General features: G+C 60.4%; 53 protein-coding genes (2 of these 53 cut by a window edge). 30 read left to right on the top strand and 23 right to left on the bottom strand.

The window, feature by feature from the left end; translation table 11 throughout:
• Positions 1 to 208, top strand: partial view of an MFS transporter gene (locus tag ACZ3GY_RS09765; protein WP_465909852.1) — the end only. Its footprint begins 995 nt before the window's first position; only the last 208 of its 1,203 coding nucleotides appear in the window; the start codon falls outside the window, past its left edge; its stop codon occupies positions 206 to 208.
• Positions 209 to 241: 33 nt separating this feature from the next.
• Positions 242 to 955, top strand: a complete 714-nt coding sequence (gene bdcA / locus ACZ3GY_RS09770; protein WP_465909853.1) for an SDR family oxidoreductase — start codon at positions 242 to 244, stop codon at positions 953 to 955.
• Positions 956 to 998: 43 nt separating this feature from the next.
• Here the strand turns inward: bdcA and ACZ3GY_RS09775 are convergent, their stop codons facing one another.
• The 15 genes from ACZ3GY_RS09775 to ACZ3GY_RS09845 form a co-directional block, all read right to left on the bottom strand.
• Positions 999 to 1,430: a YkvA family protein gene (locus ACZ3GY_RS09775; RefSeq protein WP_179537733.1), complete on the bottom strand. Its 432-nt coding sequence runs from the start codon at positions 1,428 to 1,430 to the stop codon at positions 999 to 1,001.
• A gap of 344 nt (positions 1,431 to 1,774) precedes the next feature.
• The gene (gene bamJ, locus ACZ3GY_RS09780; RefSeq protein WP_225831404.1) at positions 1,775 to 2,512 is read right to left on the bottom strand and encodes a BamJ family beta-barrel-assembly machinery protein; all 738 of its coding nucleotides are present in this window, start codon (positions 2,510 to 2,512) and stop codon (positions 1,775 to 1,777) included.
• A 262-nt stretch (positions 2,513 to 2,774) separates the two neighbouring features.
• The gene (locus ACZ3GY_RS09785) at positions 2,775 to 3,677 is read right to left on the bottom strand and encodes a hydroxymethylglutaryl-CoA lyase (protein ID WP_465909855.1); all 903 of its coding nucleotides are present in this window, start codon (positions 3,675 to 3,677) and stop codon (positions 2,775 to 2,777) included.
• The gene (locus tag ACZ3GY_RS09790; RefSeq protein ID WP_465909856.1) at positions 3,674 to 5,581 is read right to left on the bottom strand and encodes an acetyl/propionyl/methylcrotonyl-CoA carboxylase subunit alpha; all 1,908 of its coding nucleotides are present in this window, start codon (positions 5,579 to 5,581) and stop codon (positions 3,674 to 3,676) included. Before ACZ3GY_RS09790 ends, ACZ3GY_RS09785 begins: the two co-directional genes overlap by 4 nt.
• The gene (locus tag ACZ3GY_RS09795) at positions 5,578 to 6,375 is read right to left on the bottom strand and encodes a gamma-carboxygeranoyl-CoA hydratase (RefSeq protein ID WP_465909857.1); all 798 of its coding nucleotides are present in this window, start codon (positions 6,373 to 6,375) and stop codon (positions 5,578 to 5,580) included. Before ACZ3GY_RS09795 ends, ACZ3GY_RS09790 begins: the two co-directional genes overlap by 4 nt.
• Positions 6,376 to 6,394: 19 nt before the next feature.
• Positions 6,395 to 8,002: a carboxyl transferase domain-containing protein gene (locus ACZ3GY_RS09800; protein WP_465909858.1), complete on the bottom strand. Its 1,608-nt coding sequence runs from the start codon at positions 8,000 to 8,002 to the stop codon at positions 6,395 to 6,397.
• A gap of 33 nt (positions 8,003 to 8,035) precedes the next feature.
• Positions 8,036 to 9,214: an isovaleryl-CoA dehydrogenase gene (locus tag ACZ3GY_RS09805; RefSeq protein ID WP_465910028.1), complete on the bottom strand. Its 1,179-nt coding sequence runs from the start codon at positions 9,212 to 9,214 to the stop codon at positions 8,036 to 8,038.
• A 206-nt stretch (positions 9,215 to 9,420) separates the two neighbouring features.
• Positions 9,421 to 9,807 (bottom strand): MerR family transcriptional regulator, encoded by a 387-nt coding sequence (locus ACZ3GY_RS09810; RefSeq protein ID WP_465909859.1) that lies wholly within the window; start codon positions 9,805 to 9,807, stop codon positions 9,421 to 9,423.
• A 139-nt stretch (positions 9,808 to 9,946) separates the two neighbouring features.
• Positions 9,947 to 10,384, bottom strand: a complete 438-nt coding sequence (locus ACZ3GY_RS09815; protein WP_465909860.1) for a phosphotransferase system, HPr-related protein — start codon at positions 10,382 to 10,384, stop codon at positions 9,947 to 9,949.
• 83 nt (positions 10,385 to 10,467) lie between these two features.
• Positions 10,468 to 10,794, bottom strand: a complete 327-nt coding sequence (locus tag ACZ3GY_RS09820) for a thioredoxin family protein (protein WP_465909861.1) — start codon at positions 10,792 to 10,794, stop codon at positions 10,468 to 10,470.
• Positions 10,795 to 10,865: 71 nt separating this feature from the next.
• Positions 10,866 to 11,177 carry a DUF2892 domain-containing protein gene (locus ACZ3GY_RS09825; RefSeq protein WP_465909862.1) on the bottom strand — a complete coding sequence of 104 codons (312 nt, stop codon included), beginning with the start codon at positions 11,175 to 11,177 and terminating at the stop codon, positions 10,866 to 10,868.
• A gap of 88 nt (positions 11,178 to 11,265) precedes the next feature.
• Positions 11,266 to 12,429, bottom strand: coding sequence for an acetyltransferase domain-containing protein (locus tag ACZ3GY_RS09830; RefSeq protein ID WP_465909863.1), 1,164 nt, complete (start codon positions 12,427 to 12,429; stop codon positions 11,266 to 11,268).
• A gap of 172 nt (positions 12,430 to 12,601) precedes the next feature.
• Positions 12,602 to 13,906 (bottom strand): CitMHS family transporter, encoded by a 1,305-nt coding sequence (locus ACZ3GY_RS09835; protein ID WP_225831386.1) that lies wholly within the window; start codon positions 13,904 to 13,906, stop codon positions 12,602 to 12,604.
• A gap of 150 nt (positions 13,907 to 14,056) precedes the next feature.
• Positions 14,057 to 15,142 carry a 4-oxalomesaconate tautomerase gene (locus tag ACZ3GY_RS09840; RefSeq protein ID WP_465909865.1) on the bottom strand — a complete coding sequence of 362 codons (1,086 nt, stop codon included), beginning with the start codon at positions 15,140 to 15,142 and terminating at the stop codon, positions 14,057 to 14,059.
• 167 nt (positions 15,143 to 15,309) lie between these two features.
• Positions 15,310 to 16,230, bottom strand: coding sequence for a LysR family transcriptional regulator (locus ACZ3GY_RS09845; RefSeq protein WP_225831381.1), 921 nt, complete (start codon positions 16,228 to 16,230; stop codon positions 15,310 to 15,312).
• A 222-nt stretch (positions 16,231 to 16,452) separates the two neighbouring features.
• On the opposite strand from ACZ3GY_RS09845, the gene ACZ3GY_RS09850 reads away from it, so the two are divergent.
• The 10 genes from ACZ3GY_RS09850 to rfbC all read left to right on the top strand — a co-directional run bounded on the left by ACZ3GY_RS09850 (position 16,453) and on the right by rfbC (position 27,005).
• Positions 16,453 to 17,535: a 4-oxalomesaconate tautomerase gene (locus tag ACZ3GY_RS09850; RefSeq protein ID WP_463564411.1), complete on the top strand. Its 1,083-nt coding sequence runs from the start codon at positions 16,453 to 16,455 to the stop codon at positions 17,533 to 17,535.
• Between the two features lie 32 nt (positions 17,536 to 17,567).
• Positions 17,568 to 18,827, top strand: a complete 1,260-nt coding sequence (locus ACZ3GY_RS09855; protein ID WP_465909866.1) for an OprD family porin — start codon at positions 17,568 to 17,570, stop codon at positions 18,825 to 18,827.
• A gap of 47 nt (positions 18,828 to 18,874) precedes the next feature.
• On the top strand, positions 18,875 to 19,852 hold the full coding sequence (locus ACZ3GY_RS09860; RefSeq protein WP_465909867.1) for a Bug family tripartite tricarboxylate transporter substrate binding protein: 978 nt from the start codon (positions 18,875 to 18,877) through the stop codon (positions 19,850 to 19,852).
• A gap of 43 nt (positions 19,853 to 19,895) precedes the next feature.
• Positions 19,896 to 20,351 (top strand): tripartite tricarboxylate transporter TctB family protein, encoded by a 456-nt coding sequence (locus tag ACZ3GY_RS09865; protein WP_465909868.1) that lies wholly within the window; start codon positions 19,896 to 19,898, stop codon positions 20,349 to 20,351.
• Positions 20,352 to 20,355: 4 nt separating this feature from the next.
• Complete coding sequence (locus tag ACZ3GY_RS09870) at positions 20,356 to 21,867, top strand: tripartite tricarboxylate transporter permease (RefSeq protein WP_463564407.1); 1,512 nt, start codon at positions 20,356 to 20,358, stop codon at positions 21,865 to 21,867.
• Positions 21,868 to 21,919: 52 nt separating this feature from the next.
• Entirely contained in the window at positions 21,920 to 22,894 is a 975-nt protein-coding gene (locus tag ACZ3GY_RS09875) for a D-2-hydroxyacid dehydrogenase family protein (RefSeq protein ID WP_465909869.1), read from the top strand.
• 298 nt (positions 22,895 to 23,192) lie between these two features.
• The gene (locus ACZ3GY_RS09880) at positions 23,193 to 24,239 is read left to right on the top strand and encodes an NAD-dependent epimerase/dehydratase family protein (protein WP_465909870.1); all 1,047 of its coding nucleotides are present in this window, start codon (positions 23,193 to 23,195) and stop codon (positions 24,237 to 24,239) included.
• 69 nt (positions 24,240 to 24,308) lie between these two features.
• A complete protein-coding gene (gene rfbF, locus ACZ3GY_RS09885) occupies positions 24,309 to 25,085 on the top strand; it encodes a glucose-1-phosphate cytidylyltransferase (RefSeq protein ID WP_463564404.1) in 777 nt (258 codons plus the stop codon).
• 13 nt (positions 25,086 to 25,098) lie between these two features.
• Positions 25,099 to 26,460: an NAD(P)H-dependent oxidoreductase gene (locus ACZ3GY_RS09890; RefSeq protein WP_465909871.1), complete on the top strand. Its 1,362-nt coding sequence runs from the start codon at positions 25,099 to 25,101 to the stop codon at positions 26,458 to 26,460.
• A complete protein-coding gene (gene rfbC / locus ACZ3GY_RS09895; RefSeq protein ID WP_465909872.1) occupies positions 26,457 to 27,005 on the top strand; it encodes a dTDP-4-dehydrorhamnose 3,5-epimerase in 549 nt (182 codons plus the stop codon). The genes ACZ3GY_RS09890 and rfbC overlap by 4 nt, the downstream gene beginning before the upstream one ends.
• Here rfbC and ACZ3GY_RS09900 read toward each other — a convergent pair.
• The gene (locus ACZ3GY_RS09900) at positions 26,999 to 28,039 is read right to left on the bottom strand and encodes a glycosyltransferase family 2 protein (RefSeq protein WP_463564401.1); all 1,041 of its coding nucleotides are present in this window, start codon (positions 28,037 to 28,039) and stop codon (positions 26,999 to 27,001) included. The genes rfbC and ACZ3GY_RS09900 overlap by 7 nt on opposite strands.
• Before the next feature lie 404 nt (positions 28,040 to 28,443).
• Between ACZ3GY_RS09900 and rfaH the strand changes: the two genes are divergently transcribed.
• The 17 genes from rfaH (at position 28,444) to ACZ3GY_RS09985 (ending at position 47,800) form a co-directional block, all read left to right on the top strand.
• Positions 28,444 to 28,956: a transcription/translation regulatory transformer protein RfaH gene (gene rfaH / locus ACZ3GY_RS09905; RefSeq protein WP_463564400.1), complete on the top strand. Its 513-nt coding sequence runs from the start codon at positions 28,444 to 28,446 to the stop codon at positions 28,954 to 28,956.
• A gap of 415 nt (positions 28,957 to 29,371) precedes the next feature.
• Entirely contained in the window at positions 29,372 to 30,532 is a 1,161-nt protein-coding gene (locus tag ACZ3GY_RS09910) for an outer membrane beta-barrel protein (RefSeq protein ID WP_463564399.1), read from the top strand.
• 130 nt (positions 30,533 to 30,662) lie between these two features.
• Positions 30,663 to 31,202, top strand: a complete 540-nt coding sequence (locus ACZ3GY_RS09915; protein ID WP_463564398.1) for a polysaccharide biosynthesis/export family protein — start codon at positions 30,663 to 30,665, stop codon at positions 31,200 to 31,202.
• Positions 31,203 to 31,204: 2 nt separating this feature from the next.
• The gene (locus tag ACZ3GY_RS09920) at positions 31,205 to 33,436 is read left to right on the top strand and encodes a GumC family protein (RefSeq protein WP_465909874.1); all 2,232 of its coding nucleotides are present in this window, start codon (positions 31,205 to 31,207) and stop codon (positions 33,434 to 33,436) included.
• Positions 33,437 to 33,478: 42 nt separating this feature from the next.
• Positions 33,479 to 34,204, top strand: coding sequence for a tyrosine-protein phosphatase (locus ACZ3GY_RS09925; protein WP_465909875.1), 726 nt, complete (start codon positions 33,479 to 33,481; stop codon positions 34,202 to 34,204).
• 247 nt (positions 34,205 to 34,451) lie between these two features.
• Positions 34,452 to 35,843 carry an undecaprenyl-phosphate glucose phosphotransferase gene (locus ACZ3GY_RS09930; protein ID WP_465909876.1) on the top strand — a complete coding sequence of 464 codons (1,392 nt, stop codon included), beginning with the start codon at positions 34,452 to 34,454 and terminating at the stop codon, positions 35,841 to 35,843.
• A gap of 56 nt (positions 35,844 to 35,899) precedes the next feature.
• Positions 35,900 to 37,246 carry a UDP-glucose dehydrogenase family protein gene (locus ACZ3GY_RS09935; protein ID WP_465909877.1) on the top strand — a complete coding sequence of 449 codons (1,347 nt, stop codon included), beginning with the start codon at positions 35,900 to 35,902 and terminating at the stop codon, positions 37,244 to 37,246.
• Between the two features lie 13 nt (positions 37,247 to 37,259).
• Positions 37,260 to 38,624, top strand: coding sequence for a lipopolysaccharide biosynthesis protein (locus ACZ3GY_RS09940; protein WP_465909878.1), 1,365 nt, complete (start codon positions 37,260 to 37,262; stop codon positions 38,622 to 38,624).
• A 40-nt stretch (positions 38,625 to 38,664) separates the two neighbouring features.
• Positions 38,665 to 39,819, top strand: a complete 1,155-nt coding sequence (locus ACZ3GY_RS09945; RefSeq protein WP_465909879.1) for a hypothetical protein — start codon at positions 38,665 to 38,667, stop codon at positions 39,817 to 39,819.
• A gap of 60 nt (positions 39,820 to 39,879) precedes the next feature.
• Positions 39,880 to 41,004 (top strand): GDP-mannose 4,6-dehydratase, encoded by a 1,125-nt coding sequence (gene gmd, locus ACZ3GY_RS09950; protein ID WP_463564391.1) that lies wholly within the window; start codon positions 39,880 to 39,882, stop codon positions 41,002 to 41,004.
• A 2-nt stretch (positions 41,005 to 41,006) separates the two neighbouring features.
• Positions 41,007 to 41,981, top strand: a complete 975-nt coding sequence (fcl, locus tag ACZ3GY_RS09955) for a GDP-L-fucose synthase (RefSeq protein ID WP_463564390.1) — start codon at positions 41,007 to 41,009, stop codon at positions 41,979 to 41,981.
• Positions 41,981 to 42,442, top strand: coding sequence for a GDP-mannose mannosyl hydrolase (locus ACZ3GY_RS09960; RefSeq protein WP_465909880.1), 462 nt, complete (start codon positions 41,981 to 41,983; stop codon positions 42,440 to 42,442). The genes fcl and ACZ3GY_RS09960 overlap by 1 nt, the downstream gene beginning before the upstream one ends.
• Before the next feature lie 69 nt (positions 42,443 to 42,511).
• Entirely contained in the window at positions 42,512 to 43,795 is a 1,284-nt protein-coding gene (locus tag ACZ3GY_RS09965) for a hypothetical protein (RefSeq protein WP_465909881.1), read from the top strand.
• A complete protein-coding gene (locus ACZ3GY_RS09970; RefSeq protein WP_465909882.1) occupies positions 43,758 to 44,522 on the top strand; it encodes a glycosyltransferase in 765 nt (254 codons plus the stop codon). The genes ACZ3GY_RS09965 and ACZ3GY_RS09970 overlap by 38 nt, the downstream gene beginning before the upstream one ends.
• Entirely contained in the window at positions 44,519 to 45,337 is an 819-nt protein-coding gene (locus ACZ3GY_RS09975; RefSeq protein ID WP_465909883.1) for a WecB/TagA/CpsF family glycosyltransferase, read from the top strand. Before ACZ3GY_RS09970 ends, ACZ3GY_RS09975 begins: the two co-directional genes overlap by 4 nt.
• Positions 45,334 to 46,764 (top strand): mannose-1-phosphate guanylyltransferase/mannose-6-phosphate isomerase, encoded by a 1,431-nt coding sequence (locus tag ACZ3GY_RS09980; protein WP_463564386.1) that lies wholly within the window; start codon positions 45,334 to 45,336, stop codon positions 46,762 to 46,764. The genes ACZ3GY_RS09975 and ACZ3GY_RS09980 overlap by 4 nt, the downstream gene beginning before the upstream one ends.
• Positions 46,765 to 47,002: 238 nt before the next feature.
• The gene (locus ACZ3GY_RS09985; protein WP_463564385.1) at positions 47,003 to 47,800 is read left to right on the top strand and encodes a WecB/TagA/CpsF family glycosyltransferase; all 798 of its coding nucleotides are present in this window, start codon (positions 47,003 to 47,005) and stop codon (positions 47,798 to 47,800) included.
• A gap of 188 nt (positions 47,801 to 47,988) precedes the next feature.
• On the opposite strand, the gene ACZ3GY_RS09990 is transcribed toward ACZ3GY_RS09985, so the two are convergent.
• From ACZ3GY_RS09990 to ACZ3GY_RS10020, 7 genes are all read right to left on the bottom strand, one after another.
• On the bottom strand, positions 47,989 to 49,182 hold the full coding sequence (locus ACZ3GY_RS09990; protein ID WP_463564384.1) for a polysaccharide pyruvyl transferase family protein: 1,194 nt from the start codon (positions 49,180 to 49,182) through the stop codon (positions 47,989 to 47,991).
• 1 nt (position 49,183) lies between these two features.
• Entirely contained in the window at positions 49,184 to 50,500 is a 1,317-nt protein-coding gene (locus tag ACZ3GY_RS09995; protein ID WP_463564383.1) for a flippase, read from the bottom strand.
• Positions 50,497 to 51,603 carry a nitroreductase family protein gene (locus ACZ3GY_RS10000; RefSeq protein WP_463564382.1) on the bottom strand — a complete coding sequence of 369 codons (1,107 nt, stop codon included), beginning with the start codon at positions 51,601 to 51,603 and terminating at the stop codon, positions 50,497 to 50,499. Before ACZ3GY_RS10000 ends, ACZ3GY_RS09995 begins: the two co-directional genes overlap by 4 nt.
• 439 nt (positions 51,604 to 52,042) lie before the next feature.
• A complete protein-coding gene (locus ACZ3GY_RS10005; RefSeq protein ID WP_465909884.1) occupies positions 52,043 to 53,551 on the bottom strand; it encodes an ATP-binding protein in 1,509 nt (502 codons plus the stop codon).
• Positions 53,552 to 53,901: 350 nt separating this feature from the next.
• On the bottom strand, positions 53,902 to 54,264 hold the full coding sequence (locus ACZ3GY_RS10010; protein ID WP_465909885.1) for a response regulator: 363 nt from the start codon (positions 54,262 to 54,264) through the stop codon (positions 53,902 to 53,904).
• 30 nt (positions 54,265 to 54,294) lie between these two features.
• Entirely contained in the window at positions 54,295 to 55,737 is a 1,443-nt protein-coding gene (locus ACZ3GY_RS10015; protein ID WP_463566038.1) for an ATPase domain-containing protein, read from the bottom strand.
• Positions 55,738 to 55,846: 109 nt separating this feature from the next.
• Positions 55,847 to 57,007 (bottom strand): two-component system sensor histidine kinase NtrB, encoded by a 1,161-nt coding sequence (locus tag ACZ3GY_RS10020; protein ID WP_465909886.1) that lies wholly within the window; start codon positions 57,005 to 57,007, stop codon positions 55,847 to 55,849.
• A gap of 153 nt (positions 57,008 to 57,160) precedes the next feature.
• Between ACZ3GY_RS10020 and ACZ3GY_RS10025 the strand changes: the two genes are divergently transcribed.
• Positions 57,161 to 57,671 carry the 5' portion of a VRR-NUC domain-containing protein gene (locus tag ACZ3GY_RS10025; RefSeq protein WP_465909887.1) on the top strand. 1,130 nt of this gene lie beyond the right edge of the window, so only the first 511 of its 1,641 coding nucleotides appear in the window; the start codon lies at positions 57,161 to 57,163; its stop codon lies beyond the right edge, outside the window.

Genomic DNA, 57,671 nt, shown 5'->3' on the forward strand with positions numbered 1-57,671 from the left:
GATGTCGATGAACGTGGTGATCTGGAACAGCGCCATCGCCGGTGCGGGGCTGACCGGCGGCGTACTGCTCGGCCAGTTCGGCGTCGGCTCCTTCCCGTGGGTGATGCTGGCCCTTCTGCTGATCGCTCTATGGATCGCCTCGGCGGCCAGCCGCCACGGTTTCCCGTCCGGGCAACGGCGTAGCGACGCGGTCGTCGCCGGACACTGATCATCCACCTTTGCCAATCAGGAGATAACCATCATGTCCCATTCAGATCGCAAATCCGTTCTGGTCCTCGGCGGCAGCCGCGGTATCGGTGCCGCCATCGTGCGCCGCTTCGCCAGCGATGGCGCGCAGGTAACCTTCACTTACGCCAACTCGGCGGCACCGGCACAGCAGCTGGCAGAAGAAACGAGTAGCCGCGCCGTGCAAGTGGACAGCGCTAATCGTGCCACCCTGACTACTCTGATCGACAGCCTCGGCGCCATCGACGTGCTGGTGGTCAACGCCGGCGTGTTCGTCGCGGGCGACCCGCTGGAGCTGGATGCCGATACCATCGACCAGCTCTTCACCATCAATATCAACGCGCCCTACCATGCAGCGGTCAGTGCGGCGCGGCAGATGCCATCCGGCGGCCGGATCATCTTGATCGGCTCGAACATCGCCTACCGCGCAGCGATGCCGGGCATGGCCGCCTATGGCGCCAGCAAGGCCGCATTGAGTGGCATGGTCAAGGGACTGGCAAGGGATTTCGGCGCGCGTGACATCACCGTCAACGTCGTGCAGCCAGGCCCGACCGATACCGAGATGAACCCGGCCGACGGCCCGCTGAACGAACTGATGCACAGCTTCATGGCGATCAAGCGACACGCCCGTAGCGATGAGATCGCCAGCATGGTGGCCTGGCTGGCGGGAGCCGAAGCCGGGCTAGTGACGGGAACGGCGCTGACCATCGACGGTGGTTTCGCGGCCTGACGGTCACTAACGCCACTCAGCGCAAATTCGGGTGACTGCCCGCTCAGGTCACCCGCTCGGCTACCGGCAGTTTGGCGATGGCGTCGCGGGTTTCGCGATCCTGGGCATCGCGCCAGGTGCGGAAGGCGTCCAGCTCGCTGCCCCAGGTTTTCATGACCCAGGCGAGCACGGCCAGGTCGTCCACCAGGCCCAGGCCGGGAATGAAGTCTGGGATGGCGTCCAGCGGCGACACGAAGTACAGCAAGCCGGCCACGATGGCGAGCAGCGCCTGCGGGTTGATCGCCCGATAGCTGCCCCGCCACCAGGCCACACATAACTCCTGCAGCAGGCTCAGATCGCCCCTCAAAGAAGACAGGCTGCGGCCTCCTCCACTGCTTTTACGGGTCACTGCCAGTAGCAATGCCGGCAAGCGACCGCGCTTCAGGAAACGCTGTGCGATGGGCAGGTAACGGGCAAAATTCCACGGTGCTTTCATGACCACTCCTCGTCAGCCCGCGTGTTCGCTGGGCTGTCTGTGGTTATCCACCATAGCTGTGGATAACCTTGTGAACAGTTATGGGATTAGCTTACCAAACGCCCTTGCCATGCGGCCTCGCCACAGATCGGACATTTTTTATCCAGCGGATAAAATCCTGTTAAATCAATTAGTTAAAAAAATCAAAAGATTTCGTAAAAAACCTGACCAAGTAAATAAGAACCTTTGTCGCAGTGTGCATAACCGTAACGCAGTGGTTGCATTCAGCGCGCTTTGCGGCTAGGCAAAAGCCCCAGAAACGACAACGCCCCGTAGAACGGGGCGTTGCTTTGAACAGGCTGAGCTTACTGAGCGGGAGCAGCCTCAGGTGCAGCTTGTTCCTGAGCAGCCTGATCCTTGATGGCGATCAGCTCCAGGTCGAACACCAGTACCGAGTTGGCCGGAATGGCCGGGCTCGGGCTCTGGGCGCCATAGGCGAGTTCGGACGGGATGTACAGTTTGTACTTCTCGCCGACGTGCATCAGTTGCAGGCCTTCGACCCAACCCGGAATCACGCCGCCAACCGGCAGGTCGATCGGAGTGCCACGCTCGACGGAGCTGTCGAACACGGTGCCGTCGGTGAGCTTGCCTTCGTAGTGAACGGTGACCACGTCATCAGCCTTGGGCTGAGCGCCGTCGGCCTTCTTGACCACTTCGTACTGCAGACCCGAAGCGGTGGTGGTGACGCCGTCACGCTTACCGTTCTCTTCGAGGAATTTCTTGCCGGCCTGGGCCGCTTCCTCGTTCATTTTGGTCATGCGCTCTTCGGCACGCTTTTGCAGGGCGGCGAAGGCTTCAACCAGCTCTTCGTCTTTCAGGCGCTGCTCTTTCTTGCCAATGGCGTCCTCGATGCCTTGAGCAACAGCATTGGGATCCAGATCATCCATGCCTTCCTGAGCCAGGCTTTTGCCCATGTTCAGGCCAATGCCGTAGGAAGCCTTCTGAGCCGGGCTTTCCAGTTTGACTTCGCTGGTTTGCGAATCACAACCGGCGAGCACCAGGCCCACCAGGGCGATCGCTGCTGCCAAACGATGCTGTTTCATGCTGATTCCTTGTTCGCTACGCCCTAGGGCAATCGAGTAAAAGCGCGAGCTTAGGGGGTGTGGGTATAGCAACGCAAGCCGCGTTGCTGTGAATTTATCCAGGCAGATCACGCATGCGTTGCGGGAAATGGCGAGATGAAGCAGAAAGCTGACCGGATCGTTCAGTTCGCCGCGCCGATTTGCCAAGGCAGCGGTGTAACTGACTAGCCGGTATGAGTTTTTTTCCAGGGGGAAGTTCACTGCCAGACCGAGCAAATTGGCATCATCGACTGCTTGCGTATGCCCTCGCCACCCGTGAAGCGGAGTCGCGCCCCAATACCTTGCTGATACGCAGCCCGGCATCGATCAAACGCGGCAGATCGACGCCGGTTTCGATGCCCAGGCCCTGCAGCAGATAGAGCACATCCTCGCTGGCGACGTTGCCGGTCGCACCCTTGGCATAAGGGCAGCCGCCCAGGCCGGCGACCGAGCTGTCGAACACCGCAACGCCCTCCAGCAGGCTGGCGTAGATATTGGCCAGCGCCTGGCCGTAGGTATCGTGAAAGTGCCCGGCCAGTTGCTCCCGTAGCACGTCACGAGCTACCACCTCGATCAATTGCCGTACGCCGCCAGCAGTGCCGACGCCAATGGTGTCGCCCAGGGAGATTTCATGGCAGCCCATGGCCTGCAGTTCCCGCGAGACAGCGGCGACCTGATGGGCCGAGATGGCGCCGTCATAGGGACAGCCCAGCACGCACGACACGTAGCCGCGCACGCGGATGCCGTGCTGCTGGGCCATGTCCATCACCGGCTGAAAGCGCAACAGGCTCTCGGCAATCGAGCAGTTGATGTTGCGCTGCGAGAAGGATTCCGACGCCGCTGCGAACACAGCGACTTCTCTCACCCCAGCCTCGATTGCCGCTTCCAGCCCTTTCAAGTTTGGGGTCAACGCCGCGTAGGTAATACCGGGCCGCTGATCGATGCCGGCGAATACCTCAGCACTGCCGGCCATCTGCGGCACCCATTTGGGTGACACGAAACTGCCGACTTCTATATAACGGAGCCCGGCAGCACTCAGGTCGTCGACCAGGCGCACCTTGTCAGCCACGCTGATCGGCTGCTTCTCGTTCTGCAGGCCATCCCGCGGGCCCACTTCCACCAGGCGTACGTGGCTGGGCAGGCTCATAGCTGCGCCTCCAGTTCGACCAGTACCGCGCCCTCGCCAATCAAATCGCCCTCGGCGCAATGGATTGCCTTGATCGTGCCCGCCTCGGGCGCCCGAATGCTGTGTTCCATCTTCATGGCCTCCAGCACCACCAGTGCAGCGCCGGCCTCGACCTGCTGACCCAGCTCGACCAACACGCGAACGATGCTGCCGTTCATGGGCGCGGTGAGCCCACCTTGATGTGCGTTGCCCACCACGGCAGCGGCAATCGGGTCGAAGCGACGCACCGCCAGCCATTCCACGCCCCAGCGCAGGTAAAGCGTGTCGCCTTGGCGCACAACTTGTGAATGGCGTGTCGCGCTGGCGGGACGCGCCTGGAGCACCAGGCTACGGCTTACATCGCCGCACACCAGAGTCATATGCACCTCGGCCGGCAAACCGCTGCGCCAGGCACTGCGCGCCGCCCAGGGCGAATGCGGATCGTCCACCCGCTGCCGCTCGGCATCGGTGGCCAGGAAGGCCGCGCCAGCCTGCTGCCAGAATGCTTCCGGCAGCTCTTTATTTGGCGGCAGTAATTGCGCCTGGTGACGCTCGATAAAGCCGGTATCCAGCTCCGCGGCAGCGAACGCAGGGTTGGCCAGGATGCGCTGCAGGAATGCCAGGTTGGTCTTGAAACCACCGACCACGGTTTCCCCCAGCATGGCCAGGAGGCGCTGGCGGGCCTCTTCACGGTTCTCGCCCCAGGCGATCAGCTTCGCCAGCATCGGGTCGTAGAATGGTGACACTTCATCGCCCTGCTCCACCCCGCTGTCGACCCGACGCCCTGGCCCGGCTGCCGGCTCGCGGTACAGGTCGAGATGCCCACTGGCCGGCAGAAAGCCACCCTCGGGATCTTCGGCGTACAGCCGCACTTCGATGGCATGGCCGATAAGGGGCACCTGATCCTGGCGAATCGGCAGCGGCTCACCACGCGCCACACGGATCTGCCAGGCCACCAGATCGAGACCGGTGATCGCTTCGGTCACCGGGTGCTCGACCTGCAGGCGAGTGTTCATCTCCATGAAGAAAAATTCGCCCCGCGCATCGAGGAGAAACTCCACGGTACCAGCGCCGACATAGCCGATAGCCTGAGCCGCGCGCACGGCGGACTCGCCCATGGCCCGCCTCAGTTCCGGAGACAGGCCTGGTGCAGGGGCTTCTTCGACCACTTTCTGATGACGTCGCTGGATCGAGCAGTCGCGCTCGTTGAGGTACAGGCAGTTGCCGTGCTGATCAGCGAATACCTGGATCTCCACATGGCGCGGCTGCAGCACGTATTTCTCCACCAGCATGCGCCCATCACCGAATGCCGACTGCGCTTCACGCTGCGCCGACGCCAACGCCTCGGCCAGCTGGCTTTCGCCCTCGACCACTTTCATGCCCTTGCCACCACCGCCAGCCGTGGCCTTGAGCAGCACCGGATAACCGATCTGCTCGGCGGCCTTGCGAAAGGTTTCAACATCCTGAGCGGCGCCGTGATAACCCGGCACCAGCGGCACGCCGGCTTCTTCCATCAACGCCTTGGCCGCGGACTTGCTGCCCATGGCATCGATGGCGCTGGCCGGCGGGCCTAGAAAGATCAAACCGGCTGCTTCGAGCTTACGGGCAAAGGTGGCGTTCTCGGACAGGAAGCCGTAACCGGGATGAACGGCCTGCGCGCCGCTGGCCTGCGCAGCTTCGATGATCCTGTCCATCAACAGGTAGCTTTCGCTCGGTTTGGCGCCGCCGAGATCGATGGCGAGATCCGCCTCGCGCACGTGCCGGGCGCTGTGGTCGATGGCGCTGTGAACCGCCACCGTGGTTAGCCCGAGGGCTTTGGCGGTGCGCATCACCCGGCAAGCGATCTCGCCGCGGTTGGCGATCAGAAGCGTGTCGATGGTTTTCATGGCTGGGCCTGCCAGGCGGGTGGGCGTTTCTGCAGAAAGGCGTTGAGGCCTTCCTGCCCTTCTTCACTGACGCGAATGCCGGCGATCACGCTCTCGGTACGCTGGCGCAGAGCGTCACTGAGCACACCGCTGCCGACGCCGTGCAACAGCGCCTTGCTCTCGCGCATCGCCTGCGGGCTGTTGAGCAGCAGGTTGGCGATCCATTGTTCGACCTCGCCCTCCAGCTCGGCGGCGGGATAACACTCAGCGAGCAGGCCCAGCTCCCGCGCTCGCTCACCACTGAAGCGCTCGGCACTGAGCGCGTAGCGTCGAGTGGCGCGCTCGCCGATGGCCTGCACCACGTAGGGACTGATCACCGCGGGAACCAGGCCGATGCGCACCTCGGAAAGGCTGAACGATGCCTCGCTGGCACCGATGGCGATGTCGCAGCAGGCCGTCAGCCCGAGCGCACCGCCGAATGCGGCGCCCTGCACCACGGCCAGCGTCGGGCACGGCAAGTGGTAGAGCAGGCTCATCAACTCGCCGAGCTGGTGGGCGTCTCGCAGGTTGCTGGCGTAGTCGAGCTGTGCTGAAGCCTGCATCCAGGCCAGATCGGCGCCGGCGGAGAAATGCCGCCCCTGGCCACGCAGGATGAGAAACCGCAGGCTGTCGTCAGCCGCTACCTGGCGCAGTGCCTGGATCAGCTCCTCGATCATCTTGGCATTGAAGGCGTTGTGCTTGTCCGGGCGGTTCAGCCACAGGGTGGCGACCCCACGCGGGTCGGTGTGCAATTCAATGCTGCTGAAATCGGTCATCGGTCTGTCCTCGGCCAGGCTACATGCGGAACACGCCGAAACGTGTCGGCTCGATGGGCGCGTTTAGGCTGGCGGAAATCGCCAGCGCCAGCACTTCGCGGGTCTGCGCCGGGTCGATCACACCGTCATCCCACAGCCGCGCACTGGAGTAAAAGGCGTGGGCCTGGCGCTCGTATTGCTCGACGATAGGCTGCTTGAGGCGCTGTTCGTCCTCGGCGGAAAACACCTGGCCGGCGCGCTGCGCCTGCTCATGCTTGACCTGCACCAGCACCCCTGCAGCCTGCTGCGCGCCCATCACGCCGATCCGTGCGTTGGGCCACATCCACAGAAAACGCGGGTCATAGGCACGGCCACACATGCCGTAGTTGCCGGCGCCGAAGCTGCCGCCGATGATCACCGTGAACTTGGGCACCCGGGCGCAGGCCACCGCAGTGACCAGCTTGGCGCCATGTTTGGCGATGCCGCCCTCTTCGTATTTCTTGCCGACCATGAAGCCGGTGATGTTCTGCAGGAACAGCAGCGGGATGCCGCGCTGGCAGGCCAATTCAATGAAGTGCGCACCTTTCTGCGCAGCTTCGGCGAAGAGGATGCCGTTGTTGGCCAGGATGGCGATGGGATAGCCGTTGAGGTGGGCGAAACCACAGACCAGGGTGGTACCGAACAGCGCCTTGAATTCGTCGAGCTGCGAGTCATCGACGATCCGCGCGATCACTTCTCGTACATCGAAAGGTTGTTTGGGGTCGGCGGGAATGATGCCGTACAGCTCATCGGCGGCGTAGCGCGGCGCGATGGGCTGCCGCGCCTGAACTTCACCGAGCTTGCGCCAGTTGAGGTTGGCGATGCAGCGGCGCGCCAGGGCCAGCGCGTGCGGGTCGTTTTCCGCATAGTGGTCGGCCACGCCACTGGTCTTGCAGTGTACGTCGGCGCCACCGAGTTCCTCGGCGCTGACCACTTCACCGGTGGCTGCCTTCACCAGAGGCGGGCCGGCGAGAAAGATGGTCGCCTGTTCGCGCACCATGATGGTCTCGTCGCTCATCGCCGGCACGTAGGCGCCACCTGCGGTGCACGAGCCCATCACCACGGCGATCTGGGCGATGCCCTGGGCGCTCATGTTGGCCTGGTTGAAGAAAATGCGGCCGAAGTGCTCGCGATCAGGAAACACCTCGTCCTGACGCGGCAGGTTGGCGCCACCGGAATCCACCAGGTAGATACACGGCAGGCGGTTCTGGCTGGCGATGGCCTGGGCGCGCAGATGCTTCTTCACGGTCAGCGGGTAGTAACTGCCGCCCTTCACCGTGGCGTCGTTGGCGATAATCATGCATTCGACACCTTCGACACGGCCAATTCCGGCGATCACCCCCGCGGCGGCGACGTCTTCGTCATACACCTGGTAGGCGGCTAGCTGACCGATTTCCAGAAACGGCGAGCCTGGATCGAGCAGCCAGTCGATGCGCTCGCGCGGCAGCAGTTTGCCGCGCGAGCGGTGTCGCTCCTGCGCTTTTGCACCTCCGCCTTCGCGAGTGCGGGCGAGCAAGCCGTGCAGCTCATCGACCTGAGCCAGCATCGCCTCACGGTTGGCGGCGTACTCGGGGGAACGGGTGTTCAGTTTTGTACACACAATGGCCATTACATTGGCTCCGACTGGCAGCGTGGGCTTCGATCACGCCGTTTCGTTGAACAGCTCGCGACCAATCAGCATGCGGCGAATTTCACTGGTGCCGGCGCCGATCTCGTAGAGTTTGGCGTCGCGCCACAGGCGCCCGACCGGATACTCGTTGATGTAGCCATTGCCGCCGAGAATCTGGATCGCCTCACCGGCCAGCCAGGTGGCTTTTTCCGCTGCATAGAGGATGACCCCGGCGCAGTCCTTGCGTACCTGGCGCACATGGCCGCTGCCCAGGGCGTCGAGCTGCCGGCCGACCGCGTAGAGGTAGGCGCGACAGGCCTGCTGGGTGGTGTACATGTCAGCCAGCTTGCCCTGAATCAGCTGGAACTCGCCGATGCTTTGGCCGAATTGCTTGCGGTCGTGGATGTAGGGCACCACCACGTCCATCGCCGCCTGCATCAGCCCCAGCGGGCCGCCAGAGAGCACAGCACGTTCGTAATCCAGACCGCTCATCAGCACCCTGGCGCCTTCGCCGACGCCGCCGAGCACGTTTTCCTCGGCCACCTCGACATCCTGAAACACCAGCTCACCGGTGTGCGAACCGCGCATGCCGAGCTTGTCGAGCTTCTGCGCGACGCTGAAACCTGGCGCGCCCTTCTCGACGATGAAGGCGGTCATGCCCTTGGCGCCAGCGCTTGAGTCAGTCTTTGCATAGACCACCAGCACATCGCAATCCGGGCCGTTGGTGATCCACATCTTGGTGCCGTTGAGCACGTAGCGGTCGCCCTTTCGATCGGCGCGCATCTTCATCGACACCACGTCGGAACCGGCATTGGGCTCGCTCATGGCCAGTGCCCCGATGTGTTCACCGCTGATCAGCTTCGGCAGGAAGCGGCGCTTCTGGGCCTCGCTGCCATTGCGGTTGATCTGGTTCACGCACAGGTTGGAATGGGCCCCATAGGACAAGCCGATACCGCCCGCCGCTCGGGAGATTTCCTCCATGGCGATCATGTGCGCCAGGTAGCCCATGCCGGCGCCACCGTATTCCTCGCTGACGGTCAGGCCGAGCAGGCCCATGTCGCCGAACTTGCGCCACAGGTCCATCGGGAACTGGTCACTGCGATCAGCTTCGGCAGCCCGTGGGGCGATTTCCTTGGCGGCGAAACCGGCGACCGCGTCGCGAAGCATGTCGATTTCCTCGCCGAGGAAGAAATTCATACCTGGCAGAGTGATGCTCATGTAACGACTCTCCATTGTTGTAGTTGTTGGATGCGTTAAACGATTGGCAAACGAGCCTGAGAGCCTTTTCACGATCTAGCGAGCTAGAGTTATACAAGGCAAAAACAAGCGAGGAAGCGGAGTTTACGAGCTGTAAATGAGCATTCCGAGCTTGTTTTTAACGCAGTAGAACCGACGCGCAGCAGATCGTGGAACGACTCTCAAGAGGCGGCGGATATCTCCTGCATGGCAGTCATACAACGCTGTTCGGCGGTATCCAGCTCACGCTGCATCTGCTGGATGTCAAGCAACTGGCGGGCGAGATGCTCGCGGCGCTCGGCGATCTTTTCCAGAAAGTGATCGAGCTGCTTGCGATTGCCGCCAGCCGGGTCATAGAGGTCGATCAATTCCTTGCACTCGGCGAGGGAAAAACCGATGCGCTTGCCGCGCAGGATCAGCATCAGCGTCACTCGGTCACGGGCGCTGTAGATACGCTCCTGCCCCTTGCGCTCGGGCGCGAGCATGCCCTGCTCCTCGTAGAAACGAATGGTGCGGGTGGTGACGCCGAGTTCGTGGGCCAGCTCGGAAATGCTGTAGGAATGACTCATGGTACGAGCGACCTGCCTGAATTACCTTTACGTAAACGTAAGCCCGCAACTACACAGCTGTCAAATTGGCGAGAGGGTCACAACGGGAATTTAGTGGCGGGGGTGCATGGCCATTGCGGCCATGCACGTCAACATGGCATCAGAATTTCGGCTCATCATCCCAAGGCTGGCCGTCTAGCGGGTGTTTCTTGGCCAGTTCGGCTTCATCGAGGCCCGAGCCGCCGCCGATATCGCCTTCACTGACGATGCTCAGGTCGCGGTCAGCGGGCTCGTCGTCACCACGTTCCCGCGGCGAGTGTGCGCCAGTATCGTCGATCAGGTTCTCGGGGCTCAGGTCGTCGAGGCTGACACCGTCTTCGTGGCGACCTTCTTTCAGGGTTTCACCACCGCTCTGCCCCGCGTCGCGCACGCGCTCATCCGGATATTCGTGCTGCACCTCGTCTGCTGGACGACGGTCGCCGATGCGCCCTTCGCGCACATCCTTACTGTCGCTGAAATCCAACTGCTCGATCGAGCCCATGCGATCCTCGGTGTCATCAATCTCCCGAGGTGTGGCTGGCTGCTTGGGTGTGCTCATGACGTTCTCCAGTATGGGTCTGTTCGGTTGACTCGACCCATACCGGGAAAATTCAGGAAAAGTGACGGGATGCGATGTGCAGCTCAGCCCTCACCCACCAACTGCTCCAGGGCTTCTTCCAGCGGGCTGACGTTGGTAGGGCGAACCAGTCGGGTGACCTCGACACCGTCACGCAGGAATACCAGGGTCGGCCACAGCTTGACCTTGAAGGCGCGCCCCAGAGGTCGGCCGCTGCCGTCCTCGATCTTCAGATGAGTGACCTCGGGATAATCCGGCATTACCTTGGCCAGCAAAGGCTGCGCCGCCTGGCAATGGCTGCACCAGTCGGTACCGAATTCGATGAGGGTCATACCAGGCTTCGCCTGAACTTCAGCGGCTGTCGGCGCCGTGCTGCTGTATTCGCTGCTCATGTTGTCATCTCCACTAATGAGCCAAACGCAACCGGCCCGCGCATGGCGGGCCGATTCGTGTTCTCAGCGTATCAGACGCCGTCAGTGACTTTCTTGACGACGGGCTTTACCCGCTCAGCGATTTCGCTTTCCAGCCGGGTGACGGTTTCTGCGATGCGATCCACGTCGGGGCGCATGGAGCGGGCGTCTTCCACGAAACCTTTGAGTCGGCAATGGCCGCTCAGGCCACGGGCGACCAGCAAGCCGCCGAACGCTGCGCGAGCAAGGCCAAATACACCGCCGCGCTTCAGGCCGCCACGGGCCATGGCGATACCACTGCCGATGGAAAGCGCACGTTCCCAACCCTGCACGTTACTACCGCCTTGCTTATCGAATGTGGACATATCGCTAGCTCCAGTCTGTCTGTGATTCACAACGGACAGGCCCGAAGCAGCTGATGTTCGACCACTCCGACAAGCGGATGAGCGGCATTCAGAGATAACGCAGCCAGGTCAGGTCACGACGACGGGCCTTGAGTGCCGCAAACCAGCGCACCGGCGGGAACAGCACCACGGCGAGCAGAATCGAGCAGAGCCATACCGGGCCGATCGAGTCGAAGCCAAAGTAGTCGCCCTGATTGGTGCCCCAGATAGCCACGGCAGCCAGATACATTATTTTCAGCACATAGAGGTGCAGCAGGTAAAAGAACATCGGCGCACCACCGTACACGGTCAGCGCCTTGAGCCAGCGGTTGCCCTGAGCACGCTCGAACGCGAGCAACAGCAGCAGACCCAAGCCCAGGGTCAGCGTAAGGAAGGCCAGCGACGGCGGATACTTGGTGATGTTGAGGATACTCATCAGGGTTTCCAGCCAGTTGCTGCCCATCACCCAGCTCTTCTCGCCGTAGCCGTTGCCTGCACGAACCACGACGAACACCAGCAGCGAACCGAGCCCCCAGCCAAGCAGCAGGGCCTGACGACTTGCGGCGTCCGCAGCGCGACCGAACCACGAGCCGGCGGCATAACCCAGGGCAATCACGCCAATCCACGGCAGCAGCGGATAGGAGGTGCGCAGACGCAGATCGTCGGACACCTGCAGCCAGCCGCGATCATGCAGGATGGCCCATGGCACGTGCATCGCCGAGTCGGCCGCGAAGTGCAGGCCATCGAGCAGGTTGTGGCCACAGACCAGCACCAGCCCCAACACGATCAGAACGCCGCGCGGCAGCCAGACCAGCAGCGACAGCGCCAGCATGCTTAGGCCGATGGCCCAGATCACCTGCAGGTAGATCACCGTTGGCGGCACCTGGAAGGTCCAGGCGAAGTTCACCAAGGTGAATTCGAGCACGACCAGAAACAGCCCACGCTTGAACAGAAAGGCACTGACAGCAGCCCGGCCATTGGCCTTCTCGCCATACAGGAATGCCGACAGGCCGGTCAGGAAGATGAATACCGGCGCGCACAGGTGAGCCAGGGTGCGACTGAAGAACAGCGACGGTTCAGTGCTGCTCACATCCATGGGGTCGAGTACCTGACGGTGCAGGAAAAACGTTTCTCGCACATGGTCGAGCAGCATGAACAGAATGACTAGCCCGCGCAGGGCGTCGATGGAGGTAAGGCGTGAGGTAACGGGATTGGCGATTGCGGCAGTGGTCATAGCATATCCAGAACAGAAAGCCGGGCAGACAGAGGGTCTACCCGGCACAGCGAATGGTTATGATATAACAAAACTTAATTACCGGCCCAGCCCCACTGTTGATACGAGCATTACTCCTCCCCCATCAGCGGCAGGCCACCGGGAACAGCCGTGCCTGCGCGCCTTCAGGTACTCAGACCAGAAATGAAATGGCTCCCGTGAGTACCGCCACCAGGGTGATTGCCAGCGACAGCAGGACGGCCCACTTCACCGTGGCTTTCTGAAAGTCGCCGATGTCCTTGTCCACCATGCCGACCAGCAACAGAGTCGAAGCCACCAGGGGGCTCATCAGGTGAACCGGCTGCCCCAGAATCGAAGCGCGGGCGATTTCCACCGGGTCGATGCCATAGGCTGCTGCAGCTTTGGCGAGAATGGGCACCACGCCGAAATAGTAGGCATCGTTCGACAGCACGAACGTCAGCGGCATGCTGGTGACTGCCACCACCAGCGGGAACAGATGGCCCCACGACGGCGGGATCATGTTGACGATGCTTTGCGCCAGGGCGTCGACCATCTTGGTACCCGAGAAGATGCCTGCGAACACCCCTGCCGCAAAGACCAGCAGCACCACCGTCATGGCATTTCCGGAATGGGAGAGGATGCGTTCCTTCTGAATGTCGAGCTGTGGGTAATTGATCATCAGAGCGACCACGAAACCGATCAGGAACAGCACGGCAGCGTGAGCGATGCCCATCACCAGCGCCGTCATCACGGCGATCACCAGAAACAGATTCACCCACACGAAACGCGGACGCTTGTAGGGCTGGTCGCCGAGGATTTCCTCGATATAGCAGTTGCCGCCGCCGGTCTGCAGTTCGGTATTGCCGATGCGGCTGCGCTCCTTGCGGCCAAGCACGTAGGCGATCAGCACCACGAAGGCAGCACCGGCCACCATGGTCGGCAACAGCGGGATGAAGTATTCGGATGCATCGAGCCCCAGCGCGGCGATGGCGCGGGTCGCAGGCCCGCCCCAGGGCGTCATGCCACTCATGATGCTCAGCGACAGCATCGAAACCGTGGCGAGCACCATGGGGTTCATCCCGATACGGCGGTACAGCGGCAACATCGCCGCGCAGGTGATCATGTAGGTGGTGGTGCCATCGCCGTCCAGCGCAACGGTCAGGGACAGCAGCGCAGTCCCTACGGCGATCTTCACGGGATCACCGTTGACTTTGCGCAGGATCTTGCGAATCAGCGGATCGAACAGCCCGGTGTCGATCATCAGCCCGAAGAACAGGATCGCGAACAGCAGCAATGCCGCCGAGGGCGCGACCATCTTCAGGCCGTCGAGAATCATCTTGCCGGTCGAATCGCCAAAGCCTGCAGCAACGGCGAAAACGATCGGTATGAAGGTGAGCGCCACGATGGGCGACATGCGCTTCGACATGATCATGTAGGTGAACACGACCACCATCGCCAACCCGAGTAAAGCGAGCATAGAGTTCTCTCTTTTTGTTTTTGGAGACGAGCATCTCGTGGCGATCCGGCACAACCGGATTTGCCCAAGTTACATGCTTCGTTTGCTGCTGTGATGGCTCTCTCCGTAGAACCCTTTGCCAGGAGAACAACGCCTCACTGGACGGCGACGTCATCCGGCCAGAAGGCGCTCCTCAGGAGCGTGCACCTCACCGGAAAACAGTCGCCTGGCGGTGCGTACCACGGACGCACGAATGGTCTCGCCCTGCTCGCCCACGTAAGCCAGTGCCACCTCGATCGAACCGCTTGGATGCTCGATCCGTACCTGGCTCATGCGCGCTGCACTGGCATCCAGATCAAGCATCTGCGCGGCCACGGTTCCCACGCTGACGCAAGCGGTAGCCAGACCGATGGAGCCTGTGATGGCCAATGCGCGGTGGCAGTTATGGGGCATGAAATACCTGACCTGAATCGTTCCGCCGGCCGAGGCAGGCGCCAGCAGGACAGGTTTCGGAATCACTTTGTCGGTGACATCCCCAAGCCCCATGGCCAGCCCAGCCTGCAGACGAATGGATTCGAGCCGGGCGAGAAAATCCAGGTCGGCGTCGAGCTCGGCAGGTGATTCGCGGCCCGTCTTGCCGAGGCTGGCGGCATCGATCAGCACCATCGGCATGGCCATGTCGATACAGGTCGTTTCGATGCCATTGAAGCGGTCGCGGGTATTGCCTGTGGGAAACAGCTTGCCGGTCTTGCTGCCGGCGGCATCCAGAAAAGTCAGTTCGATAGGTGCGGCGACACCCGGCACGCCATCGATGCGGGTCGCCCCGGCGTAGGTGACTGCGCCGCCTGGCGTCTGCACCTTGGAGCTGACGAAGGTGCCGGTATTGAGGTTCCTGATACGCACTTCGGTGGTAGCGAGCCCCGCCTTCACCAGGCCCTGCTCGACCGCGAAGGGCCCCACGGCGCAAAGCATGTTGCCGCAATTGGGCGCGGTATCGACGCGCCGCTGGGAGACCATGACCTGCACGAACAGGTAGTCGACATCGGCATCCGGGTGACTGGACGGGCTGACGATGGCGACCTTGCTGGTCTGCGGGCTGCCACCGCCTATGCCGTCGATCTCGAGTTCATGCCCTGCACCCATGACCGACAACAAGACTTCATTTCTCTCGTCTACCGACTCAGGCAAGTCGCTGGCGAGAAAAACCGGGCCTTTCGAGGTGCCTCCGCGCATGAGCACACAAGGAATTGGCTGCATGATTCTTACTCTTTTACTGATCAATCAGGCCGATTGATGTCTTGAGCAAAAGAGTTACACGCACCGACAATTCCATCAAATGCAAAGATTTAAGCAATTAATGCATTTAACGCATCAGTAAAACTACATCTCCGAATGGCTGAAAAGCGCAAAATCGCGGGAAAGCGTCACGCCGGCTTGTCACCGCCCAGCGCGGTATAACCCGGCCACTGGCGCAGCAAGGTATCGACGAACTGCTCCGCTGCTGGTGACAGCGATGACCCATGACGGCGCACCAGCCCCAGGGTGCGGCTGATCACCGGGTCCACCAGCGGGCGCTGCACCAATGTCGGGTGATCGTCGGCCGGCATCGCCAGGCTGGGCATGGCGGCGATGCCGAGGCCGGCCTCGACCATCCCCAAAGAAGTGGACAGGTGCTGAACCTCGTAGAACCAGCTGGGCCGCCAATCGAGGTTGGCCAGGCCATGGTCGAGCAGCACGCGGTTGCCGCTCAAACGTCCCACGCCGATCAAGCGGTAATCACTCAGTTCACGCCACGCCACCTGAGGCTGCTCCGCTAGGGGATGGTCACGTCGACAGGCGAGCACGAAGGGCTCGTTGACCAGCGGAGTGAAATCGATCTCCGCGTTCTGCCCGCTGAGCATGTTGATACCGAAATCCGCTTCACCACGCAGCACGGCTTCGAGACCTTCGTGGGCGCTCAGGTCGAGAATGCGAATGCGGATCTTCGGGTACTGCCGATTGAATTCGCGAATCACCGTGGGCAGGAAGTAGAACGCCGCAGTGGGAATGCACGCCAGGGTGACTTGCCCGGACTGACGCTCGGCCAGTTCTCGAATGCCCAGAATCGAACGCTCGAAATCATCCAGCAGACGCCGAGCCTTCGGCAGGAAATCACGCCCTACGGCCGTCAGGCTGACCCGCCGCGTGGTGCGATCGAGCAGTTGGGTACCCAAGCCCTCTTCCAGCTTTTGCATGCGTCGGGTGAGCGCCGGCTGGGACAGGTGAATGGCGTTGGCCGCCTCGTGGAAATTGCCGAATTCAGCAATTTTGACGAAGGCACGAAGATCCTGAAGCTCGTAATTCATGCATAAAACCTATCAATAACGACTTTTATTATGTGAGGCAGATTAGTCCATTAATCAGAACACGGCGACCGTCTGATGAAATCCGCCAGCCGAAGCCTCTAGCAGGCGCATTAATGCACAAAAAGCATTAGTTGTTGAAATATATGCAATTTACAAAACAAAAGACACTGACCACCATTTAAGGAAAGCAACAATAAGCGAATTTATTGCACTGGAGACATCATGCAAGCCATTCCCTGCGTCCTGATGCGCGGCGGCACTTCTCGCGGCCCGGTCTTTCTGGCCAACCACTTGCCCTCCGATATCGCCCAGCGAGACGAGCTGCTGCTCAAAGTAATGGGCTCGGGTCACGAGCTGGAAATAGACGGCATTGGCGGCGGCAATCCGCAGACCAGCAAGGTCGCCATCGTAAGTACTTCCCCTCACCCGGATGCCGATGTCGACTACCTGTTCGTGCAGGTCATGGTCGCCCAGCGCCGGGTCGATACGGCGCCCAACTGCGGCAACATGCTCTGCGCCGTTGGCCCGTTCGCCATCGAACATGGCCTGGTCAACGCCTGCGCCCCAGTGACCCGGGTACGGATTCGTAACCTCAACACCAACACATTGATCGACTCGGAAGTGCAGACGCCCAAGGGCAAGGTTCGCTACGAAGGAGAAACCAGCATTGATGGCGTTCCCGGCAGCGCCGCGCCGATCAAGCTGACCTTCCTCGATGCTTCCGGTGCCAAGACCGGAAAACTGCTGCCCACCGGCAATGTTCGTGACCGCTTCGACGGTGTCGAGACCACCTGCATCGACATGGCCATGCCCATGGTCATCATGCACGCCGAAGCGCTGGGCAAGACCGGCTACGAGACACCTGCGCAGTTGGACGCCGACAGCGCGCTGTTGGAGCGCCTGGAGAGCATCCGCCTGCAGGCCGGCAAAGCCATGGGCCTCGGTGACGTCAGCCAGATGGTGATCCCCAAACCCGTGCTGCTTGCCCCGTCACGCAACGGCGGCACGCTGTCGACCCGCTATTTCATGCCGCACAGCTGCCATCGTTCCATCGCCGCCACCGGCGCCATCGGCCTGGCCAGCGCTTGCGCTTTGCCGGGAAGCGTTGCGTTCGACATCGCGCCGATAACCGGAGCCGCCCTGGTACGTCTGGAACACCCGGGCGGGCAAATCGAAGTGTCACTTACGCCTGGCGAAGACAGCCAGCCGCAACACATGCAGGCCTCCCTGATACGCACCGCACGGCGCCTTTTCGCCGGCGATGTCTATGTGCCGCTGGCGGCAAGAAGCACCCAGAAAAACTGACGTCACCTGCTGTCAACAACGAGAAAACAATAATGACAAGAAAGAATCTGCTCTACGTATCCCTCGCTCCCGCCTTCCTGACGGGCCTGCCGCTGGCCGTGGGCAATGCCCAGGCGACTGGCTTTATCGACGACAGCAAGGCCAATCTGGAACTGCGCAACTTCTACCTCAACCGCGACTTTCGCGACGGCCCAGGGCAGAACAAGCGTGAAGAATGGGCTCAGGGATTCATCCTCAACATGGAGTCCGGCTACACCCAGGGTACCGTCGGTTTCGGCGTGGACGCCCTGGCCATGCTCGGCGTAAAGCTCGACTCATCACCCGACCGCTCTGGCACCGCGCTGCTGCCGCGCAACGGTGATCGGCGCGCCGAGGACGACTACAGCAAGCTGGGGCTGACCGCCAAGGTGCGTTTCGCCGACAGCGTACTGAAGGTCGGTACCCTGCTACCTAAGATGCCAACCCTGCAGTTCAGCAACAGCCGCCTACTGCCCCAGACCTTCGAGGGCTGGCAGTTGCAGAGCAAGGACATCGACCGACTGACCGCCTCGTTCGGCGAAATCTCCAAGGTGGTGCAGCGCGATGTCTCGGGCTCCAGCGATCTGGCACTGAACAACAAGAACGGCCGTTTTGGCGGCAGCCCGAGCAGCGATCATCTACGCTTCGCCAGCCTCGACTATGCGCTGACACCAACCACCCAGGTCAGTTACCACCAGGGTGAGCTGAGTGACATCTACCGCCAGCACTTCCTCGGCCTGCAGCACACGCTTGCCCTGGGCCCGGGCAAGCTGAAAAGCGACCTGCGCTACTTCAACAACAGTGAAAGTGGCCAGGAGCGTGCCGGCGATATCGACAACCAAGTGTTCAACGCCATGTTCACTTACAGCCTGGCCGGCCACGCCCTGGGCGTTGCCTACCAGCGCATGCATGGCGACGACGGCTTCACCTATGTCGACGGCGCAACGCCCTACCTGACCAACTTTCTGCAGATCAACGACTTTGCCGGGCCCGATGAGCGCTCCTGGCAGGTTCGCTATGACTATGACTTCAGCAAGCTGGGTATCCCCGGTCTGACTTTTATGACGCGCTACGTCCGTGGCAGCGGAATCGACCTCGCGAATGGCGATAGCGGCAGTGAGTGGGAGCGCAACACCGACCTGGCTTATGCATTCGCCGATGGGCCGCTGAAGAACCTCAAAGTCACCTGGCGCAACGCGGCCTACCGCGCCAACTTCACCCGCGGCATCGATGAAAACCGTTTGATCCTGAGTTATGCCCTGCCGATCTGGTGATACGGCGCCACGAAGAACCTGCCAATAAATCCAATACAGGTAACACTATGAAAGTTTTCAAGAACTGCCTTCTTCCCCTCGCCGGCGTACTACTGCTGACCGGCCTGCAGGCCAACGCCGATCAGCCACACCGGCCCGAATGCATCGCGCCAAGCAAACCGGGTGGCGGTTTCGACCTCACCTGCAAGCTCGCCCAGGCCGGCCTGAAAGACAATGCCGTGCTCAAGTCGCCGATGCGCGTCACGTACATGCCGGGTGGCATCGGCGCTGTTGCCTACAATTCGATAGCCGCCAATCGGCGTAACGAGCCGGGCACACTGATCGCGTTTTCCGGTGCTTCGCTGCTGAATCTTGCTCTGGGCAAATACGGCCAATTTGATGAAAACGCCGTGCAGTGGTTGACCACCATCGGCACCGATTACGGCACCCTGGCGGTTCGCGACGACTCGCCGTACAAGAATCTCGACGATGTCGTGCAAGCGCTCAAGAAAGACCCGAAAAGCGTCGTCGTCGGTGGCGGCGGCAGCATCGGCGGCCAGGGCTGGATGAAGATCGCGCTGCTCGCCAAGGCCGCGGGCATCAATCCCAGTGAACTGCGCTATGCGGCGTTCGAAGGCGGCTCCGAGCACTACATGGCGCTGATGGGCAAACACGTCGATCTGGTCACCGGCAGCGCCAGCGAGATCGCCTCGCAGAAGGGCAACGACATCCGCACCCTGGCGGTATTCAGCGAAGAGCGCCTGCCGGGTGACCTGGCCTCCATTCCCACCGCTCGCGAGCAAGGCTACGAGATCCAGTGGCCATTGATCCGCGGTTACTTCCTCGGCCCGGACGTGCCAGAAGAGCAGGTGCAGTGGTGGCGCGAGTCGTTCGCCAAACTGGAATCCTCACCCGACTTCGAACGCTACATGGTCGACCGCGACGTACTGCCGATGTATGTCAGCGGGCCGGAGCTGAAGGCGCTGGTACACAAGCAGGTCGAGCAATACCGCGAGCTGGGCCGCGAGTTCGGCCTGGTCGAATAACCCTTCCGGGGGGAGCCACTCGGCTCTCCCCATGGAGCATCCTATGCAAGACCGTATTTTCGCGGGCGTCAGCCTGCTGCTTTGTCTCGGCCTCTCGTTGGTGGCCTGGGGCTACCACGCGCCGTTTTCCTACGAGCCGGTAGGGCCGCGAGCCTTTCCCCTGCTGCTGATCGTGATGATCGCCATGGGCGCCATCTACCTGCTGGTGAAGCCGTCGCGGGCCAGCGATGAAACAGCAGAGCCAGCCCTGGATCGTCACGTAATCCGCAAGATCGTGCTGTGCATCGTGGCACTACTGATCTACGCCGCACTGTTCGAACTCGCCGGTTTCATCATCGCCAGTACTCTCTTCGCCATCGCCATGGCGCGTTTGTACGAAGGCACCTGGAAAGCCAGCCTGACCTCCGGCGTGCTACTCGCGGTGGGCCTCTACCTGCTGTTCGACAAAGCCCTCGATGTACCGCTGCCACTTGGCCTGTTTTCTGGCCTGGAGTTCTAAACGGATGGATACTTTCAGCTATCTGGGGCAAGGCTTCGGCGTCGCCCTGAGCCCCTACAACCTGTTCACCGCACTGTGCGGCACCCTGATTGGCACCATCGTCGGCCTGCTGCCGGGCCTGGGCCCGATCAACGGCGTGGCGCTGCTGATTCCCATCGCCTTCGCCCTTGGTCTGCCGCCGGAAACCGCGTTGATCCTGCTTGCGGCCGTGTACCTGGGCTGTGAATACGGCGGCCGTATTTCCTCGATCCTGCTGAACATCCCAGGCGAAGCATCGGCCGTGATGACCACCCTCGACGGCTACCCGCTGGCACGCCAGGGCAAAGCCGGTATCGCCCTGTCGATCTCCGCCTGGAGCTCCTTCGTCGGCGGTTTGATGGCCACCTGCGGCGTGGTGATTTTTGCCCCCCTGCTGGCTAAATGGGCGGTCGCATTCGGCCCCGCTGAATACTTCGTGCTGATGGTGTTCGCCATCGTCTGTCTGGCTGGCATGGCTGGCAACAAACCGATGAAGACGGCCATCGCCTGCTGCATCGGCCTGCTGCTGTCCTGCGTCGGCATCGACTCCAACAGCGGCGTGTATCGCTTCACCTTCGGTAGCCTCGGCCTGGCCGATGGTATCCAGTTCGTGGTGCTAGTATTGGGTCTGTTCTCGGTCAGTGAAATTCTCGTCTTGCTCGAGCGTACTCACCATGGCCAGAAGGCTATCGAAGCCAAGGGCCGTATGCTGTTCAACATGAAGGAAGGCCTGTCGGTACTGGCCACCAACCTGCGCAGCGGGGCGGTGGGATTCTTCCTCGGCATCCTGCCGGGCGCTGGTGCGACCCTGGCCAGTGCCGTGGCATACATGAGCGAGAAGCGCCTAGCCGTGAAAGACAACAAGTTCGGCGACGGCGATCTGCGCGGCCTGGCGGCGCCTGAAACCGCCAATAGCGCATCGGCCTGTGGCTCGCTGGTGCCGATGCTGACCCTCGGCGTTCCGGGTTCCGGCACCACCGCGGTGATGCTTGGCGCGCTGACGCTGTACAACATCACCCCCGGCCCGCTGCTGTTTCGCGACCAGCCAGACATCGTCTGGGGCCTGATCGCCTCGCTGTTCATCGCCAACATCATGCTGATCGTCATCAATGTGCCGATGATCAAGATCTTCACCAAGATCCTCGCCGTGCCGTACTGGGCATTGGTGCCGGCCATCGCCATCATCACCTCGATCGGCGTTTACGCCGTGCATGCCACGGCATTCGATCTGTACCTGATGATCGGAATCGGCGTCGCCGGCTACATCCTGCGCAAGATGGACTTTCCGCTCTCGGCGATTCTGCTCGGCTTCATCCTTGGCGGCCTGATGGAGCAGAACCTGCGACGCGCCCTGTCACTGTCCAATGGTGACCTGAGCATTCTCTGGAGCAGCTCGATCACCCTGGCCGTATGGGCCCTGGTGGCATTGATGATAGCCTTGCCCATCTGGCGTATCTGGCGGGCTCGCCGCAGGGCAGCGGCCCAGAGCGTCGGCTGATATTTCACCGAATCAGGCTCCCCGTGGAGCCTGAACCGCCTGGGAGCCTGCCATGCATATCGTCATTCCCGATGACTACCAGAACGTCATCCGTACCCTCGACTGTTTCGCCACTCTGAGCGGCCATCAGGTCAGCATCCATCACGATGCCGTCGACGACACCCGACTGCTGGCCGAGCGCTTCGCCGATGCCGATGCGCTGGTGCTGACCCGAGAGCGCACGCGCATTGACGAAGCACTGCTCGCTCAGCTGCCGAAGCTCAAGCTGATCAGCCAGACTGGCAAGGTCTCCAGCCACCTCGATGTGGACGCCTGCACGCGCCATGGCGTGGCCGTCATGGAGGGCCGTGGCTCGCCCATCGCCCCGGCAGAGCTGACCTGGGCGCTGATCATCAATGCCAGACGGCAGCTGTTCCCGGCCATGCAGGGCATGTATGCCGGGCAGTGGCAAGTCAACCTCGGCCAGCGCCTGGCCGGGCAGACGCTGGGCATCTGGGGCTACGGCAAGATAGGCCAGCGCCTGGCCCGTTATGCCCAGGCCTTCGAGATGCCCGTATTGGTCTGGGGCAGCGATGCATCGCGCCAGGCCGCGGTTGCCGACGGACACCGCGCGGCACCATCACGGGAAGCATTCTTTGCCGAGTCGGATGTAATCACCCTGCACTTGCGCCTCGCCGAAAGCACTCGGCATCTGGTGACCGCCAAAGATCTGGCACTTATGAAAACCAGCGCATTGCTGGTCAATACCAGCCGCGCCGAACTGATCGCCCCGGGCGCCTTGCTAGAGGCCCTTAACCTTGGCAGGCCGGGCTATGCCGCGCTGGACGTGTTCGAGCAGGAGCCGATTCTCGACCCCGCACACCCGCTGCTGAACCACCCGGGCGTGCTCTGTACTCCGCACCTCGGTTACGTCGAGCGAGAAGGTTACGAGCTGTATTTCGGCGATGCCTTTGCCAACGTGCGGGCTTTCTTCAAGGGTGAAGACTGCCCGCTGGCTAATCCCGAGGTACGACCGCCAAGCGAATGACAGAAATCTTTCGACTTTGTGAAACGCGCCACAAAGCCCTTTTTTGAGCGGTTGAAGCTTGATGCGGCGCGGCTTCCAGCGATGCCGGGGGTCACCTTGAACAAGGCTTGAGTCGGCCGCAGCAGCTTAAAAAACCTGACCCCGAAATCAGAAAATAATTATTAATCCTTATAAATCAATATTTTAAACAACCTAAAACCGCCTATCAGATAAACAAGCATTTTTCTGACGCAGGAATACTATCAGCCGAACGATGGATACCGCCCCACCCGTGGGCGGTCATTGCAAGGAAGGCTTGATGAAAATTCTCGTGCTGGGAAACATGGGCTACGTCGGCCCGGCGGTCATCCGCGAACTGACGACCCGCCATCCCCAAGCCATCGTGCATGGCTTCGACAACGCCTATTTCGCCCACTGCCTCACCAACGCTCATGTCTTGCCGGAACAGCACCTGAGCCAGCAGTTCTTTGCTGACGTGCGTGACCTTTCACCACAGTTCCTCGAAGGCTACGACGCAGTGGTGCAGCTGGCGGCCGTCTCCAACGATCCCATGGGCGACCGCTTTGCCAGCGTGACCGAAGCAATCAACCAGAACGCCACCATCGCTATCGCCAATGCGGCCGCCCGTGCCGGGGTACGCAACTTCGTCTTCGCCTCCAGCTGCAGCGTGTACGGCGTGGCCCAGGGTGGGCCGCGCACAGAAAGCGATCCCGTCTCGCCCATGACCGCTTACGCCCGCTCCAAGATCGGCAGCGAAGATGCGCTCTGCGACATCGCCGGCGATATGGTGATTACCAGCCTGCGCTTCGCCACGGCCTGCGGCATGTCCGACCGGCTGCGCCTGGATCTGGTGCTCAATGACTTCGTCGCCGGTGCGCTCAGCGAGGGCCGCATCACGGTGCTCAGCGATGGCTCGCCATGGCGCCCATTGATCGACGTCGCCGACATGGCGCGGGCAATCGACTGGGCCATCCAGCGCAGCGCCGACAACGGCGGACGCATCTTGCGCGTGAATACCGGCAGCAACGAACGCAACCATCAGGTTCGCGACCTCGCCGCAGCGGTAGCCGATGCCCTGCCCGGCACCGAGGTCAGCATCAATACCGAAGCCCCCGTCGACAGCCGCTCCTATCAGGTCGATTTCAGTCTGTTCGCCAGCCTTGCCCCCGCTCATCAGCCGCAAATGACCTTATCGAGGTCGATCAGCGGGCTGGTCGAGGGCCTCAAGGGCATGAGTTTCAGCGACAGCCAGTTTCGTACATCGCCGCTCGTGCGCCTGCGCGTGCTGCAAGGCCATATCGACAGTGGCCGACTGAGCGAAGACCTGCGCTGGCAATCGCGCTAGATCGCGGCCGCATTACCGGGCCATCTGGCCCACTGATACAGCGTCCATTAACCACGGGGGAGCACCATCATGAAGGTTGCAATCTTTGCGGGTGGCTTCGGCACCCGCCTGAGCGAAGAGACGGCGATCCGTCCCAAGCCGATGGTCGAGATCGGTGGCCGACCGATCATCTGGCACATCATGAAGATGTACGCGCACCACGGCTTCAATGACTTCGTGGTACTCGGTGGCTACAAGGTCGATTACATACGCGACTACTTCCTCAACTACCGCGCGCAACGCACCGACTACACCATCGACCTGAAGACCGGCAATATCGATTGGCTGGAGAGCGTCAGCGAAGACTGGCGCGTCACCGTGCTCGATACCGGCGCCGACTCGATGACCGGCGGGCGCCTCAAGCGTGCCATGCCATTGCTGTGCAACGAGCCGTTCTGCCTGACCTACGGCGATGGTGTCAGCGATGTGAACATCAGCGAGCTGGTCAAGGTGCACAAGGCCTCGAAGCGCTGGTGCACCCTTACCGCCGTCACCCAGCCCGGGCGTTACGGCGCACTGCGTCTGAACGAAGACCTCAATCGCGTCGAAGCCTTTCGCGAGAAAGGCGCTGCCGATGGCGGCCTGATCAATGGCGGCTTCTTCGTCTGCCAGCCGGAAGTCTTTGAGCTGATCGATGACGACCAGACCACCTGGGAAAACGAACCCATGGATCGCCTGGTCGAGCGCGACATGCTTGGCAGCTACCACCACAAAGGCTACTGGCAGAGCATGGACTCGCTGCGCGACAAGATCACCCTGGAAACCGCCTGGGCCAGTGGCGCGCCGTGGAAACAGTGGAACGACTGAAGGAGCAGCACCGATGATCATCGTTGACACCGCCCTGGCCAAACGCGAAGCCGAAGGCCGACCCATTCGTGTGGGCATGATCGGCGCCGGTTTCCAAGGCAGCGGCATCGCCCTGCAGATCCTCACGGCAACCACCGGCATGCGCCTGTGCGCCGTGGCCAATCGCACTATCGGCAGTGCCGTCGGCGTGTACGACCAGGCCGGTATCGAGCCGCTGCAGTGCAATACGCAGGCCGAGCTGGAACGCGCCATCGCCAGTGGAACGCCTGCGGTCACCGAGGACGCCCTGGCCCTGGCGCGCGCCGAAGGGCTGGATGCGATCATCGAAGTCACCGGCTCCATCGAATACGCGGCGGGCGCGGTGCTCGCCGCGTTGCAAGCCGGCAAGCACGTGGTGCAGATGAACGCCGAACTGGACGGCACCATCGGCCCAATTCTCAAGCACAAGGCTGACCAAGCCGGAGTCATCTACACCTTTTCCGATGGCGATCAGCCGGGCGTGCAGATGAACCTCTACCGCTTCGTGGCGGGGCTCGGCATCAAGCCGGTGCTGTGCGGCAACATCAAAGGCCTGCACGACCCGTATCGCAACCCGACCACGCAACAGGAGTTCGCGCGCCGATGGGGGCAGAAAGCGGCGATGGTCGCGTCCTTCGCCGATGGCACCAAGATCTCCTTCGAGCAAGCCATAGTGGCCAATGCCACCGGTATGCGCGTCGCTCGCCGCGGCATGCTCGGCCCGGACTTTTCCGGCGGCAATCCGGGCGCACCGCTGGTGCCCATTGAAGACACCATCTCCGCCTTCGAAGCACACCTGAAGCCAGACGAGCCCGGCCTGGTCGATTACGTCGTAGGCGCCCGCCCAGGCCCCGGCGTGTTCGTCATCGGTACCCTGGAAAATCCGCGCCAGCGTCATTACCTAGAGCTCTACAAACTCGGCAAGGGCCCCTACTACAGCTTCTACACGCCTTATCACCTGTGTCACTTCGAGGTACCCAACTCGGTCGCCCGCGCGGTGCTGTTCGGCGATCCGGTACTGACTCCACGCGGCGGCCCAAGCGTGGGCGTGATCACGGTGGCCAAGAAGGATCTGCAGCCAGGCGACCGTATCGATGATTTCGGCGGTTACGAGACCTACGGCATGGCCGAGAACATCGACGCTATCCGCGATGAAAACCTGCTGCCCATCGGCCTGGCGCTCGGCTGCACGCTCAAACGCGCAGTGAGCAAGGACAGCGCACTGACCTTCGATGACGTGCAATTTCCCAGCGGGCGAATCGTCGACCGCCTGTACGCCGAGCAGGAATGCCTGTTCGCAGCGGATGCCGCCAGCACACGACGCTTTCGCGACTTTCTCGATCAGGAGCAGCCATGATCTTTCACAGCACCACCCTCAACGACGCCCGGCTGATCGCACTGGAACCACGCGGCGATGAGCGCGGCTACTTTGCGCGAACCTTCTGCGCGGAAGAGTTCGAGCGCCATGGCCTGATCAGCCACTTCGTGCAACAGAACACCTCACGCTCGGCACGTCGCGGCACCCTGCGCGGCCTGCACTATCAGATGCAGCCCCATGGTGAAGCCAAACTGGTGCGCTGCATCCGCGGCGTCATCGTCGATGTGATCGTCGATCTGCGTGAGGATTCCTCGACCTACCTGCAGCACGAGGCCTTCGAGCTGAGCGCCGACAATCAGCGGCAACTTTACGTGCCGCCAGGCTTCGCCCACTCGTTCCAGACCCTGAGTAATGATGTTGAGGTCAGCTATCTGGTTTCGAGCGCCTATACACCGAGTGCCGAGCGGGGCCTGCGTTACAACGACGAGAGCCTGAGCATCGATTGGCCACTGGCAGTGACCACTATTTCGGAAAAGGATGCGGCCTGGCCACTGATCGCCGACCGCACCGAACGCCTCTACTGAGCAGGCATCATCTCCGGCTGCAGGAAACTGGCAGCCGGCTCGATATCCAGCGACATCACCGGTAAGGTCATCTCGAACGCCGGCACCACGGCCCGACGAATCTGCACCCGCAGGCTGTCCAGCGGCGCATCGGCGGACTCGACCCGCGGCGAGAACGCCAGAGCTTCGAGCAGCCCCTGCAGCACGACGCGCGCCTTGAGGAACTCACCGCCACGCAACAATTTGAACATCCCCCAAAGCCGATGGCTCAGGGTCGTCAGCAAGCGGCGACGGTTGGCGTACTTGCGGGTGATGAACAGCTCGTTGCGCACGAAGTGGCGGTGATAGCGAATCCGCGCTGGGCTCTTCTCGGTACGAATATTGATCGCCCCGCCGCCCTCTTGGCGCAGATGCAGCACCTTGCTCGCGCCCACCAGATACCCCGGTATGTTGCGGGTCACACGTAAGGTGAACTCGGTGTCCTCGCCCCAGATGAACATCGAGGAAATCGGCACGCCATATTCGGTCAGCGTAGAGCGCGGCACCAGAATGGAAACGAAGGTCGCACGGGAAACCGGCACCACGCCGAGATCCACGGTGGCCGGCCAGCACTCGTAATCGATTCTGTTGCGCCGCTGATCCAGCGACGGCGCGTTGTTGACCAGGCCATCCTGGGTGTAGGCGCCCGACAACAGAAAGGTGCGCTTGATATCCCGCACAGCCAGCGCTTCATCCGCCTCGATCAGCCGCTGCAAGGCATCGGCACTGGGAATCACGTCATCGTCCATCATCCAGATGAAATCGGCACCGCGCTGGTAAGCCATCCGGAACCCGGCATTGAAACCACCGGATGCGCCGACGTTGTCCGACAGCACATATAACTCCAGACCGGGCAACGCCAGATCCAGCACCATTTGCTCCGTACCATCGTTACTGGCGTTATCGATCACGATAACGCCATCACAGGGTCTTGTTTGTGCGTACACGGCCTCCAGGCAACGCTCGAGTAAATCCTTGCGGTTATAAGTAAGAACCACTGCGTATATGTGCGTCATGATGCATCGTCCTTAATCAGAGTTGATATTTATTAGCCACCACGGCTTCAATCCTTACCCGAATCAACCGTTATGCAGGTGTGTCATCTCGCACAAATGGAGGGTTATGACAGTGCGCAACAGGCAACACGAGACCATCAAAAAACAGGCGCCATAAAAATGCTTACAAGTTGCCAGGGAACTTTTATAGATATTGGCAACACGCAATTAATATGCACCTTTCCGGCAAATAAAAACCAAAATGACAGCACAATTCTGGCAGCCACTTGTCGGATTTAAAAGCGCATAAAATAACTCGCCATTCGTCGTCGAAACGCACCGAATGGGTTACGGAAGGCCTACCATCGATGATCTGCCAGAACAGCAGTTAATGGCACTTCTCAAGCATGGAAAGCGGAAGCCTTATGAGCATCGACGTGACGTCATCGGAAACCGCCTGGTACCTTGTCCAGTGCAAACCCCGACACGACGACAAGGCCTGGGAACACCTGAACAGACAGGGTTTCGAGTGCTTTTGCCCGCGCACAAGGACGCAATTGACCAAGGCTGGCAAAATCATAAAAGTCACTCAACCACTGTTTCCCGGATACCTTTTCCTGCATATGGGGAGCCAGAGTAACTGGGCAAAGTTGCGCTCGACGCGCGGCGTCAGCAGGGTCATCGCTTTCTGCGGAGTTCCGTGCCGGATAGACGATGCCATTATCGAACAACTAAAAGAACGCAGCCTCCAGAGAGCGCAAGCGAAAGCGCTAACCCCAGGAGACAGAGTGCATATAAGCAGCGGCCCACTGGCTGATATGGATGCGATCTTTCTGGCCATGGACGGTGAGCAGAGAGTGATGCTACTGCTTCGCTTACTTGATCGAGAAAAGCAGATCAACGTGCCACTTTCTCAACTCTCTATTTTACAGGCATGAATATTGCTCAACCTCATTAACATCCCTGTAATGCATTACCTCTACTCTCTGGACTGAACCTGGAGCCACAGCTCCCGCACCCTCTCTATATAGTTTCAACGCCCTTAAGAGCGACGGCCTTGGGGCGGTAGCGTACTTTCCAGAACCGAGTATGCCGCCCCTGATTGAAGCACTGACGGCAAGAGCGAACCATTAGAGCGCATGGAAAGTTCCCTATTTTTTTATCGAACAGCCTGTGATGAGTTTCACGGCCAACGGGGAACTTCTTCCTTGGGCCGACAACCAATGACTCATGAAAAATGGCCGCAAGTCAACGCGATAGGTGACTGACCAGAGGCTGCCGGGAGGTTGTCCCGCAGCGTAGTCACCCGGCCACTCCACTCAAGCGATCGACCCCGGGAAGGGATTTGGCACGATGAAACTCACCAAGATATTGACGGCTTCGCTAGCAGGTACGCTGTCTACGGCCAGCTGGGCAACCGACCCGGCGAGCATCGACCTGGCTGGTTTCGAGTTCACGCCTACCCTCGACGTTACCGAGAGCTATGACGACAACTACCGCGGCCTGCGTGATGGTGCCGGCTCGTCCTGGATTACCAGCATCAACCCGAAGTTTCTGCTCAGTGCCGAGACGCGCAACAGCGGTTACCAGCTCGAATACGAATTCGACGACCAGACCTACCACTCTGATGATAGGGCCAGCCACACCGACCATCATCTGCGCTTTCGCAGCGTTCTCGAATTCAACTCACGCAATCGCCTGCGTTGGAACCTTGGCTATCACCGCATCGAGGAGACCATCGATCTGGCGGATCCCGATGACAATGAAAACGACAAGTACGACCGCACCGTAGCTGGCGCCACATACAGCTACGGCACGCTGAGCGGTTTGAACCAGCTGGAATTCGGCGTCAATCGCGAAGGCATCCGCTATCGCAACAGCGGTGAACTCAACGCTGACGAAGAGCGCGATAGCACCATGTTCAACACCGTGTGGTACCACCGTCTCGGTGGCAGCACGCGATCGCTGGTCGAGCTGCGCCACACCGATCACGACTACGTGCGCAGCGGTAGCAACCGCGACAGTACCAATGACGCCGCACTGTTCGGCGCTACCTGGGAAGCGACCGCCAAGACCTCCGGCACCCTGCGCCTCGGTGCCGAACGCAAGAACTTCGACAGCAATACGCGTGAGGATTACACCAGCCCGATGTGGGAAGTTGGTGTGGCCTGGGAACCGCGCACCTACTCCGTCGTCAAACTCAACACTCGCCGCGCTTTCGATGAAGGTGACGACGGTGCGAGCACGGTTCAGGACACCACTACCCGCCTGAGCTGGGAACATGAATGGTCGGCCTTCATCCGTACGGATCTTGATTACCGCTTCTCCGATCGCGACTACAAAGCGATCGAGCGCAAGGACGAGCGCACCAGTTACGGCTTGGGAGTCACCTACTCCCCGGATCGCTGGGTCGATGTATCACTGGGTTACCGCCACACCGAAAACGATTCGAGCGTGCGGGAAAAATCCTATGACCGGAACATCTATCAGCTGTCGTTGAGCTTGAGCCTCTAAAACCAGGGCTTCTCAACAGGGTGACGACCAACGTCACCACCCCTATCAACTTTTCTCCGTTCGCCTTTGCAGCGAGCGGCGGCGCCCTTTTTTCTGCGCCTGAGACGAATCAACCACAAGGAGTACGCGGATGTCAGTCCACCATCTGTTCAAAGCCTTCTCGCTGCTGCTGATGCTCGCATTCGCAGCGACTGCACAGGCCAATCCACAGTATCGGCTGAGTTCCGGCGATGTGCTTAAGATCAGTGTCTTCGGCGAGCCGGATCTGTCGTTTGAGGAAATCCGCCTCAACGACGCAGGTACCTTCTCCTACCCGTTCCTGGGGTCGATCGAAGCCAGCGACAAGACTGCCGGCGACATCGAACGCGTCCTCACCGACAGACTGAAGGCCGATGGTTATCTGGTCGACCCTCGCGTCTCCGTCAGCGTGACCACCTACCGCGAGTTCTATATCAGCGGTGAAGTGAAGGCGCCTGGCGGCTACCCCTATCAGCCCGGCCTGACTCTGGATCGCGCCATCGCACTGGCCGGCGGCCTGACCGAACGCGCCTCCACCAAACGCATCACCATCGCGCGTGGTACAGGCGAAGCCCGTGCTTCGGAAAAGGCCTCGCTCGACACCCTGGTCAAGCCGGGTGACACCATCACCATCGATCAAGGGTTCTTCTGAATATGAGCAGTCCTGCACGAACGATCCGACAGTGGCAACCATCGCCGTCGGAAGCAGATAGCGATTACATCGACCTGCGGCGTATCTGGAACGCCATCTGGATGCGCAAGTGGGCCATCGCCCTGTTCGTGGTGGTGATCACCCTGGTCACCGCCCTCGCCGTCTCCCGCATGACGCCGATCTATCGAGCCGTCTCGACGGTGATGATCGAGACCAAAGGCACCCAGTTGGTGTCCTTCCAGCAGGTCTATGACACCACCGGCGCGGTAAACGAATACCTGCAAACCCAGCTCGGGCTGATCAAGAGCCGCGGCGTGGCCGAGAAAGTTGTTCGCGAGCTCAACCTCACCGAACATCCGGACTTCGACCCACGCCAACAGCCTAAACCACTGATCAATGTCGGCGGGTTCGTAAACAGCCTGCAAGGCATGCTGTCAGTCACCGGGCTGGTCGACGCACCCGAGCCAGCCAAGCCGATGACCGAAGCCGAGCTGCTGGATATCGCCACCAAAATCCTGATGGATCGCACCAGTATCTGGGTAGAAGGCAAAAGCCAGTTGGTGAGCATTTCCGTCGAGTTGCCTGATCGCCTGACCGCCGCTGCAATCTCTAACTCGCTGGCAAGCAACTATATCGACAGCCAGCTCGAAGCACAGATGGAAATGTCGCTGTCGGCCACCACCTGGATGAATACACGCCTGACCGAGCTGCGCAGCTCGCTACAGGAAGCCGAAAACCGCCTGCAAACCTACCGCGAAGCCGAAGGCCTGGTAGACGTCAACGGCGTGGCCACCATCAGTAACAACGAGCTGTCGCTGACCGGCGATCGCATGATCGATGCCCGCCGTCAGCGTGCCGAAGCGGAAAGCCAGTACCGTCAGGTCGAATCCATGGGCTCTACCGACTGGCGTCGTCTGTCCAGCGTACCTGCTGTCCTGGGCAACCCGCTGATCCAGCAATTCAAGGCTGAAGAAGCCCGCGCTCGCGCCAAGGTCGAAGAGCTGTCGCGCCGTTATGGCGAGCGCCACCCGGCCATGGCAGCTGCCAAGTCGGATCTCAGCGCCGCCTCCGCAAGTCTGCGTGCCCAGGTCGAGCAGGTGGTGGCGAGCATCGAGCGCAACTACCAGTTGGCAGTCGCCAACGAGAACTCCCTGAATGCCTCGTTCAACAAGAACAAGGAGCAGATTCAGGATATTTCGCGCAAGGAATTCAAGATCCGTGAGCTGACCCGCGACGTGGAAAGCAACCGTTCGCTCTACGAGACGTTTATGACCCGCCTGCGCGAAACCGCAGCCACTCAGGACGTCAACTCGAGCAATGCGCGAATCATCGATCAGGCTATCGCTCCGGTTCAGGCCAGCGCGCCGAACAAGAAGCTGCTGATTGTCCTGGCTGCCGGTCTGGCCCTGATATTCGGTATCGCCCTGGCGGTGATCCGCGACATCCTCAACAACACCTTCAAGAGCGCCGACGACGTCGAGAACAAGCTGAACCTACCGGTTCTCGGCATCGTGCCGCTGATTTCCAACAACACCAAATACACCGCCGCGCATCTCTTCGAACATGGCGAGGATGCGCGCTTCTGCGAATCGATTCGCACCATTCGTACCAGCCTGATGCTGGCCGATACCAATCACTCGCAGAAGGTACTGGTGGTCACTTCCTCGTCGCCAGGCGAAGGCAAGAGCACCCTGGTGGCCAACATGGCATTCGCCCTCAGCCAACTGCAACGCGTGTTGCTGATCGATGCCGACCTGCGTCGCCCAACCCTGGCCAAGAGCTTCGATTTCCCGGTCGGCACACCCGGCCTGGCCAACCTGATCAGCGGCAGCGCCAAGGTCGAAGACTGCATCCACAACATGGGCAACAACCTGGACATGCTGCCGGCCGGTGCGGTACCGCCAAACCCGCTGGAACTGCTGGCATCACCACGTTTCGCCAAGTTCCTGGAGATGATCAAGGAGCGCTACGACCACATCATCATCGATTCGCCGCCCAGCCAGGCGGTCAGCGATGCCTCGCTGCTGTCGACCTTCGCCGACTCGGTCATCTACGTGATCAAGTCCGAGGCCACTTCGATTCCGCTGGCACAGCGTGGCGTAGGCCACTTGCTGCAGAGCGGTGCTTCGGTGATGGGCGTGGTGCTCAACCAGGTGGACGTGGAAAAAGCTGCCCGCTCCGGCGAGTACAGCGGCTACTACGACCACTACGGCTACAGCGACCGCAAGGCTTGATGCAGCCATGACCAACCAGCGCATGACAGCAGGAGGTATCTGATGATCGATCTGCATAACCACTTGCTGCCGGGCATCGACGACGGCCCGGCAGACCTGCCGACCGCGCTGGAAATGGCCCGCATGGCCGTGGCCAACGGCATCAGCCATATCGTTTGCACGCCGCATATCCATGCCGGCCGCTACGAGAACGACAGCGACAGCATTCGCAGCGCCTGCGACAGCTTCAACCTGGCGCTGCAGGAAGCCGGCATCGATCTCAAGGTAGGCGCGGCCGCAGAAGTTCGTTTCTCTGGCGAGCTGATGACCCGCGTGATGGACGGCAGCATTCCGTTCCTCGGCCAGTGGGAAGGCAAGAAGGCACTGCTGCTGGAATTTCCCCACGGGGAAATGCCCTTCGGCGCCGAACGGCTGACCCAGTGGCTGCTGGAAAACGGCGTGGTACCGATCATCGCGCACCCGGAACGCAACAAGGTGCTGATGCACACGCCAAGCAAGCTCAAGCCCTTTATCGAGCAAGGTTGTCTGCTGCAAGTGACCGCTGCCTCTGCCGCTGGTCGCTTTGGTGAACGCGCAATGCACCTGGCTCACGAACTGCTGAGACATCGCGTGGTCAGCATTATGGCGACTGATGCTCACAACCTTGATCACCGCCCCCCCCAATTACAAGAAGGTCTCCTGCAAGCCGCCCGGATCCTGGGCGAGAGAGAGGCCGAACGTCTGGTCATCGACACGCCCTGGCGCATCGCACACCAGCATTTCGCTTAGTTGACTGCCTGATTAACGCGTGCCTGTCGGTTCAGGCCGCTGGATTCGTATTTGTTGGAGGTTGGAAAACCATGCGTCGAGCACTCGGCAACAGGACGCAGTACAGCTACCGACTGGCGCGCAAGCGCGGCGCAGTGTTGGGTTCGCCCAGCGTGTCGCCATACGTATCGCATACGGACGGGTCGCCTCTCGTGTGTTTTCCGGGGGCATCACACTTCATCGAAGATTTGCACGAGGATCGCCGCACATGATTTCCAAACGGATCAATCCTGCCGAAAACCGCAGGGGGCTGACGTTCTGGGGTCAATGGACCTGTGCCATTACTCTGGTCAGCATGCTGCTCTGCTATCTGGTCATCCAGCGTTATGGCGACGTGCCGACCGAGTACCGACTGCTGATCGTACTTACGGTACTGGGCTCCGTGCCGGCCTATGGCCTGCTGCGCGTATACCACAAGCGCTTCAACTACCTGACCGGTCTGGCGCACTTGCTGGCTGGCTGGCTCACGCTCCTCGCTGGCCTGCTATTCGTGGCGTACTTCAGCCAAAGCCTGGATCGGTTCTCCTTCGAGATCATGCGCGAGTGGGCGCTGCTCGGCTTCCTGGCGCAGGCCATCGCCTTCATCCCGTTGCGCTATTTCGCCAGGCTTCATTCGGAAAAGCTGCGCAACGATCGCGTCTCGCTGATCATTGGTTCAGGTGAAAAAGCCCACGAACTGGCCGAGCGCCTGGCTGCCTCCAACCGTGTCCCGCTGATCGGCATGCTCGCCTCGAACGACGATGCGCACACCCAGGATGGCCGCTTCCCGATTCTCGGCGCCCTGCACCAGTTGCGTGAAGTAACCGAGCAACATGGCGTACGTCGTGTCTACATCGCCCTGACGCTGGACGAGATTTCGCACATCGAGAAGCTCTACATCGACCTGCTCGACATGAGCGTCGACGTGGTCTGGGTACCGGACTTCGGCAGCATGCCGCTGCTCAACCAGTCGATCTCGCAGATCGAACAGTTGCCAGCCATCTACCTCAACGAAAGCCCGATCAGTTCGCACCCTGCTGCCGTGTTCAGCAAGGAGCTGATGGATCGCACCCTGGCCTTCCTTGCCCTGGTCGCGCTAAGCCCGATATTCATCGCTGCGGCCATCGCCGTGAAGCTGTCCTCACCTGGCCCGGTGTTCTTCCTGCAGCCACGCCATGGCTGGAACGGTGGCGTGATTCTGGTTTGGAAATTCCGCTCCATGCGCATGCATGACGATCAGAAAGTCGCCCAGGCAACCCGCGAAGATCCGCGCATCACCCCGGTCGGCCGCTTCCTGCGACGCACCTCGATCGACGAACTGCCGCAGTTGCTCAACGTGCTGCGCGGGGAGATGTCACTGGTTGGCCCGCGCCCCCACGCGGTGGCCCACAACAACTACTACAGCGACAAGATTCTTGCCTACATGGCCCGCCACCGCCTCAAGCCAGGCATCACTGGTCTGGCCCAGGTGACCGGTCATCGTGGTGAAACCGAAACCCTGGAAAAAATGCAGCAACGCGTGGAACAGGATCTGGCCTACATCAACAACTGGTCGTTGTGGCTGGACATCAAGATTCTGGTGAAGACGCCTTTCACCCTGTTTTCACGCGACATTTATTGAACGATGCCCACTTGGCGTCACGTAACGATTAACGCTCACTCAAGGAATTTTTATCCATGAACATCACTGTCGTTGGAACCGGCTACGTCGGCCTCGTCACCGGCGCCTGTATCGCCGAGATGGGCAACACGGTTATCTGCGTGGATGTCGATCCGAAGAAGATCGAAAACCTCAAAAGCGGTGTCCTGCCGATCTACGAACCGGGCCTGGAAACCGTCGTGGAAGAGAACTTCGAGGCCGGTCGCCTGCAGTTCACCACGGCCCTGCCAGAAGCCATGGAGCAGTCGGACATCATCTTCATCGCGGTTGGCACGCCGCCCGGTGAAGACGGCTCTGCCGACCTGCGTTACGTGGTAGAGGTGGCTCGCCAGATCGGCAGCCTGATGACTCGTCACACCACCGTGATCAACAAATCCACGGTACCGGTGGGCACCGCTGACCTGGTTCGCGCCGAGATCCTCGAGCAACTGGAGCTGCGCGGCAAGGACATCAGTTTCGACGTGGTGTCCAACCCGGAATTCCTCAAGGAAGGCGCTGCAGTCGACGACTTCATGCACCCCGATCGGATCATCATCGGCACCGACAGCGAGCGTGCTCGCAAGGCCATGAGCGAGCTCTACGCACCGTTCATCCGCAACAACCCGCGCATCAAGTTCATGGGCGTGCGTGATGCGGAAATGACCAAGTACGCCGCCAACGCCATGCTGGCCACCAAGATCTCGTTCATGAACGAGATTGCCGGGCTCTGTGAGCGCCTGGACGTGGACATCGAGAACGTGCGCCTGGGCATCGGCTCGGATCAGCGTATCGGTTACCACTTCATCTACGCCGGCTGCGGCTACGGCGGCTCGTGCTTCCCGAAAGACGTCAAGGCACTGATCAGCATCGCCCACCAGAACGACTTCGAACCCAAGGTTCTGCAAGCCGTCGAGGCGCGCAACGAGCAGCAGAAGCAATCGCTGTTCAACAAGCTGGCCGCGCACTTCGAAGGCGATCTCAAGGGCCGTACCTTCGCTGTCTGGGGCCTGGCGTTCAAGCCGGGTACCGACGACATGCGTGAAGCGCCGAGCGTGGTGCTGATCAACAGCCTGATCAACGCCGGTGCCAAGGTCAAAGCCTTCGACCCGGTTGCGAGTGAAACCGCCGCACGCGAGTTCCCCGAGCACTGGTTCAGCGAAGGTCGCCTGCAGATCGTCGACGGCCAGTACGAAGCGGCCATCGATGCCGATGCGCTGGTACTGGTTACCGAATGGAAGCCATTCCGCCGCCCAGACTTCAAAGCGCTGAAAAAGCTCCTCAAGCAGCCGGTGATCATCGACGGCCGCAACCAGTACGACCTTACCCAGGTGGATCGCGAGGGTTTCGATTATTACGGCATTGGCCGTAAGCAAGTGAACGGCTGAGCCCCTCCTGACAATGGACGTCATCGAACCCAAAGTCACGGCTCCCACCGCCCTCTGGACACGTCTCGGCGTGTCCGGCAGAGCGGCATTGCGCAGCCCCGTGCTGCGCAATATCGCGACCGTTGCTTCTGGCACCGCTGGCGCCCAGGTCATCACGCTGGCCCTCATGCCCGTCATCACCCGGATCTACGGGCCAGAGACCTACGGGGTACTCGGGGTATTCATGAGCCTGGCGTTCATGCTCATCCCGGTCGCTGCCCTCACCTATCCAGTCGCCATCGTGCTTCCGAGGCGCGATGCCGATGCCCGCGGTCTGATTCGCCTGTCCTTGCTCATCGCCTGCGCCTTCGCGGCGCTCGCGACAGCCTTTATCGCCCTGCTCGGCGAGCAGCTAGCCAACCTGGCAGGTGTCACTCAGATCGCTCCTTTTCTGCTGTTGCTGCCTGTGGTTCTTCTCGCTGGCGCAGCACTTGAAGTCACTCAGCAATGGTTGATTCGCCAACAGCGCTATCGCCTCACTGCTGGCGTGGCGGTACAACACGCCATCGCTCATAACGGCTTGCGGATTGGCGTTGGGCTGCTGCATGCGAGCCCCGCCACCTTGCTGCTGAGCACTGCCTTCGGGCCACTGCTGCAGACACTGATGCTCAACTGGGCGTTGCGCCGCAACGCAAGCGCACAGGCTCAAAAGACGGCCACCGATCCGCAGCCGTTGAGTACCCGCGAACTCGCGTTGCAGTACCACGATTTCCCGCTGTATCGCGCGCCGCAGATGCTCATCAACGCGGTATCGCAGAACCTGCCAACGCTCGTGTTGGCGGTGTTCTTCGGTCCGGTGGCAGCTGGTTTCTTTGCCTTGTGCAAACAGGCCCTGAACGTGCCGACTCAATTGATCGGCAAATCCGTGGCTGATGTTTATTACCCGCGCATCAGCGCTGCGGTGCATAACCACGAACCGATCACCGCCATGTTAGCCAAAGCTACGGCAGCGCTGGCATTGGCCGGTCTGCTGCCTTTCGCGCTGGTGTTCTGCTTTGGCCCGCAGCTATTCGCCCTGGTGTTCGGCGAGCAATGGGCGGTAGCCGGTGAATACGCGCGTTGGCTGGCCCTGGCCGAGTACATGATTTTCGTCAGCCGCCCCTGCACGGTCGCCGTTCCGGCACTCGCACTACAGGGTCGCTTCCTGATCTTCGAGGTGCTCAGCACCGTATTGCGCATCGCTGCCCTGATGGCCGGCGCCCTGTTCCTGGAGCAGGCCGAGCAGACCGTCATGGCCTTTACCGCGGCCAGCATCCTGATCTACCTGAGCCTGATCGCCAGCGTGCTGTACGCCGCACGCACCGGTGTACGGCAAGGCCGATTGGCAGATGCCTCGTGACTGCCCCTAAACACTTTCATCAGAGACTGGCTTCGATCCTATGACCGCACAATTGCCCACTATCGTCGTCATCGGCTACAACCGGCCGAAGAGCCTCAGCCGCCTGCTCGGCTCGCTGATCAAGGCTCGCTACCCCGAAGGCGACGTTCGCCTGGTGATCAGCCTGGACAACTCCGGCAACCCGCAGCCACGCCAGGTAGCCGAAGCCTTCGACTGGCCGCACGGCGAGAAACGCATCATCGCTCACCCCGAGCGCCTCGGCCTGCGCCAGCACGTATTGAGCTGCGGCGACCTGACCGAACAGTACGGCGACGTGATCATTCTCGAAGACGATCTGTTCGTCTCACCATTCTTCTACGAGTACACATGGCGGGCGTTGCAGGCCTATGCCGACGATGCTGGCGTTGCCGGTATCAGCCTGTACAGCGTGCAGTTCAACCAGACCGCCAACCTGCCGTTCACACCGATCGATGACGGCGACTCGGCCGTGCATTTCATTCAGATGGCCGCGTCCTGGGGGCAAGCCTGGTCGCGTCGCCACTGGCAAGGCTTCCGCCAGTGGCTGGAAAGCCACGGCACCGACATCAGCCACATCGACGGCATCCCGGCAGATATCCGCGGCTGGCCGGAGTCATCGTGGCTCAAGCTGTTCACCGCGTACATCATTTCCCGGGATCTGTACTTCGTGTACCCGTTCCGCTCGCTGAGCACCAACTTCGGCGATCCGGGTCAGCACTTCAACATCGCCTCGTCGCGCTTCCAGGTGCCGATCCAGCAACAGCCGATCGACTACCAGTTCGCAAAACGCGAAGACAGCGTGTCGGTCTACGATGCCTTCTGCGAGCTGCTGCCAGCCTGCGTAAAACGCCAGAACCCCGTGCTCGAGCCCTACGATTTCACGGTCAACCTGTATGGCTGCAAGACCTGCAAAAAAGGCCTGCAACTGACCCGAACAGAAGCCCGTGGCCTGCACAATTTCAGCCTTTCCATGAAGCCCATGGAACTGAGCATCCTGCATAACATCGAAGGTGAGGGCCTAGCCCTGATCGACTCGGCCGACATAGACGGCGCCAGCCTGTCGCGGCCCAAAACGGAGTACGACATCTACCGTTTCTTTTACAAGTTTCCGTCGGTACGGATCATTCTTTTTGGCGTTATGGAACGCCTCCAGTTGCTGCTCAAGCGTACGCCCTAACGGACCGCGTTCAGCAACCGAACACAGACCCTCTATCAATTGAACATCGCAGGTATCGCAATGGAACAGAAAAAAGCGCTCATCACCGGTATCACGGGCCAAGACGGCTCCTACCTGGCCGAGTTTCTGCTCGAAAAGGGTTACCAGGTGCATGGCATCAAGCGTCGTGCCTCGTCGTTCAACACCCAGCGCGTGGATCACATCTATCAGGATCCGCACGTCGACAACCAGAACTTCATCCTGCATTACGGCGACCTCAATGACTCGTCCAACCTGACCCGCATCATCCAGGAAGTGCAGCCTGACGAGGTCTACAATCTCGGCGCACAATCCCACGTTGCGGTGAGCTTCGAAGCCCCGGAATACACCGCTGACGTCGATGCCATGGGCACCCTGCGCATCCTCGAAGCCATCCGCCTGCTGGGCCTGGAAAAGAAAACCCGTTTCTATCAGGCTTCTACTTCCGAGCTCTACGGTCTGGTGCAGGAAACCCCGCAGAAGGAAACCACCCCCTTCTACCCGCGCTCGCCCTATGCGGTCGCCAAGCTGTACGCCTACTGGATCACCGTCAACTACCGCGAAGCCTATGGCATGTACGCGTGCAACGGCATCCTCTTCAACCACGAGTCGCCGCGCCGCGGTGAGACCTTCGTGACCCGCAAGATCACCCGCGGCATGGCCAACATTGCCCAGGGTCTCGAGCCGTGCCTGTACATGGGCAACATCGATTCGCTGCGTGACTGGGGGCATGCCAAGGACTACGTGCGCATGCAGTGGATGATGCTGCAACAGGATCAGCCAGACGACTTCGTGATCGCCACCGGCGTGCAGTACTCGGTACGTGAATTCATCACCTGGTCTGCCGCTGAGCTGGGCGTGCACCTGCGTTTCGAAGGCACTGGCGTGGACGAGCAAGGCATCGTCGAGCGCATCGAAGGCAACAACGCGCCGGCCCTGAAGGTTGGCGATGTCGTGGTACGCATCGACCCGCGCTACTTCCGCCCTGCCGAAGTGGAAACCCTGCTGGGCGACCCAACTAAAGCCAAGACCGTACTGGGTTGGACGCCGGAAATCACCGTGCAGGAGATGTGCGCCGAGATGGTTCGCGAAGACCTCAAGGTCGCCAAGCGCCACGCGCTGCTGCGTGAGCACGGCCATGATATGCCAGTCTCCGTGGAGAACTGAGCATGAGCGCGCCACTTGATCAGCGCATCTTCGTCGCCGGCCATCGCGGGATGGTCGGTTCGGCGATCGTGCGCCACCTGCAGAGCATGGGGCACCAGAACATCGTCACGGCGCCCCGTGAAAGTGTGGATCTGGTCGACGCCGCCAGCGTGCAGCGCTTCTTCGCCGAACAACGCATCGACCAGGTCTATCTGGCCGCAGCCAAGGTCGGCGGCATCCACGCCAACAACCAGTACCCGGCCGACTTCATCTATCAGAACCTGATGATCGAAGCCAACGTCATCAACGCCGCGCACAATGCCGGCGTGAACCGCCTGCTGTCGCTAGGCAGCTCGTGCATCTACCCCAAGCATGCCGAGCAGCCGATGCGTGAAGAGGCGCTGCTGACCGGCGTACTGGAGCCGACCAACGAGCCCTACGCGATCGCCAAGATCGCCGGGATCAAGCTGTGCGAAAGCTACAACCGCCAGCACGGCCGTGACTACCGCAGCGTGATGCCGACCAACCTGTACGGTCCCCACGACAACTACCACCCGGAAAACAGCCACGTCATCCCCGCCCTGCTGCGCCGCTTCCACGAAGCGACCCTGCGTGGCGACGATGAGGTGGTGATCTGGGGCAGCGGCACGCCGATGCGCGAGTTCCTGCATGTCGACGACATGGCGGCCGCCAGCGTGCACGTGATGAATCTGGACGACGCCACCTACCAGGCGCACACCCAGCCGATGCTCTCGCACATCAACGTCGGCACCGGGCAGGACTGCACCATCCGCGAGTTGGCAGAAACCATCGCGCGGGTCACCGAGTTCCAGGGGCGTCTGACGTTCGACAGCAGCAAGCCCGACGGTACGCCACGCAAGCTGATGGACGTATCGCGTCTGGCCAAGCTTGGCTGGACGGCGAGCATCGATCTGGAAACCGGCCTGCGTGACGCCTATCGCTGGTTCGTCGAACACATCGACGATGTGCGCAGCTGATGTTTCTGCCTGCCGATACCTTCAAGGCCGTGGTCGCCAGCACACCGCTGGTGTCCATCGATCTGCTGGTTCGCAACGTAGAGGGCGAGCTGCTGCTGGGCGAGCGTCTCAACCGCCCCGCCCAGGGCAGCTGGTTCGCTCCAGGTGGGCGCATTCTCAAGAATGAAACCCTGGATGCCGCTTTCGAACGCCTGACCCAAGAAGAACTGGGCCAGGCATTCCGGCGCGACCAGGGCCGGCTGCTCGGCGTCTACGAGCACTTTTATGACGACAGTGTGTTTGGCGAAGCACCGGATACCCACTACGTGGTGATCGCCTACGCACTGGAGCTTGGCGCTCAGCAGAGCCTGCAACCGCCAAGCGTGCAGCACGGTCGCTACCGCTGGTGGCCGATCGAGCAGATGCGCGAGGAACCGCGCATTCACCGCAATACGCGGGATTACCTGCAGGCGCTGTACTAGACCTCTCGCAAGCCACTCAACGCGGCGTCGGCTTGCGAGCCACGACAATTTCGATATGGGAACGCGAGCTTGTTCAAGCAATTCCTGGCATACCGCAACCTGCTGCTGATCCTGTTTGTCCTGAACTCGGCCTGTTTCTTTCTGACCGATGACAAGAAGGCCGGCATCCCCTATCTGCGCGAGCTTTATCTGCTCGGCGTGCTAGGTAGCGCTGCGGCCCTGTTCCTGGTCTGGAAGCGCGTGTACCAGTCCAAGACCAGCCTGTGGATCATTTTCATGGGCCTGGTGCTGCCGGTCACCTCGGCGATCATGGCGCAGCTGAACTTCGATCAGCCGTTCATCTATGGCCTGCTCGAAGAACGTCGCAGCTTCGCCTATCTGGTGTTCTTCCCGGCCCTGTTCCTGCTGATCAAGACCGCGCCCACGCAAAAGCACCTGGAGACCTTCTTTCTCTACTCGGGCCTGGCGTGCGCCTTCGTCGGCTACTGCTACTACTTCGGCATCATCCCGGAAAACTCAGGCGTCTCGTTCACCGTGGATGCCAAGGATGCCGGCGAGGTGCTGCTGCGCCCGAACCGTTTCCGTATCGGTTCGAGCTACGTGACCATCTGCGCCTTCATGCTCATGTACAGCATGAAAGAGCGTATCTCGCTGTTCAAAGTGGTCACCCTGCTGTTCTTCGCTTCGTACCTGTGGCTGGTGCTGCAAACCCGTCAGACCATGATCATCTGGTGCCTGGCAGGCCTGTGGATCTTCCGTGACCGCATCGACTCGCTGATCAAGCTCGGCCTGCTCGCGGCCACCATCCTGGTCGCCTCCTACTTCATCTTCCCCGAGTTCTACTACGAGCAGTTCGCCAAGTTCGAAGCCCTGCTCGACGAAGCCACCACCGGGCCCGGCGTACGCGACACCACCACGGCGATCATCATCGGCGCAGTTGCCGACAACTGGTACATCGGCATGGGCTCGCTGTCGCTGCAGTGGAAAGGCGGCTTCGGAACGCTCTATAACCCGCACTTCTACCTGTCGGACGTGGGCATCTTCGGCGTGTACTACCGCTACGGGTTCCTCACGCCGGTGATCGCCTTGATCTTCTACGCCGGTTACCTGCGCATCATGAAACGCTGCCCGCAAAAGGGCCCGCTGCTCAATGCTTTGCAACTGGTGTTCTGGTTCCAGATGCTCAACATGTTCCTGTCCAACTCGCTGATGTACGGCGGTGATGTGCTGGGCATCGGCGCCGCCTGTTTCCTGTACTTCTCCCGCGCCTACGCGACGGAGAAATCCCCGACTCGAGAGCTCAGAGGCACACGCCATGACAAACTTCAGTATCGTGACCATCAACTGGAATAATCTGGAAGGCCTCAAACAGACCTACCAGAGTGTGGCTGCCCAGACCTATCGGAACTTCCGCTGGATCGTCGTCGACGGTGCCTCAAACGACGGTGGCGCCGAGTGGCTGGCGACCATCGACGAGCCCTACGCCGAGATCACCTCGGAGCGCGACAAGGGCCTCTACGACGCCATGAACAAGGGTCTGATCAAGGGCTCGGCGACCGAGGGCTATACCCTGTTCCTGAACAGCGGTGATTCGTTCTACGACGAAAACGTGTTGCAGAAGGTTGCCGATGCCATTGAGCAGGCGCCAAGCAAGCCGCGTTACGTCTACGGCGATTACTACCTGCAGAACGCCGAAGGCCGCCTCACGCCACAGAGCGCCAAGAAGATCGAGCACCTGGTGCTGGGCATGCCGTCCAGTCACCAGGCGATGTATTTCGAGAACGAAAGGCTGCGCAGTGTGCGCTTCCGCGAGGATTTCAAGCTCTCGGCGGACTACTGCATGATCGTCGAGTTTCTCCAGGGTCAGGATCACAAGCGCGACGTGCTGAAGGTCGCCTCGCCGCTGTGTATCTTCGACACCACGGGCGTTTCCACCAGCCGCCGTTTCGATGCGTTGAAGGAAGATATGCGCATCCGTCGGGAGGTCATGAAACTATCACCGCTGCACAGCATCTCTTTGTATGTCCTGCACTACGTGCATACGCATAGCAAATTGTTGAAAGCGGCACTGGGCAAATGAATCGCGAGCAACAACAGCCGCTGCCCATCCGCAACACGCGCCAATGGCGCAAAGAGGTGTTGATGAAGGCCTTTGATATCGAGTTCTACGCTGGCTCCAAGGATCGCCTGGTCGAGGACTTGGTCGAGCACAGCACCGAAAGGTACAGCTACGTCGTGACACCTAACGTAAATCACATCGTGCAGCTGGAAACCGACCACGACCTCAAGCGCGCCTACGCGGTAGCCCGCCATCGTATCTGCGATAGCCGTGTTCTACTGCCCCTGCTACGCATGCTCAAGGTTCCCGTGGAAGACGCCATTCCCGGCAGCACACTCACCGAAGAACTGATCGACATCGCCGAGCAGCGCGCCTGGAACGTCACCGTGATCGGCTGCGAGGATGAAGACATCCTGCATCTGCGAGCGCGCTACCCGCATATCACTTTTCACCATCACAACCCGCCGATGGGCTTCATCGACAGCGAAGCAGCGATCCAGGCCTGCCTGTCCTTCGTCATCGAACACCCGTCCAATCTGGTCGTGCTCTCGGTGGGCTGCCCGCGTCAGGAAATCCTGGCGCAGAAGATCTTCGAAACCGACCAGGCCGTCGGCATCGGTCTGTGTGTGGGCGCCTCGATCAACTTTCTGTCCGGAAGAATTCGTCGCGCTCCACTGTGGATGCAGCGCTATTCTCTGGAATGGCTGCACCGCGCCTTCACCGAGCCTCGTCGACTGGTAGGACGTTACGTGCACGACGCGTTTCGCATCCTGCCGATCCTGCTCAGGGAATTCAAACTACGCCAATCACTCTTCATGGGAGGAGCTCCACGATGATTCCTGTCATTCTTTCCGGCGGTAACGGTTCGCGCCTTTGGCCGCTTTCGCGCCAACTCAATCCCAAGCAGTTCCTGCCCATCGCCGATGATTCGTTGTCCATGCTGCAGGCGACCATTCGCCGCCTGGAAGGCTTGCAAGTCAGCCAACCGTGCCTGATCTGCAATGAGGAACATCGCTTCCTCGCCGCTGAACAGCTGCGTGCCCTGGGCATCGAGAATGCCAGCATCCTGCTCGAGCCGGTCGGCCGCAATACCGCTCCAGCGGTTGCCCTGGCTGCCATCAAAGCCCTTGAGAAGGAACACGACCCGGTACTGCTGGTGCTGGCTGCCGACCATCTGATCAAGGATGTCAGCGCCTTCCATCGCGCCGTTGAAACCGCCCTGCCCTTCGCCCAGGCCGGCAAGCTGGTGACTTTCGGCATCGTGCCTACCCACGCGGAAACCGGTTACGGCTACGTGCAGAAAGGTGCATCGGCAGGTGACGGTGGCTTCTCCGTACAGAGCTTCGTGGAGAAACCAGACAGCGCTACCGCCGAGCGCTACCTCGCCTCCGGTGAACACTTCTGGAACAGCGGCATGTTCATGTTCCGCGCCAGCCGCTATCTGGAAGAATTGCAGCGCTGGCAGCCGGAGATCCTCGATGCCTGTCGCCGCGCCACCGCGCAGAGCGAGCAAGACATGCACTTCGTGCGCATAGGCAAGGAGGCCTTCGCCGCCTGCCCGGAAGACTCCATCGACTACGCCGTGATGGAAAAGACCGAAGACGCAGTAATGGTGCCGCTGGACGCCGGCTGGAGCGACATTGGCTCCTGGTCTGCACTGTGGGACGTCAGCGACAAGGACGAACAAGGCAACGTGCACAAGGGCGACGTGCTCAGCCACGACAGCCACAACAACTACGTGCACGCTGACTATCGTCTGGTGACCACCGTGGGCGTCGAGAACCTGATCATCGTCGAGACCAAAGACACCATCATGGTCGCGCACAAGGACAAGGCTCAGGAGGTCAAGCGCATCGTCGAACAACTCAAGCACGAAGAGCGCGGCGAGTATCTCAACAACCGCGAGGTGTATCGCCCGTGGGGCATGTACGACTCGATCGATCATGGCCAGCGCTATCAGGTGAAACGCATCACCGTGAAACCGGGCGCCAAGCTTTCGGTACAGATGCACCACCACCGTGCCGAGCATTGGATCGTAGTCAGCGGCACCGCGCAGGTGACCAATGGTGACGAGACCTATATGGTTACCGAGAACCAGTCGACCTACATCCCTATCGGCCAGATCCACGCCCTGGAAAACCCGGGCATGATCCCGCTGGAACTGATCGAGGTACAGTCTGGTACCTACCTCGGCGAAGACGACATCGTTCGCTTCTCCGACAACTACGGCCGGGTAAAGGAACTCAAGGTTTCTGCAGCCTGATGTGCAAACAGCGCCGCACCGCTACCGATGTGGCGCTGACCATCAGATACTGGGCCAAAGTCGAGCCCGGCAGCAGGGTGACTTGCCATGCATGGCATCACCGTTCACGACTAACAGAGCGACGGATAGCTCCTTCATTTCGCTGAAAAAATGGATATTTATAAAAACAAGCAAAGCGCGAAGCCCAAGTGAACAGATACCGGATAACTCCATTCCTTTCCGACAATGAGGCTCGCCTGTGAAAACTTCTCAACTCAAACTGCACGATCCTTTGATCCACAAACTGAAGTTGTTGGAAGAAGATGACGTGACCCCGCTGCTCGACGAACTGAGCACGCCGAAGAAGCCGACCATCCTCGGCTTCCTCAATCAGCACGGCTACAACATCGTCCAGAACGACACGGAAGCACGCCGTCACTTCCTGAAGGTCAACTACCTGTTGCGCGACGGTATCGGCGTCAAACTGGCCTGCTCGCTCAACGGCCTGGCGCCAGGCGCCAACCTCAACGGCACCGATTTCATTCCCAGCCTGATCACCCACCTGCTCGAAAGTGAGCACAGCGACAGCTACCAGCTGTTCGCCATGGGCACCAGCGAGCCGTGGGTCAACCTGGGCGCCAGCGCGCTGTTCGGCGATCGCAAGTTTTACGCAATCGACGGTTTCCAGCCGACCGAGCGCTACCTCGAATTCGTCCGAGAGCACCTGCAACCGGAAAAAATCCCGCTTATCGTGATGGGCATGGGCATGCCTCGCCAGGAAGAAGTCGCCGTGAGCCTGCAGCGTGACCTCGGCCGCCCTGCCCTGATGATCTGTGGGGGCGCGATCCTCGACTTCGCGGCACAACGCTTCAGCCGTGCGCCAGCGGTGGTTCGCAAGGTCGGTATGGAGTGGGCGTACCGCCTGCTGATGGAGCCGCGCCGCCTGTTCAGCCGTTACATAATCGGCATCCCACGGTTCTTCTACTACATCATGCGTAACGGTATAGACCGCAAGGTTGTGGTTAGCGAACAAGGCGCCTACGACCGCAAGTCCTGACGCCAGCGCTGAAACGAAAACGCCCCGGTTGAGTGATCAACCGGGGCGTTTTTCGTTGCTGCACAACCCGTAGGGTGGGTGAGTGGCGCCATAGCTACGCATTGGCAGGCACCGCTCACTCAGCGCGCCGCGTAACCCACCAGGCGCAATAAACGCTACCCATGGAGGGTCACCCGCAAGCAGGCGCCTTAGCGCCCCGCTGCCACAGCTAGCGGCTTCTCGCTACGCACGCTGTGGCTCTGTCCGATCAACGCAAACACTTCATCCCACATGGCTTGAGTACGCGTCTTCAGTTCCGCGGAATGCGCCTGCAAACGGCTCGAGAGCGCCTGCATCTGCGCAGGGTCGGTCAGGTAATCGAGAGCACTGGAAAGCTCCTCGTCAGTCAAATTGATATTCAGCACGCCTTCGGCAAAACCGTAGTCGGCGAACAGCATCTGGTACTTGTGGCTCCAGCCAGTAGCCAACGACGGTACCCCTTGCGACAGCGAACTGACCAGACCATGGAAGCGACTACCCAAGGTGCCGCGACAGGCGCCGAGGATGCCCTTGATGGCCAGCGGATCGGTCTCACGCAGGATCGGCAAGCCACCGACCGCTTGCGATACCTGCTCGGCCACCCGGGCATCGCCCTCGCCTTCGTGGATCAGCAGGAACGGCTTGGCGCCACGCTCCACCAGCATTTTGGTAGCGCGCTGCAGGAACGGCACATAGCCCTTGGCGACGCTGTCACCGGTCTTGTCGAGCATGCGGCAGTTGGGCACTACGCAGACCTGATGAATTTCAGGATCGAAATAGGCCGGCAAGGTACCGGTGATCAGGTTGGTGAAATCGGGCGCTATTTTGATGTTGTCACGTTCGCCAACCACCTCGGTGAGATAGTCGTAAGAGACCTGTTCGCGGGCGAAAACCAGATCACAGTTGTCGAGGAACGCCCTGACCGCATCCTTGCTCTTCTGATCGCGGAACGGGCCGAATGCCTGGGGCAGCAGGATCACTTTCGAGCCCTGCTTCTTCCAGCGCTTGCTGGAGCGCGCCAATTCCTCGGACAGATCCGGGCCCCACTGATCGCTGTAAGCGAAGCCAGCGGCGTCCAGTACCACGTTCACTTCCTTGTCGAGCACCACACCGTACTGCTCGCGAATACCGGCCGGCACCAACGCCGCCAGGTCGCCGAAGGGGATGCCGGCGCGCCACAGCCAGGCTTTCTGATACAGGCCCAGGGATGCACGGTTGACGTAGGGATAAGGGCTCTTGGCGCGGCCAGGCTCCATCACCACCTTGGCGGCAGGAAGATTCTTCTGTACCTGCTGCAGGGCAGCGTGCAGCATCAGTGCAGCCCCCTTGTTGACGAAACCGGCTTTGCGAATCTCGACGTACATATCACGTTCTCCTGAATTCACGAATCAACTGGGGCACGCTAATGAACACGTGCAGGAAAATACTCTTGGTCATCATGATGAACAGCGGTCGCGTCCTGCGTGACAGCAGCAGGCTCACGTAACCGGCGATGGAATAGGAAATCAGCGTCGCCCAGGCGGAACCGACGACACCGTGGCTCTGGATGAGGAAGTAATTGAGCACGATGTTGCTCACCGCCCCCAGGCCCTGAGTGACCAGGGAAAAGATGAAGGCCTCTTCGATGATGATCCACTTGCTGAACAGCGCGCGCATGAACACGAAGGTCGCCGCGAAGATATGGATCGCCAGCACCGGCCCGGCATCAGCGTACTGCTCGCCGTAAAGCGTCAGGACGATCCAGTCGGAGAGGAAGAACACCACTACCGCCAGGCCGAACGCCATGAAGAACAGCACATCCAGCGCGACCTGCATGAAGCGGTTGTAGCCAGCCGTATCGGTCTTGCTGAGATCGATCATCTTTGGGAAGACCGACGCCATGAGGATGGTCGGGATCAGGTACCAGGCTTCCGACAGCCGCGAAGCCGCCGAATACACACCCACTGAATACTCGCCGAGCATGTACTGCAGCATGATCTGATCGACCTTCAGGTAGATCACCGCCGACAGCGAACCGAGGAAGATCAGCAGGCTTTTCTTGAGCAGGGTCTTGCCCAGCGTCCAGGAAAAGTCGAAGCGGAACTCGCGCTTGAGCATCACCGCATAGCAGACCAGGATCGCCGAGGTGACCATCACCACCACCACGTGGGCCAGGGCGATATACACCAGGCCGGCACCGGCGATGGCCAGGATCATCTTCAGGCCGTTGCCACCAAGCTGCCCGACGAACCCTGCCACGGCGGCATACTTGGCCTGCACCCGCGCCTGGAACCAGTCGATGAGCATCTCGAACGGCGTGAAGAACAGCGCCAGGGCGGTGAACAGCAGCACCAGGAAATTCTGGTCGTTGCCGATCAGGTAGGTGCCCATCATGATCGCGAAGGCGAACACCGAGCAGCCCACCTTGATCATGAATACCGTCGAGAGAATCTGGTCTTCGTTTTCCGGGTTGCTGCGCAGCTCCTTGACCACCAGGCCGGTCAGCCCCAGGTGCACCACGATGCTGAGCAGGCCCAGCAGCGCGAGTGCATAGTTGAGGTAACCGAAATCCTCGGGGCCCAGATAACGAGCCAGTACCACGGTAGTCGCCAGGCCGATGGCCAGCATCAAGAACTTCTCGGCCAGCATCCAGCCAGAGTTGAGGAGGTACTTCATGCCCTCCTGGACACGCGCGGCACTCATCGGCTGGACGTCTCCAGGTGCCCGTAGCTGCGGGCTTCATCCAGCGACAGCTTCTGCGAATACGGCACCAGGCCGGTGTCCGCGGCATAACCCAGGGAAATGAACATGACGATGCGTTCGTCCGGGTCGAGTTTGAGCAGCTTGGCGGCGGCCTGCTCGCGCTCGGGAATGTCCGGCCAGTTGATCGAGCAGGACGACACGCCCTGTGTCTCCAGCGCGAACATGAAGGACATCGCAGCCAGTGCGCCGTCGATATAGATCACATGGCGATCACGAACGTGCGGGTAGGCACGCAGGCGGCCAACCACGGCGACGATGGCCGGGAAGTTGTGATCGAAACCGGCAACACCCATCGGCAAGCGCGAAGCCTGTGCCACGGAAGCCGCATCATCGAAGATCAGGAAGCGATACGGCTGGCGATTGCAGGCGCTCGGCGACTGCACGGCAACTTCAACGGCCTTGTCGATCACGTCGCGCGGTACCGGGCGATCCTGATACCAGCGCACCGAGCGGCGCTTCATCGACAGCTGGCGCATGGCGGTGTAATCCACGCTTGGCGTGCTGACGTCAGCGGCGAACGGCACGCGCTCGGTGTCAGGGTTGCGCAGGCTGCCTGGCGAACTGACCGGGCGCTCGAAGCGGGCGAATTTCTCGCGAGCTCGGTTGATCACCGGATGATCACCGGTCACGGTGAAGTATTCGGCGAGCACATCGTGAGCCCAGCTGACTTCGTCACGATCCACATTGCCGTTGAGCGAGGCGATGTAGCTGTCGACCGTATCGCCGATGTAATCCAGGGCGAACACTTCGCGCCTGGGCTGCATGATCAACCCCTTCTCGATACGGTGCACGGCACGACGCAGGAAGTAGTTGACCGGCTCGGCGCCGGACAGGTTTTCCTCGTGCTGCAGGTGACCGACCACCACCGCGTAAGCCTCACGGTCGAACGCCGACGAGAAGAACGAATAGTGGAAGCGGCGCAGCGTGGCAGACCGTGAGAGTGCGCGAATCCAGCTCATGGAGAGCTTTTTCTGCATCCCTTTCAGGTTGTCGATGCTGTCGCGGGGCAATACCTTCTTGAGGGATTCCTTCAACATTTTCATAGGCTGTGATTACCGTTCAATGGTTAATATCTCCCCCACAATCGCCATAGTGGTACGGCGACATTGAATTGATAGACGCAGGCAGTTATCGGCCCAACCGCAAGCGCCTGCACGCCACCAGAAGCCCGTCATGGCTGGCGCATACAGCAGCATCCCTTCTCTAACGCAATCACCAAATCTCTCTGCCCGCTCAACAGCAGCACGCAGGAAAAATGGCATTGGTACTGCAAACGGATCGACGTCCAGACCAGCACTTCAAGAGGCTGGAGGTGGCGATATGGGCTACCGCCTTTTCGTTGTCAGGGTTTAGGACTACGGAGCAACGCTTTGATTCCGCAGCAGGATGCTATCGAGGGAAAAAGTTGCCGGAAGGCCGTTGCCCTTGACGCAAACGCACCTACACCGGGCTCTGGCAGACGGGAAGCACCAAGAAAAAGCGTCATGGCCTCGACGGCAGCATGTCGTCGATGGTTTCGCTCAGCTCTCGCATGGAGAAGGGTTTATTGATGCTCTTGAGGCCAGGTAACGAGGCAAGCGGCTCGGTATCGGCATCTCCAGCTATCAGCAATACAGGCAAGCCAGGCCTGCACTGCTGCGCTAGATCGGCGAGCTGCAAACCCGTGATACCTGGCAGGCTGATATCCGAGACCAGCAGGTCGAACGACGCGCTGGACGCGAGCAAGTCGATAGCCGCCTGAGGTTCGGCAGCGTTGACGATTTCACAGCGTCTCCCTGCTAACACCTCGGACACCAGCAGCCGTACTGCCGAATCGCTTTCAACCAGCAGAACACGATGGCCCAACGCACGCTCGGGTAGCAGATTGGCATCGGGAGCGTGTTCGCCAGCGGCGAGGGGTAAGTACAGGCGCACCGTGGTACCAATACCAGGCTCACTGTGAATGGTGACCTGCCCACCGCTCTGTCGCGCGAACCCATGCACCATGGGCAAGCCCAGGCCACTGCCCTGCCCGGCGGACTTGGTGGTAAAGAACGGATCGAAAACCTTCTCCAGCGTCTCGCTGCTGATGCCAGAGCCGGTATCGGAAAAGGCGATCAGCAGATAATCACCTGGCAGCAGATCCGGCAAGGCCGTCATCTCTTGCCGTGCCAGGCTGATCAGTGATGTGTGCAGCCGTATTTGCCCGCCATTGGGCATGGCATCACGGGCGTTGACGGCAAGGTTGAGAATTGCGCTTTCCAGCTGCCGAGCATCCACCAGAACCCGCACCGTACCGTGCTGATAATCGACCTGCAGCGAAGTACCTTTACTGATCGTGCGCCCGATCAGCAGCTCCAGCGATTCGAGAAGGGGAGCCACATCAACTGGCCTGGCCTCCAGTGGCTGTCGGTGAGAAAAGGTAAGCAGCCGCTGGGTCAGCGCACTGGCCCGATCCGCAGAAACGCTGGCGGCCTCGATAAAGCGCTCTATCCCTTCGAGCCGACCATTGGCAACACGGCGTTTCATGATATCGAGCGCGCCGATGATGCCAGTAAGCGCATTGTTGAAGTCATGTGCAATACCGCCGGTCAACGCTCCAACGGCATCCATCTTCTGACTTTGCAGCAACGCCAACTCGCACTCGCTGCGATGAGCCTCCACAACGCCGCTTGGCGAACGTTTGAGTAGTGCCATCAGGCAACTGCACAGTGAGCGCGACGTGAAAGGGCGCTCCAGCACGACGACACCGCGGCCACTGAGTGCTGCAGGCGGCTCTTGTACTGTGGCAGCACCAAGCAGGATAAGCGGAAGCGACGATTGGAAAAGCCTGGCGTGTGCCAACTCATCCTGGCCCGCCAACATCTCTTCGGCGATCAAGACAGCATCGGCGTTGCCAGCCAGGGCATCGAGCAACATGGCAAAGCTTTCGCACAACTCGAAGGTCAACCCCAAAGGTGAAAGCAGCGGTAGCAACCGGCTCGCCTCGTCACTGCAGATCAATACGCGCATGCTGGGCACCACCTGCGAATCATGACCGCGCCCCGGTACCGGAGCGCGCTGGCAGCATGCACTCGCAAACGTCCGTATGAAGCTGCCGAACCACCATGGGCCGCCTTCCACGCAAATAGGAAAACAGCCAATTTGGCATCCCACCACCGGGCGTCAACGGGCGCCCGTACTACGACCTCATCCATGGATACCTACTCTCGACACAACAGACTGCCTCAGGCGCCTTACAGCGACAGTGGCGTATACATGGGGTTCGACATTCGCCCAGGCACAGGCGTTCCAGAAATAGAAAAGAGAGAAGGAGGGAAACCAGCGAAGCGGGAATGGGGGCAAAACGATGGCGCGATCAATCAGTTCGAGCCGATGAGTTCCTTCACCTTGGCGATGACCTGATTGATATCGAAGGGTTTGTCGAATACTGCAGCAAACAGCTCAGGGCTGGCTCGGCCGACACTGCCTTGAGCACCGCTCATCAGGATGATCGGCAGATCAGCCGACGTAGGCCTCGCCCGTATCGCACGGGCGAACTCAAGACCATCCATGACTGGCATCATGAAATCCGTAATGACCAGCTCAGGGCGTTCACGGTCGAGCACTTCCAGCCCTCTACGGCCATTGCTCGCCTTCACCACCATGTAGCCTTCATCTTCCATGGCATAGCCGAGAATATCCGCGATCAGGTATTCATCATCGACTATCAGGATGGTTGTCATAATCAATAGGCTCGGTCAGGCACGCATGGCTCAGGCGTCCTGCGCCGGAACGGCGTTACCTGACAAAGCGCCTGCCTGGTTTTTGAATGCCTTGCTGAGTTCAATACCATGATCGCTGATCACCACTTCCAAGAGTGAGGAATCGTAATAACTGTCCCTCATCTTAAGTATGGAAAAAAGCCGCTTTAGTTCAGCGTCCTTTTCCACGAAACGCATCAGCACCAGATTATCGACAATGCTCGACAGCTCCGGAGCTGGCGCATTGATCTCAGCCGCAAACAGGTCACGCATCTCCCAGGTAGCGAACACGGTGACGCCCATAGAGCGCAGTTGGCTCATCAGCGCACTGAAAAATTCGATCAGGCGTGCGCTGCTAGTGGCCACGCGTGCCATGCCGCCGAGACTGTCAATATGCAGGCGTTTTATACCTTTCTCTTTGACTGCCTTGATGACCCGTGCACCGAGACCGTCAAGCAGTCCCTCGGTGGTTGGCTGCCACATGATGTGCAACGCGCCACTTTCTTCCAGTGACCGCAGGTCAAGGCCAATAGCTTCGGCTTTGATGCGCAGGCGCTGCGGCGTTTCGTAAAAGCCGAAATGCAGGCCTGGCATTTCCACCGTGGACTGCGCGAGAAAATTCAGCCCCAGCGTAGTCTTGCCGACACCAGACGGCCCCATGACCAAGGTAACCGAGGACTCCGAAAGACCACCGCCGATCAGCTTATCGAGGCTTGGAATCCCGCTGGTAATGCGAGCCAGCGTGTCGATATCGTCCTGCATCGGTTTGCTGTACAGGCTTTCCAGACGCGGGTGAACAACCAGCCCGTCGTCGGTGATTTCGCACTCGTGCAGCCCGGACAGCGCACCGCTGCCGCGGGTCTTGCGCAAGTGAATGCGGCGTACAGAGCGCGCGCCAAAGAGTTCCTCACCGAGCTCGATCACGCCATCGACCATGGTGTGCTCGGGGCTGCCATCGTCCAGGCGAGAACTGGTCAGGAACAGCACGGTGCAACCCGCAAAAGCGGCGTGCCCCTGCAGCTCGGCAATGAATTTCTTGGTGTCGATCTGATTCTCCGCTTTGGAGCGGGCATTCAGCAGACCATCGACGATGAGCAGCGTGGCCTTCTGGCGGCTGATTTCACGGCGCAGCAACTTGACGACCTCATCGAGGCCCTCATTCTCCAAGGTGTCGAAAGCACTGACGAACTGGATTTCCGCACCGACCTTGGCCGGGTCGAAGAAGGTCATCGTCGAAAGGAATTGAAAAAGCCTTTCATGGGATTCGGCCAGCAAGGTGGCCACCAACACGCGGCCACCATCGCGCACATGATTGAACGCTATCTGGTTCGCCAGGATGGTTTTGCCCGAGCCGGGGCGTCCTTGAACGATGTAGGATGCACCTGCGACCAGACCGCCCTTCAGTAAAGCGTCTAGCCCATCGATCCCACTTTTAAGGCGTTGTAGCTGTTCCAAGTTCTGGCCTGCCTCAGTCGAAAATACGCAGTAAAAGCCCACGCTTGAATATGCTTTTCCTACGGATTAACACGCTGATGGGAAAAGCGACTCGCGGATACTAGCATGTTCATGTCCGAGCACCTGCTGATTCCCCGACAGCCGTCGGCAAGCAGAGAATCATGGTAGCACCCTGCCCTGCCGCGCTCTCGACGTGCACGCCGCCGCCTGCATGCCGGGCAAAGCCATAAACCTGACTGAGCCCCAACCCAGTCCCCTTGCCTACGTCCTTGGTGGTGAAAAACGGCTCGAAAAGCCGCGAGCGAATGGCTGGATCGATACCAATGCCCTGGTCAATGACCGAAATCAACACGAACTCTCCGCGCAGATCGTCGAACTCCCCAGCGAGTGTGCGGTTCTCAGCGTGCAACCGGATGATACCCACGCCGTGCATAGCATCCCGGGCATTGAGGATAAGGTTAAGCAGCGCCATTTCCAACTGACTCGGGTCGAGTTCGACACGATGCAAGTCTGGGGCGTATTGCATTTCCAGGCTCATCCCTTTGGGCAGCGCCTGGTTCATGAACGTATGAGCGGTATCAAGCAACTCATTGAGGTTGACCAGGCGGCTCGGCATCTGTTCGCAGCGAGCGAAGGTCAGCAGATTACGCGTCATCTGCGCGCCACGCTCGCCAGCGTTCTGAATACTGGCGAGCAGGCTTGCCAAGCGCTCCGGGTTGCTGGCGCGGCTAGCCAGCTTGGCAGCACTGAGGATGATCGTTAGCAGGTTATTGAAATCGTGGGCCATGCCACCACTCAACTGGCCCAGCGCTTCGAGTTTCTGCGCCTGAAATAGCTGGGCGCGCAGGGCGTCATAGCGCAAGTCTGCCTCGTGGCGATCCGTGATATCGCGGGTGATTTTGGCCAGCCCGATGACCACGCCCTCTTCATTGCGAATCACTTCAATCGCCACCAGCGCCCAGAAACGTGTGCCATCCTTGCGCACACGCCAACCCTCATCCTGAGATCGCCCATCGCGCAGCGCCCGCTCGATAAGCTGCCAGGGTTTGCGCTCATGCCGGTCTTCGTCGGAATAAAAGATCGACAGGTGTTGGCCGATCACCTCAGTGGCGTCGTAGCCCTTGATACGCGCAGCACCGGCATTCCAGGAAACGATGCAGCCTTCCGGACTCAGCATGAAGATCGCATAGTCGGCAACGGCCTGAACCAGCATCTCGTAATGGCGCTCGGTCAACGTACCCGCAGAAAGTGGGGCTAACTGGCTGTTCATGATGGCCCGCTCAAGCGGCGATGGAGGTGCAGCAGTGTAGTCCGCTATCGGCACCAAGCGACAGCGCGACGTGCTGCCCGCCTATCCCTTGCTCATTGCCAGATGACGAGCGGCCTGATATCTGTATATAAAACCAGTACCCAGCACTGTCTCATGCCATTTTCCAGCGATACGCGTTTCTACTACCTGCATAACTTTCACAAGGCCCTGACGTGGATTGGCGAACGCCATGCCGATCTGCTGAACGCTCGTGAGCATGCGTTTTTGCACGCTTTCAGTACGCTCAACGTCCCGGCACAAGCCCTGCTGGTACGCATGATCATGCGCAAAGGCGTGCATTTTCGCGCCAGCAAGCTGAACTACGAAGAAATTGGCTGCAGCCGCAAGGCCGCCTTGACGCTCGTTGCCAACGGCTGGGTAGTCGATGATGCGGCGCTGCAGATAGATGAACTGCTGACGCTGCTGCGCAAGGACGAGATTATTGACTGCTTCGCCGCACGGCTCATCGACCGCCGCGCCCGCAAAGGCGACCTGCTGGAGCAACTCGCCGCGCAATTCGACGACGCTCAGTCATTCGTTGCGTGGTGCCCAACACTCGACGATGCGCTCTACAGTCTGACCATCGACGATCTGAGCGAGCGGCTGCGGTTGATGTTCTTCGGCA

The sequence above is a fragment of the Pseudomonas sp. PME37.24/006 genome (assembly GCF_055556635.1).

Excerpts from the sequence above, each read along its gene's own strand:
- bdcA (WP_465909853.1), top strand. The coding sequence starts at position 242 with ATGTCCCATTCAGATCGCAAATCCGTTCTGGTCCTCGGCGGCAGCCGC.
- ACZ3GY_RS09775 (WP_179537733.1), bottom strand. The coding sequence starts at position 1,430 with ATGAAAGCACCGTGGAATTTTGCCCGTTACCTGCCCATCGCACAGCGT.
- bamJ (WP_225831404.1), bottom strand. The coding sequence starts at position 2,512 with ATGAAACAGCATCGTTTGGCAGCAGCGATCGCCCTGGTGGGCCTGGTG.
- ACZ3GY_RS09785 (WP_465909855.1), bottom strand. The coding sequence starts at position 3,677 with ATGAGCCTGCCCAGCCACGTACGCCTGGTGGAAGTGGGCCCGCGGGAT.
- ACZ3GY_RS09790 (WP_465909856.1), bottom strand. The coding sequence starts at position 5,581 with ATGAAAACCATCGACACGCTTCTGATCGCCAACCGCGGCGAGATCGCT.
- ACZ3GY_RS09795 (WP_465909857.1), bottom strand. The coding sequence starts at position 6,375 with ATGACCGATTTCAGCAGCATTGAATTGCACACCGACCCGCGTGGGGTC.
- ACZ3GY_RS09800 (WP_465909858.1), bottom strand. The coding sequence starts at position 8,002 with ATGGCCATTGTGTGTACAAAACTGAACACCCGTTCCCCCGAGTACGCC.
- ACZ3GY_RS09810 (WP_465909859.1), bottom strand. The coding sequence starts at position 9,807 with ATGAGTCATTCCTACAGCATTTCCGAGCTGGCCCACGAACTCGGCGTC.
- ACZ3GY_RS09815 (WP_465909860.1), bottom strand. The coding sequence starts at position 10,384 with ATGAGCACACCCAAGCAGCCAGCCACACCTCGGGAGATTGATGACACC.
- ACZ3GY_RS09820 (WP_465909861.1), bottom strand. The coding sequence starts at position 10,794 with ATGAGCAGCGAATACAGCAGCACGGCGCCGACAGCCGCTGAAGTTCAG.
- ACZ3GY_RS09825 (WP_465909862.1), bottom strand. The coding sequence starts at position 11,177 with ATGTCCACATTCGATAAGCAAGGCGGTAGTAACGTGCAGGGTTGGGAA.
- ACZ3GY_RS09830 (WP_465909863.1), bottom strand. The coding sequence starts at position 12,429 with ATGACCACTGCCGCAATCGCCAATCCCGTTACCTCACGCCTTACCTCC.
- ACZ3GY_RS09835 (WP_225831386.1), bottom strand. The coding sequence starts at position 13,906 with ATGCTCGCTTTACTCGGGTTGGCGATGGTGGTCGTGTTCACCTACATG.
- ACZ3GY_RS09840 (WP_465909865.1), bottom strand. The coding sequence starts at position 15,142 with ATGCAGCCAATTCCTTGTGTGCTCATGCGCGGAGGCACCTCGAAAGGC.
- ACZ3GY_RS09845 (WP_225831381.1), bottom strand. The coding sequence starts at position 16,230 with ATGAATTACGAGCTTCAGGATCTTCGTGCCTTCGTCAAAATTGCTGAA.
- ACZ3GY_RS09850 (WP_463564411.1), top strand. The coding sequence starts at position 16,453 with ATGCAAGCCATTCCCTGCGTCCTGATGCGCGGCGGCACTTCTCGCGGC.
- ACZ3GY_RS09855 (WP_465909866.1), top strand. The coding sequence starts at position 17,568 with ATGACAAGAAAGAATCTGCTCTACGTATCCCTCGCTCCCGCCTTCCTG.
- ACZ3GY_RS09860 (WP_465909867.1), top strand. The coding sequence starts at position 18,875 with ATGAAAGTTTTCAAGAACTGCCTTCTTCCCCTCGCCGGCGTACTACTG.
- ACZ3GY_RS09865 (WP_465909868.1), top strand. The coding sequence starts at position 19,896 with ATGCAAGACCGTATTTTCGCGGGCGTCAGCCTGCTGCTTTGTCTCGGC.
- ACZ3GY_RS09870 (WP_463564407.1), top strand. The coding sequence starts at position 20,356 with ATGGATACTTTCAGCTATCTGGGGCAAGGCTTCGGCGTCGCCCTGAGC.
- ACZ3GY_RS09875 (WP_465909869.1), top strand. The coding sequence starts at position 21,920 with ATGCATATCGTCATTCCCGATGACTACCAGAACGTCATCCGTACCCTC.
- ACZ3GY_RS09880 (WP_465909870.1), top strand. The coding sequence starts at position 23,193 with ATGAAAATTCTCGTGCTGGGAAACATGGGCTACGTCGGCCCGGCGGTC.
- rfbF (WP_463564404.1), top strand. The coding sequence starts at position 24,309 with ATGAAGGTTGCAATCTTTGCGGGTGGCTTCGGCACCCGCCTGAGCGAA.
- ACZ3GY_RS09890 (WP_465909871.1), top strand. The coding sequence starts at position 25,099 with ATGATCATCGTTGACACCGCCCTGGCCAAACGCGAAGCCGAAGGCCGA.
- rfbC (WP_465909872.1), top strand. The coding sequence starts at position 26,457 with ATGATCTTTCACAGCACCACCCTCAACGACGCCCGGCTGATCGCACTG.
- ACZ3GY_RS09900 (WP_463564401.1), bottom strand. The coding sequence starts at position 28,039 with ATGACGCACATATACGCAGTGGTTCTTACTTATAACCGCAAGGATTTA.
- rfaH (WP_463564400.1), top strand. The coding sequence starts at position 28,444 with ATGAGCATCGACGTGACGTCATCGGAAACCGCCTGGTACCTTGTCCAG.
- ACZ3GY_RS09910 (WP_463564399.1), top strand. The coding sequence starts at position 29,372 with ATGAAACTCACCAAGATATTGACGGCTTCGCTAGCAGGTACGCTGTCT.
- ACZ3GY_RS09915 (WP_463564398.1), top strand. The coding sequence starts at position 30,663 with ATGTCAGTCCACCATCTGTTCAAAGCCTTCTCGCTGCTGCTGATGCTC.
- ACZ3GY_RS09920 (WP_465909874.1), top strand. The coding sequence starts at position 31,205 with ATGAGCAGTCCTGCACGAACGATCCGACAGTGGCAACCATCGCCGTCG.
- ACZ3GY_RS09925 (WP_465909875.1), top strand. The coding sequence starts at position 33,479 with ATGATCGATCTGCATAACCACTTGCTGCCGGGCATCGACGACGGCCCG.
- ACZ3GY_RS09930 (WP_465909876.1), top strand. The coding sequence starts at position 34,452 with ATGATTTCCAAACGGATCAATCCTGCCGAAAACCGCAGGGGGCTGACG.
- ACZ3GY_RS09935 (WP_465909877.1), top strand. The coding sequence starts at position 35,900 with ATGAACATCACTGTCGTTGGAACCGGCTACGTCGGCCTCGTCACCGGC.
- ACZ3GY_RS09940 (WP_465909878.1), top strand. The coding sequence starts at position 37,260 with ATGGACGTCATCGAACCCAAAGTCACGGCTCCCACCGCCCTCTGGACA.
- ACZ3GY_RS09945 (WP_465909879.1), top strand. The coding sequence starts at position 38,665 with ATGACCGCACAATTGCCCACTATCGTCGTCATCGGCTACAACCGGCCG.
- gmd (WP_463564391.1), top strand. The coding sequence starts at position 39,880 with ATGGAACAGAAAAAAGCGCTCATCACCGGTATCACGGGCCAAGACGGC.
- fcl (WP_463564390.1), top strand. The coding sequence starts at position 41,007 with ATGAGCGCGCCACTTGATCAGCGCATCTTCGTCGCCGGCCATCGCGGG.
- ACZ3GY_RS09960 (WP_465909880.1), top strand. The coding sequence starts at position 41,981 with ATGTTTCTGCCTGCCGATACCTTCAAGGCCGTGGTCGCCAGCACACCG.
- ACZ3GY_RS09970 (WP_465909882.1), top strand. The coding sequence starts at position 43,758 with ATGACAAACTTCAGTATCGTGACCATCAACTGGAATAATCTGGAAGGC.
- ACZ3GY_RS09975 (WP_465909883.1), top strand. The coding sequence starts at position 44,519 with ATGAATCGCGAGCAACAACAGCCGCTGCCCATCCGCAACACGCGCCAA.
- ACZ3GY_RS09980 (WP_463564386.1), top strand. The coding sequence starts at position 45,334 with ATGATTCCTGTCATTCTTTCCGGCGGTAACGGTTCGCGCCTTTGGCCG.
- ACZ3GY_RS09990 (WP_463564384.1), bottom strand. The coding sequence starts at position 49,182 with ATGTACGTCGAGATTCGCAAAGCCGGTTTCGTCAACAAGGGGGCTGCA.
- ACZ3GY_RS09995 (WP_463564383.1), bottom strand. The coding sequence starts at position 50,500 with ATGAGTGCCGCGCGTGTCCAGGAGGGCATGAAGTACCTCCTCAACTCT.
- ACZ3GY_RS10000 (WP_463564382.1), bottom strand. The coding sequence starts at position 51,603 with ATGAAAATGTTGAAGGAATCCCTCAAGAAGGTATTGCCCCGCGACAGC.
- ACZ3GY_RS10005 (WP_465909884.1), bottom strand. The coding sequence starts at position 53,551 with ATGCGCGTATTGATCTGCAGTGACGAGGCGAGCCGGTTGCTACCGCTG.
- ACZ3GY_RS10010 (WP_465909885.1), bottom strand. The coding sequence starts at position 54,264 with ATGACAACCATCCTGATAGTCGATGATGAATACCTGATCGCGGATATT.
- ACZ3GY_RS10020 (WP_465909886.1), bottom strand. The coding sequence starts at position 57,007 with ATGAACAGCCAGTTAGCCCCACTTTCTGCGGGTACGTTGACCGAGCGC.